At 69.8% G+C, this 57,245-nt stretch carries 52 protein-coding genes and 3 tRNA genes (1 of these 55 running past the window's edge); 29 read left to right on the top strand and 26 right to left on the bottom strand.

Translation table 11 applies throughout. The features are described 5' to 3' along the window. Window positions 1–1,086, bottom strand: the 5' portion of a protein-coding gene (locus tag ACFWV3_RS41345; protein WP_382419414.1) for a substrate-binding domain-containing protein. It extends 1,806 nt beyond the left edge of the window; only the first 1,086 of its 2,892 coding nucleotides appear in the window; the start codon lies at window positions 1,084–1,086; its stop codon lies off the left edge, out of view. 117 nt (window positions 1,087–1,203) lie between these two features. On the opposite strand from ACFWV3_RS41345, the gene ACFWV3_RS41340 reads away from it, so the two are divergent. Together ACFWV3_RS41340 and ACFWV3_RS41335 are read left to right on the top strand one after the other, a co-directional pair. Then, entirely contained in the window at window positions 1,204–2,265 is a 1,062-nt protein-coding gene (locus ACFWV3_RS41340; protein WP_382419413.1) for a hypothetical protein, read from the top strand. Window positions 2,266–2,391: 126 nt separating this feature from the next. Continuing rightward, complete coding sequence (locus ACFWV3_RS41335; protein WP_382419412.1) at window positions 2,392–3,318, top strand: M48 family metalloprotease; 927 nt, start codon at window positions 2,392–2,394, stop codon at window positions 3,316–3,318. Here the strand turns inward: ACFWV3_RS41335 and pgl are convergent. The 6 genes from pgl to tkt are packed head-to-tail and all read right to left on the bottom strand — an operon-like array spanning window position 3,299 to window position 11,445. Next, window positions 3,299–4,078 (bottom strand): 6-phosphogluconolactonase, encoded by a 780-nt coding sequence (pgl, locus tag ACFWV3_RS41330; protein WP_382419411.1) that lies wholly within the window; start codon window positions 4,076–4,078, stop codon window positions 3,299–3,301. The two genes, ACFWV3_RS41335 and pgl, sit on opposite strands and share 20 nt — an antisense overlap. Continuing rightward, window positions 4,075–5,097 (bottom strand): glucose-6-phosphate dehydrogenase assembly protein OpcA, encoded by a 1,023-nt coding sequence (gene opcA, locus ACFWV3_RS41325; protein WP_382419410.1) that lies wholly within the window; start codon window positions 5,095–5,097, stop codon window positions 4,075–4,077. Before opcA ends, pgl begins: the two co-directional genes overlap by 4 nt. Further along, window positions 5,094–6,581 (bottom strand): glucose-6-phosphate dehydrogenase, encoded by a 1,488-nt coding sequence (gene zwf / locus ACFWV3_RS41320; RefSeq protein WP_382419427.1) that lies wholly within the window; start codon window positions 6,579–6,581, stop codon window positions 5,094–5,096. Before zwf ends, opcA begins: the two co-directional genes overlap by 4 nt. 50 nt (window positions 6,582–6,631) lie before the next feature. Further along, window positions 6,632–8,218 carry a glucose-6-phosphate isomerase gene (locus ACFWV3_RS41315; RefSeq protein ID WP_382419409.1) on the bottom strand — a complete coding sequence of 529 codons (1,587 nt, stop codon included), beginning with the start codon at window positions 8,216–8,218 and terminating at the stop codon, window positions 6,632–6,634. 25 nt (window positions 8,219–8,243) lie between these two features. Next, on the bottom strand, window positions 8,244–9,356 hold the full coding sequence (gene tal / locus ACFWV3_RS41310) for a transaldolase (RefSeq protein ID WP_382419408.1): 1,113 nt from the start codon (window positions 9,354–9,356) through the stop codon (window positions 8,244–8,246). 4 nt (window positions 9,357–9,360) lie between these two features. After that, window positions 9,361–11,445: a transketolase gene (tkt, locus tag ACFWV3_RS41305; protein WP_382419407.1), complete on the bottom strand. Its 2,085-nt coding sequence runs from the start codon at window positions 11,443–11,445 to the stop codon at window positions 9,361–9,363. A gap of 253 nt (window positions 11,446–11,698) precedes the next feature. Between tkt and ACFWV3_RS41300 the strand changes: the two genes are divergently transcribed. The 3 genes from ACFWV3_RS41300 to ACFWV3_RS41290 all read left to right on the top strand — a co-directional run bounded on the left by ACFWV3_RS41300 (window position 11,699) and on the right by ACFWV3_RS41290 (window position 14,957). Beyond that, a complete protein-coding gene (locus tag ACFWV3_RS41300; protein WP_382419406.1) occupies window positions 11,699–12,631 on the top strand; it encodes a heme o synthase in 933 nt (310 codons plus the stop codon). A 22-nt stretch (window positions 12,632–12,653) separates the two neighbouring features. Further along, entirely contained in the window at window positions 12,654–14,567 is a 1,914-nt protein-coding gene (locus tag ACFWV3_RS41295; RefSeq protein ID WP_382419405.1) for a hypothetical protein, read from the top strand. Window positions 14,568–14,678: 111 nt separating this feature from the next. Further along, entirely contained in the window at window positions 14,679–14,957 is a 279-nt protein-coding gene (locus tag ACFWV3_RS41290) for a three-helix bundle dimerization domain-containing protein (RefSeq protein ID WP_382419404.1), read from the top strand. Here the strand turns inward: ACFWV3_RS41290 and ACFWV3_RS41285 are convergent. The 3 genes from ACFWV3_RS41285 to ACFWV3_RS41275 are packed head-to-tail and all read right to left on the bottom strand — an operon-like array spanning window position 14,944 to window position 17,260. Then, window positions 14,944–15,609 (bottom strand): HD family phosphohydrolase, encoded by a 666-nt coding sequence (locus ACFWV3_RS41285; RefSeq protein ID WP_382419403.1) that lies wholly within the window; start codon window positions 15,607–15,609, stop codon window positions 14,944–14,946. The genes ACFWV3_RS41290 and ACFWV3_RS41285 overlap by 14 nt on opposite strands. A 58-nt stretch (window positions 15,610–15,667) precedes the next feature. Further along, window positions 15,668–16,315, bottom strand: coding sequence for a hypothetical protein (locus ACFWV3_RS41280; protein WP_382419402.1), 648 nt, complete (start codon window positions 16,313–16,315; stop codon window positions 15,668–15,670). Window positions 16,316–16,321: 6 nt separating this feature from the next. Next, window positions 16,322–17,260, bottom strand: coding sequence for a hypothetical protein (locus tag ACFWV3_RS41275; protein ID WP_382419426.1), 939 nt, complete (start codon window positions 17,258–17,260; stop codon window positions 16,322–16,324). 817 nt (window positions 17,261–18,077) lie between these two features. On the opposite strand from ACFWV3_RS41275, the gene ACFWV3_RS41270 reads away from it, so the two are divergent. After that, window positions 18,078–18,587, top strand: coding sequence for an FKBP-type peptidyl-prolyl cis-trans isomerase (locus ACFWV3_RS41270; RefSeq protein ID WP_382419401.1), 510 nt, complete (start codon window positions 18,078–18,080; stop codon window positions 18,585–18,587). 57 nt (window positions 18,588–18,644) lie between these two features. Here ACFWV3_RS41270 and ACFWV3_RS41265 read toward each other — a convergent pair whose 3' ends face one another. Continuing rightward, complete coding sequence (locus tag ACFWV3_RS41265) at window positions 18,645–19,586, bottom strand: quinone oxidoreductase family protein (protein WP_382419400.1); 942 nt, start codon at window positions 19,584–19,586, stop codon at window positions 18,645–18,647. A gap of 108 nt (window positions 19,587–19,694) precedes the next feature. Here ACFWV3_RS41265 and ACFWV3_RS41260 point away from each other — a divergent pair, with 108 nt between their 5' ends. Continuing rightward, window positions 19,695–20,480 (top strand): glycoside hydrolase family protein, encoded by a 786-nt coding sequence (locus ACFWV3_RS41260; RefSeq protein WP_382419399.1) that lies wholly within the window; start codon window positions 19,695–19,697, stop codon window positions 20,478–20,480. 33 nt (window positions 20,481–20,513) lie between these two features. On the opposite strand, the gene ACFWV3_RS41255 is transcribed toward ACFWV3_RS41260, so the two are convergent. Next, complete coding sequence (locus tag ACFWV3_RS41255; protein ID WP_382419398.1) at window positions 20,514–22,100, bottom strand: DUF885 domain-containing protein; 1,587 nt, start codon at window positions 22,098–22,100, stop codon at window positions 20,514–20,516. Between the two features lie 36 nt (window positions 22,101–22,136). On the opposite strand from ACFWV3_RS41255, the gene ACFWV3_RS41250 reads away from it, so the two are divergent. Together ACFWV3_RS41250 and ACFWV3_RS41245 are read left to right on the top strand one after the other, a co-directional pair. After that, window positions 22,137–22,427, top strand: coding sequence for a hypothetical protein (locus ACFWV3_RS41250; RefSeq protein ID WP_382419397.1), 291 nt, complete (start codon window positions 22,137–22,139; stop codon window positions 22,425–22,427). Continuing rightward, entirely contained in the window at window positions 22,424–23,266 is an 843-nt protein-coding gene (locus ACFWV3_RS41245; RefSeq protein WP_382419395.1) for a RimK family alpha-L-glutamate ligase, read from the top strand. The genes ACFWV3_RS41250 and ACFWV3_RS41245 overlap by 4 nt, the downstream gene beginning before the upstream one ends. A 16-nt stretch (window positions 23,267–23,282) precedes the next feature. Here ACFWV3_RS41245 and ACFWV3_RS41240 read toward each other — a convergent pair whose 3' ends face one another. Both ACFWV3_RS41240 and ACFWV3_RS41235 read right to left on the bottom strand, forming a co-directional pair. Then, a complete protein-coding gene (locus ACFWV3_RS41240) occupies window positions 23,283–24,860 on the bottom strand; it encodes a cation acetate symporter (protein ID WP_382419394.1) in 1,578 nt (525 codons plus the stop codon). Continuing rightward, on the bottom strand, window positions 24,857–25,267 hold the full coding sequence (locus ACFWV3_RS41235; RefSeq protein ID WP_382419393.1) for a DUF485 domain-containing protein: 411 nt from the start codon (window positions 25,265–25,267) through the stop codon (window positions 24,857–24,859). The genes ACFWV3_RS41240 and ACFWV3_RS41235 overlap by 4 nt, the downstream gene beginning before the upstream one ends. 335 nt (window positions 25,268–25,602) lie before the next feature. Here ACFWV3_RS41235 and ACFWV3_RS41230 point away from each other — a divergent pair, with 335 nt between their 5' ends. The 6 genes from ACFWV3_RS41230 to ACFWV3_RS41205 all read left to right on the top strand — a co-directional run bounded on the left by ACFWV3_RS41230 (window position 25,603) and on the right by ACFWV3_RS41205 (window position 31,922). Continuing rightward, a complete protein-coding gene (locus ACFWV3_RS41230) occupies window positions 25,603–28,224 on the top strand; it encodes a nitrate- and nitrite sensing domain-containing protein (RefSeq protein WP_382419392.1) in 2,622 nt (873 codons plus the stop codon). Beyond that, on the top strand, window positions 28,221–28,640 hold the full coding sequence (locus ACFWV3_RS41225) for a roadblock/LC7 domain-containing protein (RefSeq protein WP_382419391.1): 420 nt from the start codon (window positions 28,221–28,223) through the stop codon (window positions 28,638–28,640). Before ACFWV3_RS41230 ends, ACFWV3_RS41225 begins: the two co-directional genes overlap by 4 nt. Before the next feature lie 2 nt (window positions 28,641–28,642). After that, window positions 28,643–29,191, top strand: coding sequence for a DUF742 domain-containing protein (locus ACFWV3_RS41220; RefSeq protein ID WP_382419389.1), 549 nt, complete (start codon window positions 28,643–28,645; stop codon window positions 29,189–29,191). Next, window positions 29,172–29,789: an ATP/GTP-binding protein gene (locus ACFWV3_RS41215; RefSeq protein WP_382419388.1), complete on the top strand. Its 618-nt coding sequence runs from the start codon at window positions 29,172–29,174 to the stop codon at window positions 29,787–29,789. The genes ACFWV3_RS41220 and ACFWV3_RS41215 overlap by 20 nt, the downstream gene beginning before the upstream one ends. Window positions 29,790–30,353: 564 nt before the next feature. After that, complete coding sequence (locus tag ACFWV3_RS41210; protein WP_382419387.1) at window positions 30,354–30,818, top strand: GbsR/MarR family transcriptional regulator; 465 nt, start codon at window positions 30,354–30,356, stop codon at window positions 30,816–30,818. Between the two features lie 9 nt (window positions 30,819–30,827). Further along, window positions 30,828–31,922 (top strand): ankyrin repeat domain-containing protein, encoded by a 1,095-nt coding sequence (locus ACFWV3_RS41205; RefSeq protein WP_382419386.1) that lies wholly within the window; start codon window positions 30,828–30,830, stop codon window positions 31,920–31,922. Here ACFWV3_RS41205 and ACFWV3_RS41200 read toward each other — a convergent pair. The 3 genes from ACFWV3_RS41200 to ACFWV3_RS41190 are packed head-to-tail and all read right to left on the bottom strand — an operon-like array spanning window position 31,901 to window position 34,528. Beyond that, on the bottom strand, window positions 31,901–32,824 hold the full coding sequence (locus ACFWV3_RS41200; RefSeq protein ID WP_382419385.1) for a heme A synthase: 924 nt from the start codon (window positions 32,822–32,824) through the stop codon (window positions 31,901–31,903). The genes ACFWV3_RS41205 and ACFWV3_RS41200 overlap by 22 nt on opposite strands. A 19-nt stretch (window positions 32,825–32,843) precedes the next feature. Then, window positions 32,844–33,602 carry an ABC transporter permease gene (locus ACFWV3_RS41195; protein ID WP_382419384.1) on the bottom strand — a complete coding sequence of 253 codons (759 nt, stop codon included), beginning with the start codon at window positions 33,600–33,602 and terminating at the stop codon, window positions 32,844–32,846. Then, on the bottom strand, window positions 33,599–34,528 hold the full coding sequence (locus tag ACFWV3_RS41190; protein ID WP_382419383.1) for an ABC transporter ATP-binding protein: 930 nt from the start codon (window positions 34,526–34,528) through the stop codon (window positions 33,599–33,601). Before ACFWV3_RS41190 ends, ACFWV3_RS41195 begins: the two co-directional genes overlap by 4 nt. A gap of 186 nt (window positions 34,529–34,714) precedes the next feature. On the opposite strand from ACFWV3_RS41190, the gene ACFWV3_RS41185 reads away from it, so the two are divergent. Both ACFWV3_RS41185 and ACFWV3_RS41180 read left to right on the top strand, forming a co-directional pair. Then, window positions 34,715–35,281 carry a DUF998 domain-containing protein gene (locus ACFWV3_RS41185; RefSeq protein WP_382419425.1) on the top strand — a complete coding sequence of 189 codons (567 nt, stop codon included), beginning with the start codon at window positions 34,715–34,717 and terminating at the stop codon, window positions 35,279–35,281. Next, entirely contained in the window at window positions 35,278–37,263 is a 1,986-nt protein-coding gene (locus ACFWV3_RS41180; protein WP_382419382.1) for a glycosyltransferase, read from the top strand. The genes ACFWV3_RS41185 and ACFWV3_RS41180 overlap by 4 nt, the downstream gene beginning before the upstream one ends. Window positions 37,264–37,380: 117 nt before the next feature. On the opposite strand, the gene ACFWV3_RS41175 is transcribed toward ACFWV3_RS41180, so the two are convergent. The 4 genes from ACFWV3_RS41175 to mptB form a co-directional block, all read right to left on the bottom strand. Then, a complete protein-coding gene (locus tag ACFWV3_RS41175; RefSeq protein ID WP_382419381.1) occupies window positions 37,381–38,217 on the bottom strand; it encodes an oxidoreductase in 837 nt (278 codons plus the stop codon). Between the two features lie 83 nt (window positions 38,218–38,300). After that, entirely contained in the window at window positions 38,301–38,834 is a 534-nt protein-coding gene (locus ACFWV3_RS41170; protein WP_382419380.1) for a TetR/AcrR family transcriptional regulator, read from the bottom strand. Between the two features lie 5 nt (window positions 38,835–38,839). Beyond that, the gene (locus ACFWV3_RS41165) at window positions 38,840–42,520 is read right to left on the bottom strand and encodes a patatin-like protein (protein ID WP_382419379.1); all 3,681 of its coding nucleotides are present in this window, start codon (window positions 42,518–42,520) and stop codon (window positions 38,840–38,842) included. A gap of 169 nt (window positions 42,521–42,689) precedes the next feature. Further along, window positions 42,690–44,225: a polyprenol phosphomannose-dependent alpha 1,6 mannosyltransferase MptB gene (gene mptB / locus ACFWV3_RS41160; RefSeq protein WP_382419377.1), complete on the bottom strand. Its 1,536-nt coding sequence runs from the start codon at window positions 44,223–44,225 to the stop codon at window positions 42,690–42,692. Window positions 44,226–44,349: 124 nt separating this feature from the next. Here mptB and ACFWV3_RS41155 point away from each other — a divergent pair, with 124 nt between their 5' ends. The 8 genes from ACFWV3_RS41155 to ACFWV3_RS41120 are packed head-to-tail and all read left to right on the top strand — an operon-like array spanning window position 44,350 to window position 50,930. Beyond that, entirely contained in the window at window positions 44,350–45,021 is a 672-nt protein-coding gene (locus ACFWV3_RS41155) for a helix-turn-helix transcriptional regulator (RefSeq protein WP_382419376.1), read from the top strand. After that, the gene (gene sufB, locus ACFWV3_RS41150; protein ID WP_253324097.1) at window positions 45,018–46,472 is read left to right on the top strand and encodes a Fe-S cluster assembly protein SufB; all 1,455 of its coding nucleotides are present in this window, start codon (window positions 45,018–45,020) and stop codon (window positions 46,470–46,472) included. Before ACFWV3_RS41155 ends, sufB begins: the two co-directional genes overlap by 4 nt. 1 nt (window position 46,473) lies before the next feature. Beyond that, window positions 46,474–47,631 carry a Fe-S cluster assembly protein SufD gene (gene sufD / locus ACFWV3_RS41145; RefSeq protein WP_382419375.1) on the top strand — a complete coding sequence of 386 codons (1,158 nt, stop codon included), beginning with the start codon at window positions 46,474–46,476 and terminating at the stop codon, window positions 47,629–47,631. Between the two features lie 34 nt (window positions 47,632–47,665). Continuing rightward, window positions 47,666–47,980, top strand: coding sequence for a non-heme iron oxygenase ferredoxin subunit (locus ACFWV3_RS41140; RefSeq protein WP_382419374.1), 315 nt, complete (start codon window positions 47,666–47,668; stop codon window positions 47,978–47,980). Between the two features lie 31 nt (window positions 47,981–48,011). After that, the gene (gene sufC / locus ACFWV3_RS41135; RefSeq protein WP_266041288.1) at window positions 48,012–48,785 is read left to right on the top strand and encodes a Fe-S cluster assembly ATPase SufC; all 774 of its coding nucleotides are present in this window, start codon (window positions 48,012–48,014) and stop codon (window positions 48,783–48,785) included. A 42-nt stretch (window positions 48,786–48,827) separates the two neighbouring features. After that, window positions 48,828–50,105: a cysteine desulfurase gene (locus ACFWV3_RS41130; protein WP_382419373.1), complete on the top strand. Its 1,278-nt coding sequence runs from the start codon at window positions 48,828–48,830 to the stop codon at window positions 50,103–50,105. Window position 50,106: 1 nt separating this feature from the next. Beyond that, on the top strand, window positions 50,107–50,547 hold the full coding sequence (gene sufU, locus ACFWV3_RS41125; protein WP_382419372.1) for a Fe-S cluster assembly sulfur transfer protein SufU: 441 nt from the start codon (window positions 50,107–50,109) through the stop codon (window positions 50,545–50,547). Next, a complete protein-coding gene (locus ACFWV3_RS41120) occupies window positions 50,544–50,930 on the top strand; it encodes a metal-sulfur cluster assembly factor (protein ID WP_382419371.1) in 387 nt (128 codons plus the stop codon). The genes sufU and ACFWV3_RS41120 overlap by 4 nt, the downstream gene beginning before the upstream one ends. A gap of 57 nt (window positions 50,931–50,987) precedes the next feature. Here the strand turns inward: ACFWV3_RS41120 and ACFWV3_RS41115 are convergent, their stop codons facing one another. Next, the gene (locus ACFWV3_RS41115; protein ID WP_382419369.1) at window positions 50,988–51,221 is read right to left on the bottom strand and encodes a hypothetical protein; all 234 of its coding nucleotides are present in this window, start codon (window positions 51,219–51,221) and stop codon (window positions 50,988–50,990) included. Between the two features lie 377 nt (window positions 51,222–51,598). Between ACFWV3_RS41115 and ACFWV3_RS41110 the strand changes: the two genes are divergently transcribed. The 4 genes from ACFWV3_RS41110 (at window position 51,599) to ACFWV3_RS41095 (ending at window position 52,368) form a co-directional block, all read left to right on the top strand. After that, window positions 51,599–51,671, top strand: a tRNA-Gly gene (locus ACFWV3_RS41110). Window position 51,672: 1 nt separating this feature from the next. Next, window positions 51,673–51,745, top strand: a tRNA-Leu gene (locus ACFWV3_RS41105). 89 nt (window positions 51,746–51,834) lie between these two features. Next, a tRNA-Ile gene (locus ACFWV3_RS41100) sits at window positions 51,835–51,912 on the top strand. Between the two features lie 15 nt (window positions 51,913–51,927). After that, the gene (locus ACFWV3_RS41095; RefSeq protein WP_382419368.1) at window positions 51,928–52,368 is read left to right on the top strand and encodes an NUDIX domain-containing protein; all 441 of its coding nucleotides are present in this window, start codon (window positions 51,928–51,930) and stop codon (window positions 52,366–52,368) included. Here ACFWV3_RS41095 and ACFWV3_RS41090 read toward each other — a convergent pair. The 4 genes from ACFWV3_RS41090 to ACFWV3_RS41075 form a co-directional block, all read right to left on the bottom strand. Beyond that, a complete protein-coding gene (locus tag ACFWV3_RS41090; protein ID WP_382419367.1) occupies window positions 52,359–52,769 on the bottom strand; it encodes a CBS domain-containing protein in 411 nt (136 codons plus the stop codon). The two genes, ACFWV3_RS41095 and ACFWV3_RS41090, sit on opposite strands and share 10 nt — an antisense overlap. 54 nt (window positions 52,770–52,823) lie before the next feature. Next, the gene (locus tag ACFWV3_RS41085) at window positions 52,824–53,888 is read right to left on the bottom strand and encodes a glutamate--cysteine ligase (RefSeq protein WP_382419366.1); all 1,065 of its coding nucleotides are present in this window, start codon (window positions 53,886–53,888) and stop codon (window positions 52,824–52,826) included. 154 nt (window positions 53,889–54,042) lie between these two features. Continuing rightward, a complete protein-coding gene (locus ACFWV3_RS41080) occupies window positions 54,043–55,719 on the bottom strand; it encodes a GGDEF domain-containing protein (RefSeq protein WP_382419365.1) in 1,677 nt (558 codons plus the stop codon). A 125-nt stretch (window positions 55,720–55,844) separates the two neighbouring features. Beyond that, a complete protein-coding gene (locus ACFWV3_RS41075) occupies window positions 55,845–56,795 on the bottom strand; it encodes a lycopene cyclase family protein (protein WP_382419364.1) in 951 nt (316 codons plus the stop codon). Window positions 56,796–57,245 lie beyond the last annotated feature (450 nt).

Below are 57,245 nucleotides of genomic sequence, written 5' to 3'. Positions count from 1 at the left end.
ACCGCGCCCGGCCGCCATCAGCTCGACGATCAGCTGCTCTGCCCACCCGTCCGGCAGCGCGTCGGACGACTGCCCGAGCGACTCGCGCAGGTGGTCGGCCACGGTGGACGCGGTCGCCGACTCGGACAGCGTCAGCCGGCCGTGCGCGGGCGCGTGGTCGCCGAGGCCCGACGGCAGGCAGCCGCACGAGCGCCGCACGATCAGCTCGGTCGGCATCGTCTGCAGCGCGGGCGTCGGCTCGCCGCGCACGAGCGCCAGCGCCAGCCCCGCCGCCCGGAAGCCCATCTCGTGGAACGGCGCCCTGACCGTGGTGAACGCCGGCGTCGCCGCGTCGATGTTCACGTTGCGCAGCATCCACGACACCGGACTCCCCGTCACGAAGCCGAGGTCGTGCGTGCGGACGTTGGTGTGGTTGTCGTACCCGACGACCGCGATGTCCTCCGGCGTCCGGAAACCCAGTTCCTCCAGTGCGGACACGACTCCGCTGGCGTAGTCGTCGTTGGCGGCGGCGATGGCGTCCGGCGGTTCTTCCACGGTCGCGATCAGCTTGCGCACGGCCTCTGCCGCCGTACCTGGATCCCAGACGAACGATCCGTGCGTCGTCACGAGAGAGGGGTCGATCGGGATGCCGTGCTTGCGCAACGAGTCCATATAACCGCGGAACCGATCGTGCGCACCCGCGTGCGATACCGGCCCTCGGACGAACGCGATCCGCCGTTTGCCGTGCACCTCGATGAGATGGTCGACGGCTTGTTCCATGCCGTGGCGGTTGTCCATGACGATGGTCGGCCACTGCCCGAGAGTCGTCTCCACACTCACCATCGGCATGGGCGCGTAGCGCGACATGTACTCCGGCAGGCCTTCGCCGACGAGTTGGCCCACGCGTGTAGACCACACGACGAGTGCATCGATACGGTTCGTCGAGATGAGGTCGAAGACCGTGTTGGCCCGCCGTTTGTGCGGATCGGGGTGGTTCATCTCGCTGCCCACGAAGCAGACGAGGTCGCACCCGAAGTGCCGGGCGCCATCGCTCACACCACGCCACTGCTCGCCCGCGAGCTCGATGAGCGGGCCAGCGGTGATCATCCCGATGGTGGGCCGTCGCCTCGCACTGCCGTTTGCCACAAAACCCCCGCTACTCAACGCGTTTCGGGATGATACGCGTTGTCGGGGGGAATGCCCGCCGTGTCGCGTGGGGGATCGGTGAACGCCGTGCTGGAAGGCCTGGCCGCGAACCCCGCCCTGCCAGGTCATCTGCTCGACCGCCTGGTGACCGTGCCGTCGCTGGGCTGGACCCTGGCCTCCCGTCCGGACCTCGGCCCCGAGCACGTGCGCGCCTTGCTGGAACTGGACGATCCGTCCGTCGTGGCCGAGTTGTTGTCACGCGGCCGTGTCGTGCCGTCGGACGTGCACTCGTCGGACCCGGCGGTCCTGCTCGCGCTCACCGCGCACCCGGACTGCGACCCCGCATTGGTCCGTTCGCTCGCACTGCATCCCGCCGCTCGGCGCAGACTTCCCGCCGTCGCACGGGTCTTGCCCGCCGACGTGCTGGAGCTCCTGGCCGCCGATCCCGAGGTGGCCGCGGAAGTGGCCCTGCACCACGCTCTCCCGCCCGCGCTGGCCGAGTCGCTGAGCCGGCACCCGGCGCCCGAGGTGCGGGAGGCCGTGGCGTCGAGCCCGCACACACCCGCCGCGGTGCTGACGCGTCTCAGCGCCGAGGACGCCCTGGCCAGGTCACTCGCGCGCAACCCGGCGACTCCTGCCGCGGTCGCGGCCGGGTTGCTGCGCCACCACGCCGCCCGGTACTTCCTGGCCTCCCGCACCGATCTGCCGGTCGAGGTGTACGAGCAGCTCGCGTCGGAGATCGAGCCGGGAGTCCTGCTGGAGCTCGCCGCCAACCCCGCCGTGCCCGAGGAAGTGGCACGTCAGCTGAGGAAACCCACGCGCACGAGTCCGGCACCGGTTGTTCTTGATGTGTCGTGCTCGCCGGAGTCGTTGCACGACATGGCTTTGAGCGGGGACGTGGAGACTCTTCGTGCCATAGCACAACATCCGGCCGCGTGGGGCGAGACTTTGTTGCTGTGCCTGGGGGATCCACGGGCCAGGCACTTCGCCGCCGGCCACCCGAACCTGCCGGCCGGCACGATCGCGGAGCTGCTGGAGAGCGCGTTCACGGCGGGTGCGGCGGCCTCGAACCCGTCACTGCCCGTCACCGTGATGGAGGAACTGGCGGGCGGCGGCAAGCGCTTTCCTGCTCTGTCCTGACGATGCGTCATCGCCGTTCGGCCGCCTGGAACCGTTGTGGGCGAACCGCATTGGGCGGGTCGAGCGAACCGGCTGGACACAAACGTCCGGTGCTGCGACGCTCGGAACCATCGCGAGGTGGTGACGATGCGCGCAACCCGACGCCGACGCTTCGATCTGTCCGCCGTGTCCGAGCTGCTGCTCGCCGTGCCCACGGTGCTGAGCAGCCTGTTGGTGGTGACGTTGCTGGGAAAGCCCGTCACACCCGAGGTCCTGTGGTTGTTCCCGGTGCTGTGGCTGGTGTCCGGCGCCGTCGTACTCCTCCCCGCGACGGACGCGGTGCTCGCGTTGACGCACCGGCTGCGCAGACCGACGCGCGCGGAGAAGCAGGTGCTGGTGCCGTTGCTGGAGTCCGTGTGCGACGCGGCCGCGCTCGACCCGCGGCGGTACCGGCTGTGGGTCCAGGACTCCCGTGAGATCAACGCCATGGCCGTCGGCGGGCGGGTCGTCTCGGTCTCCACGGCGGCACTCGGGCTGCGGCCCGAGCAGCTGGAGGCGGTGCTGGCGCACGAGCTCGGGCACCACCTCGCCGGGCACGCCAGGGCGTCGTTGCTGCGGTGGTGGTACGAGCTGCCGGCACGATTGACCGTGTCGCTGGTGTTCCTCGTCGGGTGGGGTGTGCTCGTGGCCGGTGCCGCGCTGAAGACCCGGCTGGCCATGGTGGCCTCCCTGCTCGCGGTGGCGGCACTGGCCGTCGTGGCGGTCGCGGCGAGCCCGTGGGTGTTGCTGGTGCCGGTGATCGCGCCCCTGCTGGCGCTGACGAGCAGGCGCGCGGAGCTCAACGCGGACCGGGTCGCGGCGGAGCTCGGATACGGGCCGCTGCTGCTGGAAGTGTTGCAGCGCTGGAGGAACGAGGGCCACGACGTGATCAGGGCACGGGCGGGGCTCAAGGAGCGGATGCTCGCCTCGCACCCGTCGTGCACCTCGCGGATCAGCAAGCTCGTCCAGACGACGACGGCCCCCGGACCGGAGTCCGGGGGCCGTCATCGCAGTCTCAGGCCGACGGGGGCCTGAACGACGCGGGCACCTCCGCGGCCGCCGCGGTGTCCAGCAGCCACAACGTCCGCCGCTGCCCGGAGGCACCGGCGGCCGGCAGCTGCACCTCGCCCGCTCCGTCCAGGGCCGCCGCCACCGCCGCGGCCTTGGCGGCACCGGTGGTCATCAGCCACACCTCCTGCGCGCGCCGCACCGACGACAACGTCAGCGAGACCCGCGTGGGCGGGGGCTTCGGGCAGTCGCGCACCGCGACGACGGTCCGCTCGTGCTCGTGCACGGCGGGGGAGTCGGGGAACACGGAGGCCACGTGGCCTTCCTCCCCGACGCCCAGCATGCACACGTCGAACGCCGGCACGTCGCCGTCGTCCCCTGGCCCGGCCAGGGAAGCGAGCAGGGAGGCGTAGGCCTCGGCCGCCGCCTCCGGGTCGTCGCCGAACTTGCCGTCGGACGGCTCCACCACGTGCACGCGCGACGGGTCGAGCGGCACGTGGTCGAGCAGCGCCGCACGGGCCTGGGTCTCGTTGCGCTCCGGGTGCCCGGACGGCAGGAAGCGCTCGTCGCCCCAGAACAGGTCGACGCGGGACCAGTCGACGGCGTCCCGCGCGCCGTTGCGGTTCAGGTGCTCCAGCACGGCGGTGCCGGTGCGGCCGCCGGTCAGCACGACCGACGCGAAGCCGCGAGCGGCCTGCGCGTCGACGATGCGGGTGACCAGGCGGGCCGCCGCGGCGGCGGCCAGGAGGTCGCCGTCGCGGTGCACCACCACTTCGGGACGGCTCACGAACTCGCCTTCGCCTTGGACTTGCGCGGGGTGGCCGCCTTGCCGTTGGCGTCCGCGGGAACCTCCGCGGGCGCCTCCTCCGGCTTCGCCGACGGTCCCCGGCCCTTCGAGACCTTCGACAGCGACTTCAACGCCGCCGCGTAGACCTCGTCGGGGTCGAGCCGGCGCAGCTCCTCGGCGAGGCAGTCGCGCACCGAACGGCGCTGCAGCGCCACCCGGCGGTCCGGCTGGCCGGGCTGGGAGAGCGTGCCCACCTTGCCATCCGGGCGGTGCAGGTCGACGGCGCCGGACGCGCGGTCCAGCCTGACCTGCACGATGCCCTCACCCGAGGTCGCCTTGTAGCGCCTGGCCGAGACCTTCAACCGGTCCGTGAGCCAGGCCGCGAGCAGGTCGGTGGACGGCGAGTCGGCCTCACCGGTCACCTCCGCGTCGCTGACCTTCTCGTACGGCGGCAGATCCAGCGACGAGGCCAGCATGGCGCGCCACAACGTCAGCCGCGTCCACGCCAGGTCCGTGTCGCCCGGCGCGTAGTGCGCCCTGCGGGCCTCCAGCGCCTTGATCGGGTTCTTCTCGGCGGCGGCGTCGGTGATGCGGCGCTGCGCGAGCTGACCGATCGGGTCCTTCGACGGCGAGATCGGCGCGTCGAACGGCCACCACGCCACGACCGGGGTGTCCGGCAGCAGCAGCGGCATGACGCACGAGGCGCCTTCCTTGGCCAGCTCGCCGTACAGGCGCAGCACCACGACCTCGGACGCGCCCGCGTCGCCACCGACGCGGATCTGCGCGTCGAGACGCGGAGCGGCCTGGCGAGCGCCGCGGGCCACGACGATCACGCGGCACGGGTGCTCGCGCGAGGCGTCGTTGGCCGCGTCGATCGCGGCGTCGGTGCGCTGGCCGTCCTCGGTCACGATCACGAGGGTCAGCACGCGCCCGAGGGTCGTCGCACCGCCTTCGTCCCGCAGCCGGACCAGCCGCGAGTTGATCTGGGAGGTGGTGGTCGAGGGCAGGTCGATGATCACGGACGCCTCCACTGCCTTCCGGTCCTGGCGGTCATCGTCTCCGCCGACGGCGGGCCCCACGTACCGGCCTTGTACTTCTCGAGCGCGGGCTCGTCCTTGCGCGCCCAGAACTCGAGCACCGGGTCGAGGATCTCCCAGGAGAGCTCGACCTCGTCGTTCTTCGGGAACAGCGACGGCTCGCCGAGCAGCACGTCGAGCAGCAGCCGCTCGTAGGCCTCCGGCGACGACTCGGTGAACGAGTGGCCGTAACCGAAGTCCATCGTGACGTCGCGGACCTCCATCGTGTTGCCCGGCACCTTCGACCCGAACCGGATCGTGACGCCCTCGTCCGGCTGCACGCGCACGACGAGCGCGTTCTGGCCGAGCTCCTCGGTCGCGGTGTCGTCGAACGGCAGGTGCGGCGCCCGCTTGAACACGACGGCCACCTCGGTGACGCGGCGGCCCAGGCGCTTGCCGGTGCGCAGGTAGAACGGCACCCCGGCCCAGCGGCGGGTGTTGACCTCGCAGGTGATCGCGCCGAACGTCTCGGTCTTCGACTCGGGCGAGAAACCGCCCTCCTCCAGCAGACCAGGGACCTTCTGGCCGCCCTGCCAGCCACCCGTGTACTGCCCGCGCGAGGTGGTCTCCTCGAACGGCTCCGCGGGACGCGTCGCCGAGAGGATCTTCACCTTCTCCGCGCGGAGGTCGGCCGGCTTGAACGAGACCGGCTCCTCCATCGCGATCAGCGCGAGCAGCTGCAGCAGGTGGTTCTGGATGACGTCGCGCGTCGCGCCGATGCCGTCGTAGTAGCCGGCGCGGCCACCGAGACCGATGTCCTCGGCCATGGTGATCTGCACGTGGTCGACGTAGTTCGAGTTCCAGATGGGTTCGTACAGCTGGTTCGCGAACCGCAGCGCCAGGATGTTCTGCACGGTCTCCTTGCCGAGGTAGTGGTCGATGCGGAACACCGACTCCTCGGGGAAGACCTCGTTGACCGTCTTGTTCAGCTCCTTGGCCGACTTCAGGTCGTGGCCGAACGGCTTCTCGATGACGACGCGGCGCCACTGGTCGTGCGACGTCTGGGCGAGACCAGCGCGCTTGAGCTGGTTGACCACCGTCGGGAACGCGCCCGGCGGGATCGACAGGTAGAACGCGTGGTTGCCACCCGTGCCGCGTTCGGCGTCCAGGGCGGCCAGGCACGAGGCCAGGTTGTCGAACGACGCGTCGTCGTCGAACGTGCCCTGCACGAACCGGATGCCCTCGGCGAGCTGCTGCCACACGGCCTCGTTGAACGGCGTGCGCGCGTGCTCCTTCACCGCGTCGTGCACGACCTTCATGAAGTCCTGGTCGGCCCAGTCACGGCGGGCGAAGCCGACGAGACCGAAGCCCGGCGGCAGCAGACCCCGGTTCGCGAGGTCGTAGATCGCGGGCATGAGCTTCTTGCGCGACAGGTCACCGGTGACACCGAAGATGACCAGCGCGCTCGGGCCCGCGATGCGGGGCATGCGCTTGTCGCGCGGGTCCCGCAGCGGGTTGCGCCACTTGGCGGATGTGGTCACGAGCCGTCCTCCTGGACTGCCTCGACGAGCTGGGCCAGGCCGGCGATGCGGTCCTGCAGGTGCAACCGGAGCACCGGGCGGCCGTGTTCGGCGAGCACCTGACCGTCGCCGAGCGCCTGCGCGAGCTGCAGCTGCGCCAGCGTGTAGGGACGGCCGGGCACCTCCAGGTCGTCGCCGGACTCGCCGGTGATCTGGACGAACACGCCGTTCTGGTGACCGCCCTTGTGGTACTGGCCGGTCGAGTGCAGGAAGCGAGGACCCCAGCCGAACGTGGTCTGCAGGTGCGTCCTCTTCGCGATCTCCGCGCGGAGCAGCTCGAACGACGCGTCGTCGATCCTGTCCAAGTACGCCTGAACCGAGATGTAGCCGTGGTCGGGCGCGACTTCGACGATCGCCGCCAGCGCCTCCGCGACGGTGTGCACCTTGCGCGGCGCCCAGTCCGTGCCGTGGCCCTCGACCGGACCGTCCACGAAGGACGGCACGGTGGCGGCGACGGCCGGCGCGTCGAGCAGCGCGCGGGAGGCCTTCTTCGCGGCCTCGACGTCGGGCTGGTCGAACGGGTTGATCCCGAGCACCCTGCCGACGAGCGCGGTCGCGTACTCCCACAGCAGGAACTGCGCGCCCAGCTTGCCCTCGACCGCGACGTGCGCCGACCCGGTGGCCGGTCCGATCGCGACGGTCGTGGCGTCCGAACGCGCGTTCACGAAGCCCTCGGCGCCGGGGCCCTCGACGACGACCGGCAGCAGGCCGGTGCCGTTCTTGCCCGTCGACTCGGCGATCAGCTGCTCGGCCCAGTCGCCGAAGCCCTTGATCCCGGACCCGGTGTCGGCGAACACGACCTTCTCGGCACCGTGCGCGTGCGCGGCGCCGAAGATCGCGGCCAGCTGCACCGCGGGGTTGTCGGCGGAGTCCTCGGACACGAGCTTCGCGACCTCGGCCGCGTCGTCGAGCAGCTCCTCGACGTTCGCGCCCGCGAGGTACGACGGCACCAGGCCGAACGCCGTCAGCGCCGAGTACCGGCCGCCGACGTTCGGGTCGGCCAGGAACACCTTGCGGTAGCCCGCTTCCTCGGACGCCTTCTGCAGCGGCGAGCCGGGGTCGGTGACGACCACGATGCGCGACGCGGCGTCGATGCCCGCGTCGGTGAAGGCCTTCTCGAAGATGCGCCGGTGGCTGTCGGTCTCGACGGTCCCACCGGACTTGGACGACACCACGATCACCGTGCGCTCGAGGTCACCGGCGAGAGCGTCGGCGACCTGGGCGGGATCGGTGGTGTCCAGCACGACCAGCGGCACGCCCGCAGTCCGCGTGATCACCTCGGGGGCCAGCGACGAGCCGCCCATCCCGGCGAGCACGACGCGGTCCACGCCCTCGGCGTGCAGGTCCTCGCGCAGTGCGACGAGGTCGGGGAGCAGCGCTCGGGACGTCTCGTGCAACGTCGTCCACGAGAGGCGGATGCTCGCCTCGGACTCGGCTTCCGGCCCCCACAGGGTCGGGTCCTGCGCGGTCAGCTTGCTCGGCACCGAATCCGCGACCAGGTCAGCAGCGATCGTGCTGACCTGGTCGGCGTTCGGTGACCTCACGATTTCGACGGAGGTCACTTGATGATCAGCCCTTCAGCTTGGCCAGTTGGTTCGTCACCGTCTCGAGCAACTCTTCCCAGGACTTCTCGAACTTCTCGACGCCCTCGGTCTCCAGCGCGACGAACACGTCCTGGAGGTCGATTCCCACGGCGGCGAGCTGGTCGAACACCTCCTGGCCCTCGGCGGCACGGCCGGTGACGGTGTCACCGGTGATCTTGCCCGCGTCGGCGACGGCCCGCAGCGTCTTCTCCGGCATCGTGTTCACGACGTCGTTCACGACGAGCTGGTCGACGTAGAGGGTGGGGGAGTAGCTCGGGTCCTTCACGCCGGTGGAGGCCCACAGCGGGCGCTGCGCGTGGGCGCCGTCCGCCTTGAGCGCCTCCCAGCGCTCGCCCTGGAACGTCTTCTCGAACGCGCCGTAGGCGATCCACGCGTTGGCGAGGGCGGCCTTGCCGCGCAACGCCTTGGCCTCGTCCGTGCCGATCCCGTCCAGGCGCTTGTCGATCTCGGTGTCGACGCGCGACACGAAGAAGGAGGCGACGGAGTGGATCGAGCGGAGGTCGTGGCCGTTGGCCTTGGCCTGCTCGAGGCCCGCGATGTAGGCCTCCATGACCTTCTCGTAGCGCTCGACGGAGAAGATCAGCGTGACGTTGACGGAGATGCCCTCGCCGATCACCTTCGTGATCGCGGGGATGCCCGCCTCGGTCGCCGGGATCTTCACCAGCAGGTTCGGCCGGTCCACGGTCTTCCAGAGGTCCTGCGCCTCGGCGACGGTCTTGTCCGTCTCGAACGCCAGGCGCGGGTCGACCTCGATGGAGACGCGGCCGTCCACACCACCGGTCGAGTTGTAGATGTCGCGGAACTTGTCGCACGCGTTGCGCACGTCGGTCGTCGTGACCTCGCGGATGGTGGCCTCGGTGTCGGCGCCCCTGTTCGCGAGCTCGCGGACCTGCTCGTCGTAGGACTCGCCCTTGGACAGCGCCCCCGCGAAGATCGTCGGGTTCGTCGTCACGCCGACGACGTTCCAGTCGCGGATCAGCTCGTCCAGGTTGCCGCTGGTGAGCCGCTCACGCGACAGGTCGTCGAGCCAGATGGAAACTCCGGCGCCGGAAAGAGCGTCGAGATTCGGCTTGCTCACTGGATTAACCCCTCACTCGGTCAAGGGAACGGCGGGCGGCGGCGACGACGTTCTCCGTCGTGAAGCCGAACTCCTTGAACAGAACCTGGTAGTCGGCCGAGGCACCGAAGTGCTCGATCGACACGATCTCGCCGTTGTCGCCGACGTAGCGGTACCACGGCTGTGCGATACCGGCTTCCACCGCCACGCGCGCCTTAACCGACGAGGGGAGAACCGACTCGCGGTAGTCCGCGTCCTGCTTCTCGAACCACTCGACGGACGGCATGGAGACCACGCGCACTGCAACGCCCTCGCCCTGCAGGACCTTCCCGGCCTCGGCGGCGACCTGCAGCTCAGAGCCTGTGCCGATGATCACGATCTCCGGGTTCTCGTCACCGAAGAGCACGTAGCCGCCGCGCTTCACGCCCTCAGCCGAGGTGCCCTCCAGCGTCGGGAGGTTCTGGCGGCTCAGCGCGAACCCGACCGGGCCGAGCTGCTCGATGACGGCCTTCCACGCGAACGCCGTCTCGTTGGCGTCACCAGGGCGGATGACCGCGAAGTCCGGGATCGCGCGCAGGGCGGCGAGGTGCTCGATCGGCTGGTGCGTCGGGCCGTCCTCGCCCAGGCCGATGGAGTCGTGCGTCCACACGTAGGTGACCGCCGCCTGCATGATCGCCGCGAGCCGCACGGACGGGCGCATGTAGTCGGAGAACACGAGGAACGTGCCGCCGAACGGGCGGGTCGGGCCGTGCAGGGCGATGCCGTTGAGGATCGCGCCCATCGCGTGCTCGCGGACGCCGAAGTGCAGCACGCGGCCGTACGGGTCGGCGCTCCACATGCCGGTGGAGATCGACTCCGGGCCGAACGACTTGGCGCCCTTGATGGTGGTCAGGTTCGACTCCGCGAGGTCAGCGGATCCGCCCCACAGCTCGGGCAGGTGCTTGGCCAGCGCGTTGATGACCTCACCGGAGGCCTTGCGGGTCGGCACGCCCTTGGCGTCCACCGGGTAGACCGGCAGGTCCGCGTCCCAGCCCTCGGGCAGCTCGCGGGCGACCAGGCGGTCGAGCAGCTTCTTGTTCTCCGCGTTGGCCGAGGCCCACGCGTCGAAGCTCTTCTGCCACTCGGCCTTGGCGTGCTCGCCGCGCTTGACGACCTCGCGGGCGTGCGCCAGGACCTCGTCGGCGACGTCGAAGGTCTTCTCGGGGTCGAAGCCGAGGACCTCCTTGGTGGCCTTGACCTCGTCGACGCCGAGCGCGGCGCCGTGGGCGGCACCGGTGTTCTGCTTGGTCGGCGCCGGGTAGCCGATGATCGTGCGCAGCAGGATGAACGACGGCTTGTCGGTGACGGCCTTGGCCTTCTCGACGGCCTCGAGGATGCCCTTGACGTTCTCGCCGGACTCCACGACCTGGACGTGCCAGCCGTAGGCCTCGTAGCGCGCCGCGGTGTCCTCGGACAGCGCGATCGTCGTGTCGTCCTCGATGGAGATCTTGTTGTCGTCGTAGAAGACGACCAGGTTGCCCAGCTGCTGCGTGCCGGCGATCGACGAGGCCTCGGAGGTGACGCCCTCCTCGATGTCACCGTCGGAGGCGATCACGAAGACGTGGTGGTCGAACGGGCTCTGACCCTGCGCGGCGGACGGGTCGAACAGGCCGCGCTCGCGGCGGGCGGCCATCGCCATGCCGACGGCGGAGGCGAGACCGGAGCCCAGCGGGCCCGTGGTGATCTCGACGCCCCTGGTGTGGCCGTGCTCGGGGTGGCCCGGCGTCTTCGAGCCCCACTTGCGCAGGTGCTTGAGGTCGTCGAGCTCCAGGCCGTAGCCGGAGAGGAACAGCTGGATGTAGAGGGTGAGGCTGGAGTGGCCCGCGGACAGCACGAACCGGTCGCGGCCGATCCAGTCCGGGTCGGCGGGGTCGTGCCGCAGCACGCGCTGGAACAAGGTGTACGCGAGAGGCGCGAGGCTCATCGCCGTGCCGGGGTGGCCGTTGCCGACGTTCTGCACGGCGTCCGCCGCGAGCACGCGCGCGGTGTCGACGGCGCGCTTGTCGAGCTCGGTCCAGTCGTCGGGCAGGTCGGCCTTGGTGAGCCGGGCGATGTCGTCGGTGACGGTCACGGACTTACAGCTCCAAACTTTGTCGCTAGGGCGGGTCCGAAGCCCGTTCGGAATCGATCCCGAAGAGCCTGACCCGCATCTCTCCCACGTCCTCCGGCCAGCCTAGTCCCGAGAGATTCAGAAGGTGCTCTGAAAGGTCCCAGGCACATGTGTGCCGGGGCACACCAGCACCCGAACGGGCTGTGAATTCTTCGCGCGGTTACCATCAGTCGCTGGTTTTCACACCTGTCTCGACACGAGGAGCGTTCACCCGATGAGTGCCGACAGTCTCGTCGCGGAGGCCCCGAACAGGTCGCCTCGCCAGGTCGTCGGCGCGTACGTCGCGCTCACCAAGCCGCGGGTCATCGAGCTCCTGCTGATCACGACGATCCCCGCGATGCTGCTCGCCCAGCACGGCCTCCCGCCGCTGTGGCTGATCGCCTGCACGCTGACCGGCGGCACGCTGGCCGCGGGGTCGGCAAATGCCCTCAACTGCTTCGTCGACGCCGACATCGACTCGGTGATGAAGCGGACGGCCTCCCGGCCCCTCGCGCACAACGCGATCCCGCCGCGCAACGCCCTGATCTTCGGCATCGTGCTCGGGATCTTCTCGTTCGCGTTCCTCGGCATCTTCGTCAACCTGATGTCGGCCGTGTTCGCGGTGGCGACGATCCTCTTCTACATCTTCGTCTACACGCTGGTCCTCAAGCGCCGCACCTCGCAGAACATCATCTGGGGCGGCATGGCGGGGTGCATGCCCGTCATCATCGGCTGGTCGGCCGTGACGAACACCGTGCAGTGGCCCGCCCTGGTCATGTTCGGGGTCATCTTCTTCTGGACTCCGCCACACACCTGGGCCCTCGCGATGAAGTTCAAGGAGGACTACGCCCGAGCAGGCGTGCCGATGCTGCCCGTGGTGGCCACAGCTCAGCAGGTGACGCGGCAGATCGTGATCTACAGCTGGATCACCGTCCTCTGCACGCTCGCCCTCGCTCCGGTCACCTCGTGGATCTACCTGGCGGTGGCGGCCCTGTCCGGCGTGTGGTTCGCGGTGTTCGCGCACAAGCTGCACAACGTCGTCCGTCGCGGTGGCTCCACGAACACCATGAAGTTCTTCCACATGTCGAACCTCTACCTGATGCTCGTGTTCTGCGGTCTCGCCGTGGACGCGGTCGTCGGGTTGCCGGTGCTTGGCTGGCCGTTCTAGCTGCACTTACAGTCGTACGGCTGTGGCGCCCGTTGAGTTCACCGTCACCGGTGGTGAAGGTTCACCACTGGACTTCGTCGCGGCCCTGACCCCGTCGACCTCGCTCGTCGTGATCACCGATCCCGGCGGGTGGGCGCAGGTGAGCCAGGGCCTCACGCCCGGCTTCGCCGCGTCGACCGTCGTCACCACGCGGGTCCGCGCCCTGCGGTTCGCCGTGGTCGACCTGCGGCACTTCCCGTCGGCCTCGGCGCTGCCGTCGATCAGCGACGTGCCGGGCGACGTCGTGGCGCTGCACGACACGCGCTCGTGGGACTCAGCGCCCATCGTCGCCGTGCTGCGCCGCCTCGGCCGTCCCGTCGTGCTCTTCACCGCCGTGCACGCCTGGGTGTCCGGTGTGGACACCGCGTCGACGGTGGTGGGCTGGAGCGCGCCGCACGTCGTGCTGGCCCGGCCGCGCGGCCCCGGCGAGGCACGGGTCGAGGACGCCCTGTGGCTGTTCCGCGAGCTGGAGCGGCGCCGGATGATGACCTACACCAAGCTGCCGGCACCGCCTCCCGCCGTCGACCGCGCCGTGTCCGTCGTGGTCGCGCTGCCCGGTGCGACCGAGGGCATCGCCGGCGCGCTGCGGCCGGGTGCCGAGTACGAGGTGTGGGTGCGCGTCGGCGACGTTCCCGTGCCGCTGCCGGGCGACCTGGAGCTCAAGGCCGTGCTCGGGATGAGCGGCCGCGAGGTCGTGTCGGAGACGTTCGTGCTGCCCGTCGAGGGCGGCAGCCCGTGGGTGAGCTTCGAGGTCACCACGCCGTACGCGTCGGTGCCGTGGACCGGTGAGCTCGTCATCTACCGCGGCGTGGCGCCGGTGCACGTGCAGCAGGTGGTGCTGCCGGTCGGTGGCGGCGAGTCGTCAGTGCGGCCCCGGTTCCGGCTGTCCAGGACGTTCGCGGACCTCGGGCCGCTGTCGTCGCGGGCGGCGTCGGTGCTGGTGCTCGGCGAGCGGGCGCTGGTGACGACCGGCCGCGACCCGCACTGGGTGAGCCTCGACGTCCCGGTCGAGCTGCCACCGGTGACGGGGCTGGATCCCTGGTACGGCAAGGGTTTCCCGGCGTTCTGCGAGGACCTGGCCGCGGTCGCGGTGCGGGGCGCGGCGCTGCACGGGCGGCTGTTCCCCGACGGCTCGGGGGTGCGGCGCGGCGGCGTCGTGACGGTGGCCGGCGCGACGCGTGTGCCGTGGGCCTGCGTCTACGACCTGCCGTTCGCCGAGGGCCCGCACCGGCTGTGCTCGTCGGTGTCGCGGTTCGGCCCGTTCGGCGCCGGGGGACCGGTACCGCCGCGCTGTCCCGAACCCGACCACAGCGGCAACGTGTTGTGCCCCTTCGGCTTCTGGGGCCTGTCGAACGTGCTGGAGCAACCGGCAGGCCCGCTCGCGTGGCAGGTGGCACCGGCGCAGCGCCAGGTCCAGGTGGCGCTCGTCGCCGACCCGGACCTCGACCGGACGCTCACCCAGCGGCACGTGGCCGAGCTGATGTCGTTCCTGCCGCCGGACACCATCTCGTCGGAGTACGTCAGCCCGTCGCGCCTGTCGCGTGCGCTGGGGGAGGAGCGCGCGGACGTGATGCACCTCGTCTACGACGCGGGCGTGCTGGAGTCCGTGGAGATCGAGGGCTGGCCGCACCGCCCGCTGGTCGTGACGACGTCCCCGGCGGCGCACCTGGTGGACGCGTTCGTGAACCAGGCGGGGGCCGCCGGGGTCGTGTGCCCTGAGGTGGCCGTCGACCAGGGCATGGCGGGGTGGGTGAGCGGCATGCTGCTCGCGCGGCTCGCCGGGGGGATGCCCGCCGGTGAGGCGGTGCGGCAGACGCGCTGGGAGATGCTGAGCCGCGGCAACGTCCTCGGGCTCGCGCTCACCCTGCACGCGGGCGCTGACCTGCGGCTGCGCTGACCGGCCTGCGCGCCTCACCCGCCGGCGACGCCTCCGGCCACCCGGCCGTCGCGCGTCCGGGCGGGTGAAAGGTCGTCTCGAGTCGATCACGGGCTGAACCGCGGTGCCCGCGTGGCCGTTGTGCCGGGCATGCTGAACTCGGAGGCGCAGGTGCGCCAGGCGGTCGAGGACCTGACCCGCCGCTTCGGAGACCGCGTCGCCGGCGACGAGATCCGGGAAGCAGCCGAGGCCGCGCACGAGGGCCTGTCCCGCACGGCGACCGTGACGGCCCACCTCGCCGTGCTGACCGCCCGCCGCGCCGCGCGCGACCTCGCGTTCGCGGCCATCGGGGTGCGGATGCCCGTTCAGCAGACGGCCTGGCTCACCCCGCCCCAGGTCACCTCGAAGTAGCCGGCCCCACCTGCGCCAGGAGGTCCTCCACGCAGGGGTCGTCGAGCGACTCGACGATGCACTTCCACAGCGAGAGGTTCGCCTCGGCCCACTTGGTGTAGGTCGCGGCGGCCTCCGCGTCGTAGAAGTAGTAGCCGTCGTCGGCCTTGCCCACCTGCTCGCCCACGATCTTGTGCGCGAGCTCGCGCAACGTGATGCCGTTCTCCTGCAGGTAGCGGTGCGCGAGGACGACCGGCGTGACGGGCAGCGCCTTGAACAGCGTGTCGGCGTCGGACAACGCCTGCGCCTCCAGCGAGATGTCGCGGTGGCGGGTGCGCATCTCCGCCTCGACGACGATTCGTTCGATCCAGTCGATGTCGCCTATCGCGACGCCGGAGACGAAGAGGACCTTGCGGCGCAACGCCGCGCCGTCGGTCGGCAGCGAGTTGCGGCGGACCATGTAGTTCAGGTCGTGCACGAGCGCGGCGACCTCCACGACGTCCCGCGCGGCGCCGTTGCGTTCGGCGAAGTGCACGGACTTGTCGCGGACGAAGCTCACGTGGTGCCAGCCGTGGAACTGCAGCTTGGCGGCCAGGTCCTCGCACAGCCGCTTCACGCGCTGCTCCACGTCCGCGATGACAGACCTCGGAATCCTTGTGCGCGTACGCATCATCAGCCCTCCCACCGGGTGGGCTGAATGGTAGGCGCGGCACGGGCGCTCCCGTGCGGGTTCAGAGGTGGTTCGTCAGATCCTCCAGGCGGTCCTCGACCGGCACGTGCCGGTGGCTGGTCCCGGTGTCCGGGTCGTAGCTGAGGCTCCACGGCGTGATGGCGCGGGACTTGACCAGGAACGTCATCGTCCCGTCGGCGGCGCGCGGGATGCGGTGGAACTCGTGCGCGAGCAACGTGCCCGTGGTGCCCTCGGTGCACTGGGTGCGGCGGGTGAGCTCCGCGCCGACGATCGTGCGGCCACCGACACCGAGCCGCGCGTCGAACCGTTCGTGCAGGTAGGCGCCGCTCAGGATGGTGGTGCAGAAGTGGTACCGGTGGTTGTGCACCGAGTCCGCGTAGCCCGCACGCCAGTCCGAGAGCGGCTTGTACTCGTGCAGCCAGAACGTGAACGGCTCGGCCGGTTCGTCCCGCAGGCACCACGCGTAGTGCGTCGTCGTCTCACGGGAGTGCGCGATCACCCAGGTCGCGTCCTGGGGCGAGAGTCCGTCGATGTGGGCACGGAGCTCCTTGCGCAGCTCGGGCCGTGCCGCCCAGTCGCGGAACCACTGGCCGACGTCGGACCAGTGGTCCGCGACGGGAAACTCGGCGCGCTTCACCCGGGCTGCGAGCTCCTCGAGCGCGGACAACCCGGTGAACTCGGCTGGCAAGATCGATCAGCTCCTCAACTGAGCGGATGCGGAGAATTCGCGACGGAATGCGTGGAACTTGTCCTCGAGCTCCTTGAAACCGTCTTTGGTGAGAGTCTCGCCGGTGATCTTCTCGAACAACGCCAGGAAGTCGTCGGCCGTCGTTCCCGGCGTGATGACGAAGTGGTAGCCGGCCCGGGAATTGCTGATCCGCAGGAACTCCGCGCGTTCCATCGCGTACAGGAACGAACTCTCGGTGAACCTGAGCGTGCGCGGATAGGGTCTCAGCACTCCGGCGGTGTTGCTGTAGAGCGTCATCCAGACCGAGTCGTCGAAGAGCTCGAGCCGGTCGAGCGGCGGATCGGAAACGATGGTGACGTCGATCCGGCTGCACCGCCCGCGCGCCGCGTAGAGCCCGACGAGCCCGATGCCGATCTGCTCCTTGAGCTGTTCCCGGATCGCGTCGTAGTCGCCGTCGGCCCCTTCGCCCCGCAACAGGTACCGCGCCCGCCCGCTGATGGCGTTGTCGTCCCGCGGGTCGGCCAGCACGGCCCTGAGCTCGCACTCCGACTGGCTGACCAGCACTCTTCCCGCCGCGTACCGCCCGGCGAACCCGCGGAAGCAGTACAGCCGCGTCCGCTCCAGGTCCTGCATCATGAGCTGGTTGAACTCGGGGTCCGGCTTGGCCGTCGGCTCGAACACGTGGCTCGGGAAGAACTCCCGGTCCAGCGCCCGGTACTGCTCGCTGAGCTCCTTGAGCGCCTTCCTGCTCTCCTCGATGACAGGGGTGAGAAGAGCTTTCTGCGCGGCTTTCGACGTGATCAACGTCTGCGTGAAGCTCACCACCGCCGAAATGAGAGTGCCCGTCCCCAACGCCGTCAGCAGGTTTCTCGCCGTACCGGAATCCATTTGACTGGAAATGGCCAGTGACGCACCCGACGTCACGACGAGTATGAGGAGGAGCAACCCGGTACGAGTCCAGAACAACTCCTGCACCAAGTTGCTGCGGATGCCTCCGGCCTCCGCGGACACAACTCCCACCTCCTGCTGCTCACCTCAATGGCGGCTACCCGAACGGACGAATGCGCTCGGTGTCCGTTTGAGTGCGCGGAGTTACTGTACGCGCCGGTCTAAAGATTCGGTAGCTGCTATTCGTGCGACATTTCGGCGGGGAATAGGCGTGGTGGGGGCGGGTGGATGGTGTGCATCCGTGCGGGGTGGTGACTCGGTGTTGTCGGAGGGGGTCTGGGTCTGGGGGCTTGGGGTGTGCGAGGTTCGGGTGAGAGTTCCAGCGTGGTTGCTCTGGGCGGTTGGGTGCCTGTTCCAGCGTGGGCGTGCACCTCGGACGAAGACCTGGGTTCATCGCCGCTGCGCGACGATTGCGATTGGGGCTTGACTTCGGGGCCCTTGCGAGGCGCTCTGTCGGCCGGAAAAGGCCGGATGCTTCGCAACCGGCCGATCCACGAGTGGTAGCACCTCGCACCCAAAGTCAAGCCCCAATCGCCTAACCACGAGTGGGTTCACCGCTACCCATCGGCGTCAGGTCCGCACGGCTCGCCTTCGGCATCGCGGTTGGAAGTGCGTGGGGGGTTGTTACTGCTCGCCTTCGGCATCGCTTGGAAGTGCGGGGGTCGTTCCGGCTCGCCTTCGGCATCGCTTGACCGGTCGGGCCGCCCAGACCGTGCCGTGCTGCGCCTGGCCGAGCCGTGCCGTGCGGCGTGGTCCCGCCCCGCGACCGACCTGCTACGCCCCGCTCACACCCGTCCTAATACGCTGCGCGACCATGCGCAACGTCCTGCTCATCGCGTCCCTGGCGCTCGTCGCGGTCGCCGGCCTGTCGGGCTGCAGCGGTTCCGCCCAGCCCTCCACCGGGAGTGCCAACCCCTGCAAGATCGACGACTTCAAGGTCACCGGTGACTTCGGGTCGGCGCCCAAGGTCGAGATTCCCGCCTGCAAGCCCACTGACGAGATGCTCGTCAAGGATCTGGTGCAGGGCACCGGTGCCGAGGTGAAGGCGGGTTCCACGGCCACGGTCAACTACCAGCTCACGACCTTCTCCGACAAGAAGGTGCTGGACACCTCGTTCGGGCGGACGCCGTTCGACGTCGAGAACGTCGGGCAGGCGCCCGTCATCGACGGCTGGAACGAAGGGTTGGTCGGGCTCAAGGAGAACGGTCGCCGGCTGCTCGTCGTGCCGCCCACCAAGGGGTACGGGAAGGGCGGTCAGGGCATCAAGGCCAACGAGACCCTGGTCTTCGTGATCGACGGTGTGAAGGTCACCCCCGCCGCCTGAGTACAGCGGACGAGAGGCCCCCGGCGTGCGTGCCGGGGGCCGTTTGTCGGACGGGGCTCACGGCAGGAGCAGCAGCTTGCCGGTCGTGCGGCGTGACTGCAGGTCCGTGTGCGCCTGTGCCGCCTCCTCCAGCTTGTAGCGGCCGCCGATCCGGACGTTCAGCGTGCCGGAGGCGATGGCCTCGAAGAGGTCGGAGGCGCGCCACTCGAACTCCGCGCGGTCGAGCAGGTAGAAGCCGGTCGACGGGCGCGTGAGGAACACCGAGCCCGCCGCGTTCAGGCGCTGCGGGTCGACCGGCGGGACCGGGCCCGACGACGCGCCGAACAGGGCGAGCAGGCCGCGGGGCTTCAGCGACGCCAGCGACTGGTCGAACGTGTCGCGGCCCACGCCGTCGTACACCACGTCGACCTTGTCGATCTGCGACGCGAAGTCGCCGTACCGCAGCACCTCGTCCGCGCCGGCCTCGCGGGCCAGCGCCTCCTTCTCGTCCGTCGACACGGTGCCGATCACGTGCGCGCCGCGGGCCTTCGCCCACTGGGTCAGCAGCAGGCCGACGCCGCCGGCCGCCGCGTGCACGAGCACCCGGTCGCCTTCCTTCACGTCGTAGGTCGAGTGGACCAGGTAGTGCGCGGTGATGCCCTGCAGCAGCGAGGCGGCGGCCAGTTCGACGTCCAGCGAGTCGGGGACGCGCACGGCGGACGACGCCGGCACCACGACCTCCGACGCGTAGCTGCCCAGCACCGACATCCACGCCACCCGGTCGCCCACGGCGAAGTCCGGGGAGTGGGACACCACGACCTCGCCCGCGGCCTCCAGGCCCAGCGTGCTCGGCAGCGGGATCTGGTAGGTGCCGCTGCGCTGGTAGGTGTCGATGTAGTTGACCCCGGCCGCGCCCGTGCGGACCAGCAGCTCGCCGTCGCCGGGCGTGAGCGCCGGGACGTCCGCGTGCTCCAGCACCTCCGGGCCGCCGTACGACCGCACCACCACTGCCTTGGGCATCTGTCCTCCTTGATCGGCTCAACCGGGGCAACCCCGGTGAACGACCCGATGTTCCCCCTCCCCGCCCGTACGGGCAAAAGAGAGCCTGAACCCTGGTATGACCGGTCCATGCGAAAAACAACCCTGCTGGTGATCGCATTCCTGCTCATGGGAGCGCTTCCATCCCATGCCGCCTCCGCCAAGAAGGGCGTGAACGCGGCTGACGACCCCGGTCCCGCCGGTGCCGCCATGTCCGCGTTGGACGCCCGCTGGTACTACACCTGGGCCTCGGACCGGAGGGGGATCCAGAGCAACGCCGAGTTCGTCCCGATGATCTGGGGCGCGAACAGCGTCACCGACACGGAGCTCAACAACGCCAAGGCCAACGGCAGGCAGCTGCTGGGGTTCAACGAACCCGACATGGCCGGCCAGGCGAACATGAGCGTCGAACGCGCCCTGGACCTGTGGCCGCGGCTGCAGGGCACCGGGCTGCGGCTCGGCGCCCCGTCGGTCGCGTACGGCGGTGACGTCGCGGGCGGCTGGCTCGACCGGTTCATGGCGGGCGCGCAGGCACGCGGCCTGCGCGTCGACTTCATCCCGATCCACTGGTACGGCCAGGACTTCTCCAGCGCCGCCACCGGGCACCTCGAGGGCTACCTGCGCAACGTCTACAACCGCTACAAGAAGCCGATCTGGCTCACCGAGTACGCGCTGATCGACTGGCGCTCCGGCCGCGCGGTCTACCCGAGCGAGTCGCAGCAGAACGCGTTCATCACCGCGTCGACGAGGATGCTCGACGGACTGTCCTTCGTGGAGCGGTACTCCTGGTTCACCCTGTCCACCAGGACGAGTCCGACCGGGCTCTCGTCGGGCACGAGCCTGACGTCGGCCGGCCGGACCTACCGGGCGGCGTAGCGGTGTGGCCCGGACCGCCGCCGGGCCACGTCCCTACTCCTCGCCGAGCGCCACGCGCCGGGCCAGCCCCAGCGGCAGCGAGCCCGAGCCCGCGATCCGGTCGTGGAAGTCGCGCAACGACCCCAGCTCCGCCGCCAGGAACTCGTCGCGGACGAGGTCGATCTCCAGCGCGCCGGTCAGGTAGGACGGCGCCTGCGTCGGCCACGCGCAGTACCGCTTGACCTCGCCCGCCGCGGTGCCCGGCGTCAACGCCGTGCGCGCCAGCATGAACGCCTCGGCCTCCTGCGGAGTCATGTCGCCGCAGTGCAGCGCGGTGTCGACGATCATGCGCGCGGCCCGGAACAGGCGCGCCTCGACGTGGCTCATCAGCGCGCCCCGCGTGCGGTAGTAGCCGACCGTCCGCAGCAGCTTCTCCGAGTACAGCGCCCAGCCCTCGGAGAAGTACGACGTGCGGAACACCTTGCGCAGCGGGTGCGCGGACCCCTGCGCCGCCACCCAGGCCGAGTGCCAGTGATGACCGGGGTAGGCCTCGTGCACCGAGATCGTCGGCAGCTGCGACCGCGAGTTGGTGCGCAGCCGGTGCGTGATCTGCTCGTCCGTGGCGGTGGGCGGCGTGAACGGCACGAAGAAGTGGCCGGTGCGGCTCGACGTCAGCGAGGGCGGACCGGCGTAGCTCGCGACCGCCATCACCGCGCGGTGGAACGGCGGCGACGGCACCACCCGGCACTCCTCGCCCTCGGGCAGCGTCACCAGCGAGTGCTCGACGAGCGCCGCGCGGGCCCGTGCGGTCTCGGCCTCGTACTCCGCGCGCATCGCCTCCAGCGTCGGCGGGTGGTCGTCCTGCAGGGCGCTCATCGCCGAACGCCAGTCCGCCGTGCCCGCGATCTCGACCAGCTCCGCCTCCAGCGCGGCGTAGGCGTCCTGCCCGCGCTGGTGCAGCTCCGGGGCGCCGTAACCGAGGAGCTCCTTGTCCTGCAACAGGGGCGAGTAGAGCTTCTCGCCCATCCGCCAGTCACCTGTGGCCCGCACGGCGAGGTCCTCGAGGAACACCGCGTACCGGTCGAACGCCTCGGCGGCGGGCACCGCGGCGTCCACGAGCTTCGCGCGCAGCTCGGGCGAGGACACCTCGAGCGGCAGCGAGTCGAGCAGGAACGACCGGCCCGTCCGCACCTGGTCGAGCGCCCGCCGCACGACGAGCGGCGACGCGAGCGACGGGTCGAGGTTCGCCTCGGCGGCGGCGAAGAGCGCCGGCACCTCGCGCAGCTTCGCGACCGCGGCGCCGACGATCTCCGCCTCGGGCAGCAGCCCGTGCAGGAACGGCCCGAGCAGGCCGAAGAAGACCACCCCGGAGTACTCGTGCGGGTCGCGCCGCCAGCCGGGCCAGGCCTCCATCGCGAGCGAGCCGCGCAGCACCGACAGCGCGAGGTCGCGGTCCACCGACCGCGGCAACGGCTCCAGCCGCGCGATCCACTCGCCGGTCTCCCTCGACCTCCGCTCGAAGGCCGCGGCGGAGAAGTCGCCGAACGTCGAGTAGTGCTCCAGGGAACCGACCTGAGCGGCGTGGGAGGGGTGGTGGTCGAAGTACCACGAGAGGAACGACGTGATCGTGTCGGTGGTCACCCGACTGAAGCTACCCGCTGGTTTTACAGTGTGGGGATGTCTGATCAGACCGCGCGCAAGCGCATCGACGAGTTCGTGAAGGCCCACGGCAAGCCGGGCACCCCGGTCAAGGCCGTCGTGGAGCCGATCGGCCGGGCCGGCGCGCGGATCGTGCTGGTCGGCGCCGACGGGGCCATGGGCGACGTGCTGACGGAGGACGTCGAGACCGCCACCCAGGCCGTCGAGGCCGCGGAGAACGTCGAGCAGGCCGAGTGGGACCGCGAGACCACCGCCGCCACCAAGATCGGCCCGGCCCACCGCCGCAAGATGGCCAAGATGCGGTCATGAAGGTCGTCCTCGCGTCCTGCGCCGCCCTGCCCGAGGGCGACGGCGACGAGGACGCCCTGGTCGAGGCCCTGAGGTCCGACGGCGTCGACGTGGTCTGGCAACCCTGGGGCGCGGACGTGCACGCCGACCTGGTCGTGCTGCGCGCCACCTGGGACTACACCGACCGCCTGGACGAGTTCCTGGCGTGGTGCGACCGCGTGCCGGCGCTGGCGAACCCGGCGTCCGTGGTGCGCTGGAACACCGACAAGTCCTACCTGGTCGAACTGGCCGAGCGCGGCGTGGCCGTCGTGCCCACCACCGTGGTGTCGCCGGGTTCCGCACCGGACTTCCCGGACGGCGAGTTCGTGGTGAAGCCGGCGATCGGCGCGGGCTCCCGCGGCGCCGCCCGGTTCACCGACCACGGCTCGGCGCTGGCGCACTTCGAAGCCCTTGGCGTGAAAGCACTCGTGCAGCCGTACCAGTCCAGTGTGGACTCGAACGGCGAGACCGCGCTGGTGTTCTTCGCGGGCGAGTACTCCCACTCGTTCCACAAGGGACCGATGCTGGCACAGGGCCTCGCCGAGTCCGCGTCCGGCCTGTACGTCGAGGAGGAGCTGGGCGGCATCGAACCGACCGCGGCCCAGGTCGCACTCGCCGAGCAGGTGCTCGACGTGGCGGCGGAGCTGCTTTCGTTGCGGCGCGCGGACTTCCTCTACGCGCGGGTGGACGTCGTGGAGGGGCCCGGCGGGGAGCCGTTGCTGCTGGAGCTGGAGCTGACCGAGCCGACGCTGGGGTTCAGGCACACCGGTCCGGAGGCCGCGGCCCGGTTGAGCGCGGCCGTCCGGGCGGCGGTGGACTGACGGTGCGGACGGAGGTCTAGCGCAGGCCCGACCCGATCCCGGTCAGCCCGCGCACCTCCATCTCCGCCTGCTTCTCCGGGTCCGCCTTCTCCCCGCCGAGGAACGTGCCCACGAACCCGGCCAGGAACGACAGCGGGATCGACACGATCCCCGGGTTGGACAACGGGAAGTAGGCGAAGTCGACGTCCGGGAAGACGGACGACTTCGAGCCGGAGATCGCGGGGGAGAACACGATCAGCAGCACGCACGACGTGAGGCCGCCGTAGATGCTCCACAACGTGCCGCGGGTGTTGAAGCGCTTCCAGAACATCGAGTAGAGCAGCGTCGGCAGGTTCGCGGACGCCGCCAGCGCGAAGGCCAGCGCCACCAGGAAGGCCACGTTCTGGCCGTTGGCCGCGATGCCGCCGGCGATCGCCAGCACGCCGACGCAGACCGCGGTGAGGCGGGCCACGCGGACCTCGTCGCGCGGGTCGGCCTCGCCGTGCTTGATGACGTTCGCGTAGACGTCGTGGGCGAACGACGCCGAGGCCGTCAGCGTCAGGCCGGCGACGACCGCGAGGATCGTGGCGAACGCCACCGCGCACACGATGCCCAGCAGCACCGTGCCGCCCACCTGGAACGCCAGCAGGGGTGCCGCCGAGTTCTCGCCGCCGGGGGCGCCGGTGATCTTGTCGGTGCCGACCAGTGCCATCGCGCCGAAGCCGATGACCAGGGTGCACGAGTAGAAGATGACCATCATCCAGGTCGCCCAGACCACGGACTTCCTGGCCTCACGGGCGTTCGGCACCGTGTAGAAGCGCATCAGGACGTGGGGCAGCGACGCGGTGCCGAGCACCAGGGCCAGGGCCAGCGACAGGAAGTCGACCTTCGACAGGCCCGTGGCGCCGTACTTCACACCCGGCGCGAGCACGGCCTCGCCCAGTGGCGAGCGCTGCGTCGCGCGGTCGAGCATCGACGAGAAGTCGAAGCCGAACTTGCCGATCAGGAAGATCGTCAGCAGCGACACCGACAGGATCAGCAGGACGGCCTTGATGATCTGCACCCAGGTGGTGCCCTTCATCCCGCCGACCAGCACGTACAGCACCATGACGACGCCGACGACCGCGATGATGATCGCCTGGCCCACCTTGCTGTGGACGTCGAGCAGCAGCGCCATCAGGCCGCCGGCGCCCGCCATCTGCGCGATCATGTAGAACAGCGAGATCACCAGCGTCGCGTTCGCCGCGGCCGCGCGCACCGGGCGCTGGCGCATGCGGAACGCCATCACGTCGCCCATCGTGAAACGGCCGGTGTTGCGCAGCCGTTCCGAGATCAGCATCAGGCCGATCAGCCAGGCGACGACCCAGCCGATCGAGTACATGAAGCCGTCGTACCCGTTCACCGCGATCGCGCCGGAGATGCCGAGGAACGACGCCGCGGAGAGGAAGTCACCGGAGAGCGCGATGCCGTTCTGGGTCCCGGTGAAGCTGCTGCCGGCCGCGTAGTAGTCCGACGCGCTCACGTTCCGCGTCGAAGCGCGGTAGACGACGTAGAGCGTCAGCAGGACGAAGATCCCGAAGACGGACAGGTTGATCGCGGTGTTCGCCCCGGTCACGCGAGCTCCTCATCGGTTTCCGCCAATGCGCGCACCTTGTCGACCTGCGGGTCGAGCTTCCTCTTGGAGTAGCGCGCGTAGGCCATTGTGATGACGATCGTGGTGACGAACTGGAGAAATCCCATCGTCAGACCGACGTTCACCGTTCCGAACAGCGGAGTGCTCATGAAGTCGCCGGCGTAAGCTGAAAGCAATACGAACGTGACATACCAAGCGAGGAACAGCAGGGTCGCCGGGAGAATAAAACGCTTCACCCGCCGCTTCAGCGCGAGGAAATCCTCACTCGTTTGGATGGCGCTGAAATCCGGCTCACCGTCACCGTCTATGAGCAATGCGTGACGAGGCTCTTCGAAGGTCGCGAAACCGGGGGTCGCCGGGCGTGACACGGAGGGCAGCGCCTTCGTCATCAACCGCTCGCATTCGTTACGGGGAGTGCCCGGAGAGCGCGTGCGCGGAGGCCGCCGCTAAACCGGGGGTGGAGGGCGCAAGCGTAACCACGCGTGGCGGCGAGTCAATCCCCTGAACCCGCATGACCACCCCAAAGGCCGACTGTCACCGTGGGTGATCGGTCGAGCACAACCCAGGTCGTTGTCGCGTCACGCTCTCTGGCCTACTATCCCGCTCACACCCGACTGGGCGGTCGCGATATCGAACTGCGACGGGTGTCTCGACACACGGGGATTCACCGGGCCAGGAGGTAGCCGAAAGTGGGGCACTTCGAGCGCGCCTTGGGGATCATTTCGTGAATGTCGAGTGGAGAAAGATCAGCGACTGGCGCAACTGGCGCCTGCCCGTCAAGCTCGGCGTCGTCCTGCTGGTGCCCGTCGCGGTGGCCGTCGGTGCCGGTGCTTTGCAGATCTCCGGTTACGTCGATCGGTCCAACAACTACGTGCAAATGCAGGGCCTGGTGCGGTTGAGGGCCGATCTCGCGCCTTTGATCTCCAGCGTCCAGCAGGAACGCACGCTCGCCGCGCAGAGCTCCACCAGCGGGTCCGGCGTCGGCGCCTACCAGAACCAGATCCGGTCCACCGACAACGCCGCCGCGACCGTGCGCCGCCGCGTCGACCGCACCAGCGGCCTCGGCGACGTCGCGCGCAACCGGTTCAGCGAGCTCGGCGGCCAGCTCGAGACGTTGAAGAACCTGCGCGAGAAGGTCGCTCAGGGCGGCGATGGCGGCGACCCGTCCGGCGGCACCACCGGCTACACGGTGGTCGTGAAGTCGTTGCTGGACTTCGAACAGGCGCTCATCAGCCAGTTCGGCGACCAGGCCATCGCCGGCACCGCCCTGGCGCTGCACAACATGGTGATCGCGCAGGAGCAGGTCTCCCTGCAGCACGCGGTCGTGCTGGCGGGGATCGGCAGGGGCAAGCTCCTCGGCCCCGAGGTCCGCACGCTGGAGCAGTCCGACATCCGCCTGCAGGACCGCCTCAACGACTTCCAGGCCATCGGCACGGTCGAGCAACGCCGTTCCTACGACCAGACGGTCACCGGTGCCGCCGTCGCGAACCGGTCCGCCCTGGTCGAACGCGCGCTCACCCAGCCGGACGGCACGCCGGCCCCCGCGGCCCGGCCGGGCCAGCCCAAGCCCGCGCCCTCGTTCGGCATCGCCGTCGACGACTGGAACAAGTCGTCCGGCACCACCGCCCGGCTGATGGACCAGGTCGTCCGCGCGCTGCAGGACGAGCTCGCGAACTCCGCCGCCGTGCTGCAGGACGACACGTCCGACAAGGCGGGCGCCGCCGCGGTCATCCTGCTCGCGATGCTGCTGATCGCCGGCACGCTCGGCTTCGTCATCGGCCGCTACCTGCTGCGCTCGCTGTCGGAGCTGCGCCGGTCCGCGCTCGACGTGGCGCACCACCACCTGCCCGAGGTCGTCGCGGCCATCCGCGCCGACCGCAAGCCGGACACCGAGATCGAGCCGGTGCCCGTGCACTCGAGCGAGGAGTTCGGCCAGCTCGCCCGCGCGTTCGACGCGGTGCACGAGCAGGCGATCCGGTCCGCCGTCGAGCAGTCGTCACTGCGGTCCGGCATGAAGAACATCTTCGTCAACCTGTCGCGCCGCTCGCAGGGCCTCGTCGAACGCCAGCTCAAGCTCATGGAGGAGCTGGAGCGCCACGAGGAGAACCCCGAGCAGCTCGCCAACCTGTTCAAGCTCGACCACCTCGCGACGCGCATGCGCCGCAACAACGAGAACCTCATGGTGCTGTCCGGAACGGACACCGCGCGCCGGTTCAGCCAGCCCGTCCCGCTGGCCGACGTGCTGCGCGCCGCCGCGTCGGAGATCGAGCACTACCAACGGGTCGTGGTGAAGTCGACGCCGTCGGTCGAGATCGTCGGCTACGCCGCCAGCGACCTCGTGCGCCTCGTCGCGGAGCTGCTGGACAACGCCACCGCGTTCTCCGCGCCCGCCACCCAGGTCGTCATCGGCTCGCGGCTCGACCCGCACGGCGCCGTGCTCGTCGAGGTCGCCGACCAGGGCATCGGCATGGGGCCCGCGGAGCTCACCGAGGCCAACGAGCGGCTCTCCACCGACACCGAGGACGACGTGCCGGTGTCGCGGCAGATGGGTCTGTTCGTCGTCGGCCGCCTCGCGTCGCGGCACGGCATCTCCGTGCGGCTGCGCGGCGCGGGAGAGGGCCGTGAGGGCCTGCGGGCGCACGTGCTCGTGCCGGTGGAGCTCGTCCGCACGCACGACGCCGCCCCGGCACCGTCGCAGCCCCGGCACGCCGCGCTGCCGCAGCCGAAGCCCGCGCTGACGCCCAAGCAGCCGCACGTGGTCGTGAAGACCCCGAACCTGGCGCCGCCCGCCCCGGCCATCGAGCAACCGCGCGAGTCGGCGGAGTGGACGTCGTTCCGGGGATCGGAGATCGACGAATCCCTGCCGAGACGAAACCCTCGCGGCGCCTCGGCCGTTGAGAAGTCCGTGCCTGCAGAGACGCCAAATGAGACGACGTCGTCCTGGTTCGCGGGGAGCGGAGCCCAGGACGAAACGGTCAACCGTGATCCTTCGGCGAACGGGTCCACATCGGAGCCCGGCCCGAGGTCGTCACAGTCCGTAGTGGCATCCTGGTTCGGCAAGAAGCCAGGGGGGACGGTCTGGGAGCAGCCGGGCGACCCCGCCACGGACGCCGGTGAGACCGACGCCGGTCTGCCGAAGCGGGCGCCGCGCAAGAACCTGCTCCCCGACCTCGCGGACCGTTCGGAGAACGGCACTCGTCCCGCCGCGGGTTCGAAGCGCGATCCGGAACGGACCAGGGGCTTTCTCGCGAGCTACCAGACGGGCATCCGACAGTCCCCGCTGGGTGGCAACGGGAATGGACACGGCCAGGGGAACGGCCAGCGGAACGGGGAGAAGAAGGCATGAGCACGCCGCAGTCGAGCAAGGTGGACCAGTTCGGCTGGCTCATCACGAACTTCACCGATCGCGTGGCCGGTGTCGCCCACGCGATCGTGATCTCGGTCGACGGCCTCCTGCTCACCAAGTCGGCAGGCCTGCCGCCGGAGAGGGCGGACCAGCTGTCCGCCATCGCCTCGGGTGTCGTGGCGCTCACGCTGAGCGCCGCGCGGTGTTTCGAGGGCGGCGGAGTGTTGCGCACCGTGATCGAGATGGACTACGGGATCATGCTCCTCATGTCCATCCGAGACGGATCTTGTTTGGCGGTTCTCGCCGCGCCCGACAGCGACGTCGGCCAGGTGGCCTACGAGATGACCGTGGTCGTCGACCAGGTGGGCCAGATCCTCACTCCCGAACTGCGAGCGCAGCTGCACAGCGTGAGGTGAACATGAGTTCGGCCGCAGACCCGAACCGACGACGCAGACGGGCGGAGACGCCCGCAGAGCAGACCTTCGCCGACCTGATGAACGGGTTTTCCCTGGACTCGGGCCGCAAACGGCCGCGCGCGGCCGTCCCCGCGGAGCCCGAACCACCGGTGGTTCCCGAGATCCCGAGAACGGACGTACCGGCCTTCGACATCGGTGTCGCGGACGCCGCCGACTCGTCGATCGTTCGTGCATATGCCTGGACGGGTGGGCGCACACGGTCGAACATCCATCTCGAGATCGAGACACTTGTCTCCGCCAATGATCAGAGTCGGCGGTCGGCAGGTATCTTGCAGTCTGAGCACCAACGCGTCGTCGACTTGTGCCGTTCACCGCGATCCGTCGCGGAGGTGGCCGCACTGATGCGACTCCCGCTGGGAGTCGTGAAGGTGTTGCTCGGCGACATGGCGGAACGAGGCCTGGTGGACGTGCACCAGACCGCTTCCGCCGGCGGTGACATGCCGGACCTCGGGTTGATGGAGAGAGTGCTGAGTGGACTACGTCGGCTCTAGATTTCCCGATTTCGGGCCCCCAGGGCCGCCCGGTCGGGAGCTGACCTCGGCCAAGATTGTCGTCGCCGGTGGCTTCGGCGTGGGCAAGAGCACCTTCATCAGGACGATCGTGGAAAACGATCTGCTGACCATGACAGCGATGGCGCCGGAACGCGCCGGCCTGGTGACCGAGCTGGTGCGGATCCAGTTCGGACGGGTGTGGCTCGACCCCGGCCTCGCCCTGCACCTGTTCGTTGCCCCGCAGTGGCAGGACCCGCGTGCCGGGTGGAGCGACGTCGTGCGCGGCGCGGTCGGCGCAGTCGTCCTTTTCGACGTGATGCGGCCCGCGGACTCCGTGGACGCCATGCGGTACTTCGAGGACCACAAGATTCCTTACGTGCTGGCGCTGAACAACGTGCACGACTCGGTGCGGTCGGACGTGAAGGCGATCATTCGCGGGATGGGGATCGCGCCGGAGGTTCCGGTGGTGAACTGCGATCCTCGGGTGCGGTTGTCGGTGCGGGAGACGTTGATCTCGTTGACCGAGCACGCGAAGCTGGATCGGTGGAGGCGGCGGCCAGGGCCGGATGAGACCACGCCGCTGGCGCCTGTTTGCTGAGGTTTGCGTTTGGGCCCCTTCCCCTGTTTTTTGGGGGGAGGGGCCCTTTGTTTTCGGAGCCTGTTCCGGCGTGGTCGCCGTTGGGATCGTGGGAGTTCCGGCGTGGTTGCCGTTGGGATCGTGCGAGTTCCAGCGTGGTTGCCTTTGATGGTTCCGTGCCTGTTCCAGCGTGGTCGTGCACCTCGGACGAAGACCTGGGTTCATCGCCGCTGCGCGACGATTGCGATTGGGGCTTGACTTCGGGGCCCTTGCGAGGCGCTCTGTCGGCCGGAAAAGGCCGGATGCTTCGCAACCGGCCGATCCACGAGTGGTAGCACCTCGCACCCAAAGTCAAGCCCCAATCGCCTAACCACGAGTGGGTTCACCGCTACCCATCGGCGTCAGGTCCGCACGGCTCGCCTTCGGCATCGCTTGGGGCCTCGGCTTCGCCATTGGCGGTGCGGGGGTTGTGTCGGCTCGCCTTCGGCATCGCGTTGCCCGGTGCTTCCGTGCGTTCCGTTGCACCCTTGCGGTTGTTGACGAGATCGTTACGATGATTTCAGTGTCGACCGAAAGGGATCACCGGTGAGCGTAGGCAGGGAAACCAGGCTGTCGGCGTGGATCGAGCGGTTTGCCGCCCACTTCGCCGAAGAGGGGATTCCGCTCATCGGCGGGCGCATTCTCGGGTATCTGCTCGTGTGCCAGCCTGTCGAGCGGACGGCGGCTGAGTTGTCGCAGGAGTTGGAAGCGAGTAGCGGGTCGATCAGCACCAACTTGAAGTACCTGGTCAACGTGGGGCTGGTGACCAAGCGGACTCGGCGCGGGCGGCAGGCTGCCGAGTACCGGATCAACGAGAAGGCGTGGTCGGAGTTCATCCAGCGCAAGCTCAACGCGTTGGCGAGCGTGCAGACGCTGACGGACGACGGCATGCGGTTGCTCAGCGGGGATCCGGAGCGGGCTCAGCGGCTCAAGACCGTCGACCGGCTTTACGGTTGGCTCTCAGAGGAACTTCCCGCTTTGTGGGAGCGCAGGCCTGCCCAGCCGAAGTAGCGTGGGTGCATGTGGCATCCGTTCCGCGATGACGTCCAGTACTACGAGGAGCGCGCCAGGGGACTGCTGGCCTCCGCGTGGGACGGGGTGCCGGGTGCGTTGGAAGTCTTCGACGACGTGCCGTTGACGGAGGAGGGCGCGCACATCGTGCTCGCCCAGGCTCACGGGTGTGAGGACTGGAAGGCGCTCGAGACCCACATCCGGCGGCCGCGGCCGTTCGCGCGGGCCTATCAGGCCATCGAGATGCAGAACCCCGGTGAGCTCAAGGCGATCATCACGCGCGACCCGTGGCTCGTGAAGGCCAGTGGTACCAACGGCAACGACCTGCTCGGGCTGGCTGCGGCCACCGAGGACGAGCGGGTGGTCGAGGTGTTGCTCAACGACGGTGCGGACATCAACCACCAGAACGTCCACGGGTGGACGGCGTTGCACCAGGCTGCCTACGTCAACCTGCCCCGGCTTGCCCGGTTGCTGCTCGACCGGGGTGCGCGCACCGACCTGGAGGCGCGGGGTGCGGGTGGGACGCCGCTCACCGTCGCGTTGTTCTGGGGGAACCGCGAGACGGCGGAGCTGCTCGGCACCGACCCGCCCAACCTGCGGACGGCGGCGGGGCTGGGGGACCTCGGGCTCGCCACCGATCCCGAGGCCGGGCGTGGCTACTACCGGCCGCACAGCGGGTTTCCGCGGTGGTGGCCCACCGACGACCCGCAGGAAGTGCTCGACGAGGCCCTGTCGTGGGCCGCTCGCAACGACCGCACCGAGGTGCTGAAGGAACTGCTCCGGCGTGGCGCTCGGATCGACGCCGACGTGTACCGGGGTACGGCGCTCGCGTGGGCGGCTTACCGGGGGCTCGAGAACGCCACGCGGGCGTTGCTGGATCTCGGGGCGAATCCCGACCAGCGCACGACGTTCGGCGGGCCGATGCACGGGGAGGGCGTGACGGCGTTGCACCTCGCGGCCGAGCGCGGGCAGCTCAGCGTGATCCGGATGCTGCTCGACGCGGGGGCGGACAGGACGATCACCGACGCCAACTTCGAGGCGACACCGGCCAACTGGGCCGGGCACAACGACCAGGGTGAGGCTCAAGCCTTGCTGAGCGCCTGATCGCCGGTCTCGTCGGCGGGCAGCTCCACGGTGTGCGTGCGCTCCCGTGAGGACGTCCACAGTGCCGCCGTCGCGATGACGACCGCGCCGGCGCCCAGCACGTGGATCGACACCAGCACCTCGGGCACGCCCGTCCAGTACTGCACCATGCCCAGCGCGCCCTGGGCGAGCACGACGCCGACCAGCGTCCAGTACGTGCGGGTGCGGGTGAAGAAGCCGACGGCGATCAGCAGGCCCAGGAACAGGAACAGCAGGTCCGCGTGGACCTGCGCGAGCGTCGCGACCTCGACGTCCAGGCGCGGGGTGGAAGCGTCGCCGGCGTGCGGGCCGGCTGCGGTCACCCAGGTGCCCGCGAGCAGCAGTGCGCTCAGCACGGCGGCCATGACGACCTGGAGCTTCATCAGCGGCGCCGGGACGAGCAGACGCGCGGGGCCGTCGCCCTCGGACAGCGAGCTCACCAGCAGCACGGCCATCCACACCAGGGCCATCGAGATCATGAAGTGGATCGACACGGTGTACCAGGCGAGACCGGCGAGGACCGTGATGCCGCCGACGACCGCCTGCACGGCCACGCCGACGAGCTGGACGAGCGAGAGGACGAGGACCCGACGACGTCGCGGCAGGTGGAACCACGCCGCCAGGACGCACAGGCCCGCGATGATGCCGACCACGCCGGTGAGCGTCCGGTTGCCGAACTCGACCCACTGGTGCAGGGCCGCGACCTCGGGGTGCTCGACCGGGACGACGCTGCCCTCGACGCACTGCGGCCACGTCGGGCAGCCCAGGCCCGAGCCGGTCACGCGGACGATCGACCCGGTGACCGCGATTCCGGCCTGCGCGATGACGACGGCAATCGCGAACGCGCGCTGCCAGGACACGAGGAAGGCGGTCAGCTTCGACACGCCTTGATGGTAGGCGCGGTCAGGTGAGTCGAGTCGTCCGGGTGGCCAGTGCCCCGGCCACAACGCCCCAGGCCACGAGCACTGCGACGGGCGCCACACCCGGCGCGGTGCCGTGCACCACAGCGGTTTCCAGCGCCTCGGCCAACGCCGCCGACGGCAGCAGGTGCACGAACCCGACGGGCACGGACAGCGCCACACCGCCGACCATCAGCAGCACGAACCAGATGATGTTCGCCAGCGCCAGCACGATCTCCGCCCGCAGCGCGCCACCGAGCAGCACGCCCAAGGCACCGAACGTCAGCGTGCCCAGGACGATCAGCAGCACCACCCACGGCAGGCCGCTCAACGGGAACTTCCAGCCGAGGATCAGCGCGGTGACGGCGAGCAGCACGATCTGGATCGCCACGACGACGAGCGCGCCGCAGACCCGTCCCGCCACCAGCAGCCACCGGGGCAGCGCCGAGGCGGACAGCCGCTTCAGCACGCCGTAGCGGCGGTCGAAGCCGAGCGCGATGGCCTGGCCGGTGAACGCCGACGAGATGATCGCCAGCGCGAAGATCCGGGCGGTCGCGGAACCGACGCGCGGCTCCGGCATCGGGATCACCGACATCAGCGACAGGGCGATCAGCAGTGCCAGCGGGATGAGCACGGTCAGCAGGATCTGCTCGCCGTTGCGCAACGTCAGCAGCGCCTCGGTGCGGGCGTGCACGAAGAGCATCCGCGCGAGCGACCCGCGGCCGGGCGCGGGCGTGAAGGTGCCGGGAGCGAAGGTGGTCACGAACGCAGCTCCCTGCCGGTCAGCTCCAGGAAAACGTCTTCGAGGCTGCGCTTGGCCACCGTCAGCTCCTCGGCCAGCACGCCCTGCTGCGCGCACCACGACGTGACGGTCGAGACGACCTGCGGGTCGATCAGGCCCTCCACGACGTACTGGCCGCGCGCGGCCTCGCGCACCTTCAGGCCCTCCGGCAGCGCCGCGGACAGCAGCGACGTGTCGAGGCCCGGGCGGGCGCGGAAGCGCAGCTGCTGGTCGTCCGGCCGGTTCGCGGTCAGCTCGGCGGGCGAGCCCTGCGCGACGACGCGGCCCTCGTCGATGATCACGACGTTGTCGGCGAGCGTCTCTGCCTCGTCCATGAGGTGCGTAGTCAGCAGCACCGCCACGCCGTCGTCCTTCAAGGCGCCGACGAGGTCCCACACCAGGCGGCGCGCCTGCGGGTCCATGCCCGCGGTCGGCTCGTCGAGGAACACGAGCTCGGGGCGTCCGATCAACGCGCACGCGAGCGAGAGCCGTTGCTGCTGACCGCCGGACAACCTCTTGTACGGGGTGCGCGCGGAGCCGCCGAGCCCGAGGACCTCGATCAGCCACCGGGGGTCCAGCGGGTTCTTCGCGCAGGCCGCCACGAGGTTCAGCATCTCCTCGGCGCGGATGCCGGGATACCCGCCGCCGCCCTGCGGCATCACGCCGATGCGCGGGCGCAGCTCCTCGGAGCCGGGCGCGAGGCCGAGCACGCGCACCGTGCCGTCGTCGGCGCCGCGGAATCCCTCGCAGATCTCGACGGTCGTCGTCTTGCCCGCGCCGTTCGGCCCGAGCAGGGCGAGGACGGTGCCGGGCTGCTGAACGAGGTCGAGGCCGTCGACGGCGGTCTTCGAGCCGTACCTCTTGACCAGCCCCGACACTTCCACCGCAGGCTGGGGATTCGGGCTCACAGGCACGCAGCCTAGGCGGTCAGGACATTCCGCACTCAGCTGGGTCGCGGGCGCCGTCGCCGGGGCGCAGCCGGAAATGGTGGGGCTGTCCCTACCCCGGGACCTCAGGGACACCTCAGGGTTCGCTCGGGGGAGTTCCCCATTGGTTGATCACCGCGATCGCAAGAGACTTTTCCCGTGTTCGAGATGGGGGCGAAAAGACGGGGATGGGTGGTCGGGGGACTGGTGTTCTCACTGGTCCCGATTCTCTACCTGCATGTCGTGTCGGCAGGACAGCTCAGCCCGATCAGCGACGTCATCAGCGACTACGTGTTCGTCGACAACGGCACGGGATTCCTGGCGGCGACGTCTCTTAGTCTCGCGGCCGTCTCGGCGTTGCTGGCCGTCAACCTGCGGGGTGTAGGCAGGTCAGCGCAGTGGCTGATCGGCGTGTGGTCGGCCGGTCTGACCGTCTCGACGATCTTCCCGACCGACCCGACGGGAGCACCGACCTCCGTGTCCGGCTACGTCCACCGGTACGCCGGCGCGGTCATGTTCGTGGCTTTGCCCGCCGCCGGAGTGCTCATCGCCCGCAAATTTCCGGCTCTGCTCGGTATCGCAATAACGGCGAGCGTGTCGAGCGCCGCTTTTCTGGTCAGTCACGTTTCGTTCGGCGGTTTCGAAGCGCGCGGACTGACCGAACGAGTTTTGTTCGCGTCCCTTTACGGACTCCTTTTCGCCATCGCGGCACTACAGGTGAGGCGCACGTCATGACACTGCTCGCCATCGCGCTCGCCGTGCTCGGCGCCGTGTGCTTCGCGTTCGCGGCCCGCCTGCAGCACGACGCGGTCGCCGAGACCGGGGCACGCGCCGGTGTCCTGCGCGAACCCCGCTGGCTCGGCGGGCTCGTCCTGCTCGTCGCCGGTGCCGGGGTGCACGCGGCCGCGCTCGGCATGGCGCCGCTGACCGTGGTGCAGCCCATCGGCGTGCTCGCGATCGGCATGACCGCGTTGCTGGACCGCCGCTTCCGCGAGCTGCCCGCGATCCTGATCACGACCGTGGGCGTGGGCGCGTTCGTGTTCCTCGCCTCCAGCAGCGCGACCGCGACCCAGGTCGCACCGGATCTCGAACTCACGGCCGGACTCTTCACCCTCGGCGCGATCGCCGTTCCCGGTGTCGTCGCGGTTCTCACGACGAACGCGCGCATCCGTGCCGTGGCGTTCGCATCGGCTGGTGGCGTGGCGTACGGGTACGTGTCCGTGCTCATGCGCGCCGTCTCGCAGTCGGTGCAGCAGGGCGGTTTCGGGCTCTCGCACATCGCGTCCGTGCTCGGCATCGCGCTCTCGCTCGCCGTCGGCGGCTGGCTGGTCCAGCACGCCTACGCCGGCGGGCCCCCTCACCTCGCCGTCGCCTGCCTGACCGTGGTGGACCCACTGGTCGCGGTCGGCCTCGGTGCCTTCCTGCTCGGCGAGGCCGCGCACCTGTCCCCGTGGACCGGAGCGGCACTGGTCGCCTGCGCGCTCGCCGCCATCAGCGGTGTGTTCGCACTCGCTCGTCAACCGCGTGTCCTCATTCGAACGGAGCTTCCCGTGAACACCTCCAGCGCGCTGCGCGTGGTCATCGCCGCCGACACGTTCCCGCCGGACGTCAACGGCGCCGCGCGCTTCGCCCAGCGCCTGGCGACGGGTCTGGCGAGCAAGGGCCACGACGTCCACGTGATCGCCCCGGACTCGCCCAGGGCGACGGAGATCGAGGGCGTGACAGTGCACCGGCTGCGCTCGCACCGGCTGCCGTTCTACCCGGACTTCCGCTTCTGCCTGCCGTGGCAGGCCTCCCGCGAGGCCGACGAGCTCGTCAAGGCGCTCAAGCCGGACGTCGTGCACGTCCAGGCGCACTTCGTGGTCGGCCGGTTCGTGCTGAACTCCGCGGTGGGGCAGGGCATCCCGACGCTGGCGACGAACCACTTCATGCCGGAGAACCTGTTCAGCCACGCGCACGTGCCGGCGTTCCTGCAGGGCTTGTCGCGCAAGTGGGCCTACCGCGACCTGGCCCGCGTGTTCGGCCGCGCCGACGTCGTCACCGCCCCGACCCCGCGCGCCGTGCAGCTGCTGCACGAGAGCGGTTTCCCGGAACGCGCCGTGCCCGTGTCGTGCGGCATCGACATCGCCCGCTACCAGCGTTCGGTGACGCACAACGACCGCCCGACGGCCCTGTTCGTCGGCCGCCTGGACGAGGAGAAGCGCGTCGACGAGTTCCTGCGCGCCCTGGCCCGCGTGCCCGGCGCGTTCGGCGAGGTCGTCGGCGACGGCACCTGCAAGGCGGAGTGGGAGCTGCTGGCCCGCGACCTCGGCATCGGCGACCGCGTGCGCTTCCACGGCTTCGTGTCCGAGGACGAGCTGCTCGACGCCTACGCCCGCTGCGACCTGTTCGTCATGCCCGGCGTCGCCGAGCTGCAGAGCCTCGCGACGATGGAGGCGATGGCCGCGGGCAAGCCGGTGATCGCCGCGAACGCCATGGCCCTGCCGCACCTGGTGCACCCCGGCCGCAACGGCTGGCTGTTCGAGCCGGGTGACGTGAACCAGCTGGCCCAGCGCCTGCACACGCTCGTGCACGACGCGCCGATGCGGGCCCGGATGGGCGCGGCGAGCAGCGAGATCATCTCGCACCACGCGCTGGCCGCGACGCTGGAGCGGTTCGAAGGCCTGTACGCGCGGGCGATGGGGCACACGGTGCCGGTCATCGCGCTGGCGGCCTGAGGCTCGGGGGAGCAGGAGGGGTTCGGGGGCCCGGAGGGGATTCCGGGTGGTGAGGGGGCGTCGGCCCGGTCGCGCAGGGGGCGGCCGGGCCGACGGCACGTCCCGGGTCTCTCGGCGCTACTCCGCCGGAAAGTCGGCCGACGCGCTCACCGCGGCCCACTTCTCGGTCTCCGCGCTCCGCTTCGCCTCCGCCGCCAGCACGTGCTCCACCGCGGCCGCGCCCAGCACCAAGCGGCGCGGCGGCTCCTCCGACGCCACGACGTCGAGGATCACCCGCGCCGCACGGGCCGGGTCGCCGGGCTGCACGCCGTCCGTCTCGTCGCGGAACCGGTTGATCGCGCCCACGGTCTCCTCGTAGTCGGGGCCGACCTCGTGACGGACCATCGACGAGCCCTGCCAGTCCGTCCGGAACGCCCCCGGCTCGACGATCACGACCCGCACGCCGAACGGCGCCACCTCGTTCGCCAGCACCTCGGAGAAGCCCTCCACCGCGAACTTCGCCGTCTGGTAGGCGCCCATGCCCGGTGTGCCGCCCGCGCGGCCGCCGACCGAGGAGAACTGCACGAAGGTGCCCGACCGCTGCTTCCGCAGCACGGGCAGGGCGGCCCGGGTCACGTTGACCACGCCGAACAGGTTCGCCTCGACCTGCGCGCGGAAGTCGGCCACGCTCATCTCCTCGATGGGCGCGCTGTTGGCGTAGCCGGCGTTGTTGACGACCACGTCCAGCGACCCGAACTCCGCGACGGCCTGTTCGACCGCGGCAGCAGCGGCCGCCGTGTCGGTCACGTCCAACGCGACCGCGCGCGCCCGGTCCGGGTACCGCGCCACCAGGTCTTCGAGCTGCTCAGGGCGTCGTGCCGTGGCGACGACCCGATCGCCCGCCTCCAGCGCCGCGGCGGCCAGCTCGCGCCCGAAACCCCGCGACGCCCCGGTGATGAGCCACGTCTTCGCCATCGTCCACTCCTTAAGTGTCACTCTCTATGACACTTAAGACGCACAAGGTGCCTCGGAAATGCCCGGAGCGGGCATGGCGCGGGTCACACGCCGACGCCGTGCAGGAACGTCCTGACCACGAGCCGGGCCGCCACGCCGGGTTCCAGCGACGGCATCTCCTGGGCGACGGTGTGCAGCTGGGTCTGCAACACCCGCAACGACCAGCCGCCGGGCAGGCCGGACGCGATGACGCCCTCCCGTTCGACGCGGCGCAGGAAGGCGTCCATCCGCGCGTCGAGCTCCTCGCGCCGGTCGCGGATCGCCGGGTCGGTCACCGCGCGGATGTCGACCGGCCAGTCGCGGCTGAGCCGGATGCCGCCCTCGGCGAACGCCAGCAGCGCGTCGCGCACGGGGCGGTCGTCCAGGGTCGCGTCGATCAGCGCCGCCAGCCGGTCGAGCCGCGCGCGGTAGACCGCCAGCAGCAGCTCCTCGCGCGACTCGAAGCGCCGGTAGACGGTCCGCTTGTCGACACCCGCGGCCGCGGCGACGTCGCTGATCCGCGCGAGCGGGTCTGTCGAGAACACCCGCGCGGCCGCTCGCAGGACTGCTTCGACGTTGCGCGTGGCGTCGGCCCTCATCCGGATCAACGTACAGGGTGTCCACTGCGGATGGAGCCGGGCCGCAGCTTCGTCTCAATTCGTTGCGCGACAAGCAGTCCAGCGGGGGACAGGGTGAGCTTCTCCGGGTGGTCGCCCTCGCCCGCCACGAGGAACCGGTAGAGCGACGCGTGGCCCTCCAGCCGTTCGCGCAGTACGTCCGAGATGTCGCGATCGGCCGGGTAGACCGCCGGGATCGCCTCGTCGACCAGCTGCACGCGGATCCGGCGGCGTTCCGTCCTGGGCACGTACCAGGACGTGACCAGCAGCAACGTCAGGCCGAACACCAGTGCCGTGCCGATCACCGCCCGCCAGCCCCAGCCGGCCGGCCCGATCAGCAGCAGCACGTCGGCCAGCACGAGGTAGCCGATGCCGTAGATCACGGCCCAGCCCGCGGTCGCGGCGGCGGGCGGCTCGGCGCGTTCCGTGCCCCAGGCGCCCTCGACCCGGCGCCAGCGCTGCAGGGACTTGCCGCCGGACAACGCCATCCACAGCCCGAATGCTCCACAAAGGACGGATGCCGGGATCACCAGAGATGGCCGCAGGTGCAGCTCGAAACGCCACACGGCCCACGCGAGTCCCGCGACCGCCAGCACCACGGCCACCTGCTTCCAGCGCCGCCGCACGATCTCCAACGGCTTGAAGTCGGCCAGCACCGCCAACGGCGTGCGGATCGGCGACGGCAGCGACCCCAGCACCAGCAACGCCGTGACGACCAACGCCACCCCCGCCACCGTGACCGTGCCGGTCGTGATCTCCGCCCTGTCGCCCGGCAGTCGTTCGACCGCCGTGGCCACCAACGGGATCACCGGTGACAGCAGCACCAGCCCGTGCAGCAGGCTCCCGCTCCTCAGTGCGGCGTAACCGAAAGCGGCGAGCAACGACGCCGTGCCGACCGCCGCGCCCGGACCCGCCGCCCACGCCGGCAGCATCCCGAACAGCGCCATCACCACCAGCGCGCCGCCGACCGCGAGACCGAGGAGTCCCAGGAACTGCGCCAGGTTCCCGCCCCGCGTCAGCCCGGTGATCGTCCAGTACGGCAGCAGCGCCGCCCCGCGCACGACCCGCGTGACCGGGCGGACCGCGGCGATGCCCAGGCGTTCGGAGTCGGCGACCGTGACGGCGACGGCCGCGGCGGTGGCGGCCGTGCGGATCATCTGGTCGGACGCGGCTTCCTGGGTGAGGGGCTCGCGGCCGATCCCGGCGCGGTCGAACGCGTTGAGGGCGGACATGCCGAGCGTGACGGTGTGCTCCTGGGGATTCTCCAGGCGCCGCAACAGGTCCGCGTGCTCCTCCAGGAACAGCTCGCCGCGCGACCGCCGGTCCGCGCCGTCACCGCGGTCGGCGATGATCGCGGCGCGCAGCCGGGGCAGCTCCTCGCAGATGATCCGCCAGTGCAGGCCCCACGCGGCCAGCTCGGCGAGCTTCATCGACGACGGCGACAGCTCGCCGTCCGCCCGGTAGATGCCGGCGAGCTCCTCGGCGGCCGCGACGGCGCAGTCGGCCACCTGGATCGGCAGCTCCGGCCCGAACATGTCCGCGACGACCTCGTCGACCACGGCCTTCGCGCGTTCCTCCGGCGTGCGCTCGTCGCCCTCCGGCCGGCCGAGCAGGTCCATCCGGCGCAGCCGCCGCGGGTCGAACAGCACCCGGCACAGCATCGTGGCGCCGTCGAGCCGTCCCCAGATCCAGTCGTTGACCCGCCACGACCGCTTGAGGAACCCGGAGAACCGCGACAACGACGCGCCACCCGCCTTGTCGTCGGCGGTGACGGACTGCTGCGCGAACGCGTTGCGCGTCTGCAGCGACACCTGGACCAGCTCGACCGGCGTGTCCAGTCCCGTCGAGGCGTCGTCGGACAGGCAGGTGCCGGCGACCTCCAGCGCGAGCAGCCGCGACAGCCACCGCTCGTCGTCGGTCAGCCCGGCCTCCTGCCGCGTCGGCGGGGTCGAGAGGAGCGCGTGCCAGCACAGGAGGCCGCCGAGCCCGAGCCGGTGCTCGTCGAGGCCCGCGACCACCTGCCACGCCTCGCCGACGACCCGGCCGATCTGCGCGACCTGCGCCTTGACCTCCAGGCCGAGGTGCCCGTCGACCATCTGCTCGTGGTAGCTCGCGAGCCTGCCCGTCCAGTACTCCTGGCCGAGCGACTCCGCCGGCTCCCACGCGAACAGCTCGGTGCGCAGCCTGCGCAGCTCCGCGCGGACCTGGTGCAGCTCCCGGCGCGACCGGGCGATCGCGTCCGCCTCGCCGTCCGACGCGACCCACACGAGCCGCTTGAGCAGGTCGAGCGCCGACGCGCCGAGGCGTTCGGCCATCGAGATGCCCCACTCCCAGCCCATGTCCTCGCGGCACACGGTGTCCGGCAGCCTCACGCCCGGCACGTACGGCAGCACGCCGTGCTTCTTCTTCCAGTCGCGCTGCGCGGTCTCGGCGGCCCGGCGCGCCCGTTCGAACGACCAGTTGGCCGGGTTGCCCGCGGGCAGCGCGAACTGCTGCGCGGTCGCTTGACGGGCGGCCAGCCGGATCTCGACGTCCTCGTAGTGGCCGAAGAGCTTGTCCGCCAACGAGTACACCTCGTCGACGACGTTCTCCCCGCTCGCGTGCAACCGCTCCAGCAACGCCATGCGGCCGCCCCGGCTCGACGCGGCGCGGCGGTTGTGCTCCTCGATCTTCTCGACGTAGGTGCGGTTGGCCTGGCTGGACATCGCGCCCAGCAGCTTGGCGCCGGAGCTCACCGTCGTGAACCCGGCGGCGGACGTGTCGGCCCGCGGCTCCGACCCCAGCGGCTCGGCGTGCGGGAAGACGAGCAGCATGACGCGGCGAACGGGCCCGTCCGCCGGCATGCGGTCGATGGCTTCGAGCGCCTCCCTGGTCGGCGTGTTCACCAGGACCCCGCCGTCCACGGCGAACCGGCTGCGGTCCCCGCCGTTGGCCCAGCTCGCGACGTCCGCCATGTCCGGCCGGTCGGGCGTGCCCTGCCCGCCGACGGGGATGAAACTGGGCTCGAACGCGAACGGGAAGCTGGCACTGCTGCGCGCCGCCAGCGCGAGCTGCTGCACGCGGTCGGGCAGCGTCGCGCCCGCGAAGTCGTCGCGGGTGTCCTCGCTGACCCAGTCGTAGGGGTCGCGGCGGAACGAGAACGAGCCCTGGTGCACCGACTGCGTGAGCGGCTGCCCCAGGTCGTCGTAGGTGATCGTCGGAACGCCGCCCAGCAGGGTGGTCGTGATCCGCAGGTCGATCGGGCGCTCGTCGGGCCGGGTGGGCTCGAAGTCGGTGGTCAGCCTGGCCAGCGCTTCCTGCAGCCTGGGGTAGAAGAACTCGTCGCCCTTGAGCAGGCTCGCCGGCTGGCCGCGGAAGGGGGTGCGCAGCAGCTGTTCCATCCGGCCCTGCTCGGCCCAGAGGTCCCGCAGCCTGCTCAGGTCCGCCTTCTTGTTGACCTGGGACAGCGCCAGTGCCGCGCCGTTGATGCCGCCTGCGGAGGTGCCGGCGATCACGTCGGCTCTCGCTGTGCAGCCGACTTGGTCCAGCAGGGGTTGGTAGGTGCTGTTCGGCCTGGTCAGGCGGTCCAGTTCGAGGACCACGCCGCCCATCCAGACTGCGAGGCTCACGCCGCCGTTGAGGACTACGGCGAAGCGGACCTCTTCTCGCGACATGGACTGCTCCGGCATGTCGCACCACCCCCTCGGCGTCGATCTTCCTCTTGGGAAGAGGGGGTGTCGGCCGAACAGATGCAGTTGTTGCCTCGCGAGTTCCAGCGCGGTTCGGGCGAGTGCCCGCACCGGCGTGGTCGTGCGCCTCGGGCGAAAGACCGGTGTCCACCGCCGCTGCGTGAAGCGGCTACGCCGCCGGGTCGGACTTCAGGAACGGTCCCACTCGCTTGCGGGCGATCAGGACGCACACGGCGAACGTGATCACTGCTCCCGCGACGGCCTGCGGAACCGTGTAAGCGCGCCCGTCGAACGCCGACCCGGTGGGCGGCAGGATCACCGCGATCACGGCGGACGTCACCATCGCGAACATGCGGAACTTCGGGCCCACCACGGCCGTGGCCAGCGGGAGTGCCGCCCACAGGACGTACCAGGGTTGCAGGACCGGGCCGAGCACCAGGATCGCGCCCAGGGCCGCGCCCAGGCCGTTCATCGCCTTGATGCGGCCCTTGAAGCTGCGCCACAGCAGGCCGACGGTGATGACGACCGAGATGCCCTGGCCGATCAGACGGGTCAGCGCGATCATCGACTCGGTGTGGTTGCCGAGGCCGAGCAGGAGGCCGGTGCCGGCGCCCAGGAAGCCCAGTGCAGTCGGAGGCGACATCCAGGACTTGACGGTCGAGGCGACGTTCAGGGTCTCGACCCAGCCGAAGCCGAAGCCGGTGCCCAGGCAGATCACCACCACGCCGACCCCGGCTATCGCCGCCATCACCCCGGCCACGAGGGCGAGGTGCTTGATCTGGCCCCCCAGTTTGCGCGCCACCAGCACGCCGAGGAAGCCGAGTGCGGCCATCGCGGGGATCTTCACCATCGCGCCGCAGACGATGACGCCGGAGCCGAGGGCTATCCACGACCACTTCAGCGGTTCCAGGCCGCGCATCGCCAGCTCGAAACCGACCAGCATCAGGCCCAGGGCCAGGCCGTCGTTGTGCACGCCGATGACGATGTGGAACAGGACGAGCGGGTTCAGGGCGCCCAGCCACAGCGCGCCCACCGGGGGGACGCCGAAGCGGGCGGCCAGGCGGGGGAGGGCCCACACGATCATCGCCAGGCCGCACAGGACGAGCAGGCGGTGCACGAACACGCCGGACACGACGTGGTCGCCGGTCAGCATCGCGGTCAGGCGGCCGAAGGCGAGGAAGAGCGGGCCGTACGGCGCGGGGGTCTCGCGCCAGATGTTCGGCACGCCGCGGGTCAGGACGTGGTCGACGCCCAGTGCCGTGGCCGGGCCCAGCTCGTACGGGTCCTGGCCGCGGGCCGCGATCTCGCTCTGCGCGAGGTAGGAGTACACGTCGCGGGAGAACATCGGCACGCAGAAGACCAGCGGGACGGTCCACATCAGCAGCGTGCGGTCCATCTGGCTGCGGGAGACGAGACGTGACCTGCCCGGCCGCACGAACCGGCCGAGCGCGAGCCAGGCCGACACGATCATGAAGATGCCGGTCCAGACGACCCCCATCGCGACGCTGGGCATCCTCGAGAAGAGCCCGAGGACGGGCACGCCGTACAGCGGGGAGTAGATGGGCGCGGCGCCGCCGCCGAGAGAGCCCACGGTCAGCAGGAGGGCGCCGATGGTGCCCCAGCGGCGGACGATGTCCAGCTGGCGGCGCTCCCGGCCGTTCAGAGCGTCGCTCTGTGGAGTGGTGGTTCCGCCGTTCGTGGGCATGCGCGCAGAGTATCGAGCCACGTTCAGCCGTGAGTCAGGTCACCCTGTGACGGCGATCTTTGCGACCTCCGGCTAAATACGCAACACTGGTGTTGTGAAAAACGCCGAGACCCACCTTGACGCCGTGCCCCAGCACGACGGCAGGACTCGGCGTGCTGTCGCCAGGCTCCTCCTGGAGCAGGGCCCGGTCACCGCGGCAGCCGTCGCGGAGGAACTGGGAATCAGCCCCACGGCTGTGCGCCGACACATCGACGCACTGCTCGCGGACGGCGAGGCGACGACGAGGGACGCACCCCGCCGCACCCAGCGTGGCCGCGGCCGTCCCGCGAAGCTCTTCCTGCTGACTGACGCCGGACGCGCCCGGTTCGGCCACGCCTACGACGACCTCGCGGTCGCCGCGATCCGCTTCCTCGCCCAAACGGGTGGCGAAGAGGCGGTCAAGGCGTTCGCGCAAAGTCGTGTCGACGCGCTCGTGGACCGCCATCGGACGGCGATCGTGGCCCAGGCCACACCCGCCGAACGGGCGAAGGCCCTCGCGGCCGCGTTGACCAGGGAGGGTTACGCTGCGGCGGCACGTCACGTCGGCGTGGGCGAGCAGTTGTGCCAGCACCACTGCCCGGTAGCCCACGTGGCGGCTGAGTTCCCCCAGCTGTGCGAGACCGAGACGGAGACGTTCGCGAACCTCCTCGGAACCCACGTGCAGCGCCTCGCGACGATCGCAAGCGGCCACGCCGTGTGCACGACGCACATCCCGAACGTTCAACGGATCCCAGATGATGGAGGGGAGCCCGCATGACTGCCGCTGCCGAGCAGCGCACGCCCACCACGGTGCAGTCTCCGCTCACGCAGGAAGAGACCATCGCGTCTCTCGGCAACTACGAGTTCGGCTGGGCCGACTCGGACGCTGCCGGCGCGAGCGCCCGCCGAGGCCTCAGCGAGGATGTCGTCCGCGACATCTCGGCGAAGAAGAGCGAGCCCGAGTGGATGCTCGAGTACCGGTTGAAGGCGCTGAAGCTCTTCGACCTCAAGCCGATGCCGAGCTGGGGCGCTGACCTCTCTGGGATCGACTTCGACTCGATCAAGTACTTCGTGCGGTCCACGGAGAAGCAGGCCACCAGCTGGGAGGACCTGCCCGAGGACATCAAGAACACCTACGACAAGCTGGGCATCCCCGAGGCGGAGAAGCAGCGCCTCGTGGCCGGTGTCGCCGCCCAGTACGAGTCCGAGGTCGTCTACCACCAGATCCGCGAGGACCTGGAGCAGCAGGGCGTCCTCTTCCTGGACACGGACACGGCCCTGAAGGAGCAGCCGGAGCTCTTCAAGGAGTACTTCGGCTCGGTGATCCCGGCGGGTGACAACAAGTTCTCCGCGCTGAACGCCGCGACGTGGTCCGGCGGGTCGTTCATCTACGTCCCCAAGGGCGTGCACGTGGACATCCCGCTGCAGGCCTACTTCCGGATCAACACCGAGAACATGGGCCAGTTCGAGCGCACGCTGATCATCGTCGACGAGGGTGCCTACGTGCACTACGTCGAGGGCTGCACGGCGCCGATCTACTCCTCGGACTCGCTGCACTCGGCCGTCGTCGAGATCATCGTGAAGAAGGGCGGCCGCTGCCGCTACACGACGATCCAGAACTGGTCGAACAACGTCTACAACCTGGTCACCAAGCGCGCCAAGGCCGAAGAGGGCGCGACCATGGAGTGGGTCGACGGCAACATCGGCTCCAAGGTGACCATGAAGTACCCGGCCGTCTTCCTGATGGGCGAGCACGCCAAGGGCGAGGTCCTCTCGATCGCGTTCGCGGGCGAGGGACAGCACCAGGACGCCGGCGCCAAGATGGTCCACATGGCCCCGCACACCTCCTCGACCATCGTGTCGAAGTCGGTGGCGCGCGGCGGTGGCCGCACGTCGTACCGCGGCCTGGTCCAGGTCAACAAGCGGGCGCACCACTCGAAGTCCACGGTGAAGTGCGACGCGCTGCTGGTCGACACCATCAGCCGCTCGGACACCTACCCGTACGTCGACGTCCGCGAGGACGACGTCGCGATGGGTCACGAGGCCACGGTCTCGAAGGTCTCCGAGGACCAGCTGTTCTACCTGATGTCGCGCGGCCTGAACGAGGACGAGGCCATGGCGATGATCGTGCGCGGGTTCGTCGAGCCCATCGCGCGCGAGCTCCCCATGGAGTACGCCCTCGAGCTCAACCGCCTGATCGAACTGCAGATGGAAGGGGCCGTCGGCTGACATGGCCGCCCTGTCGACTCAACCTCACTCCCACGGAGCTGTCGTTCCCGTCGCCTCGCGCGCTGAGCACTTCACGTCGTACGACGTGGACGCGTTCGAGGTGCCGGGTGGCCGTGAGGAGATCTGGCGCTTCACGCCTCTCAAGCGTCTGGCCGGTCTGCACTCCGGCGCTGCGGCAACGGGTTCCGCTGCCGTCGAGGTGAACGCCGCCGCCGGTGTCACCGTCGAGACGGTCGGTCGTGACGACGACCGCCTCGGCGAGGCCGGCGTGCCCGGCGACCGCATCGCGGCGCAGGCGTACACGTCGTTCGAGCAGGCCACCGTCGTGACGCTGCCCGGCGACGCGAAGTCCGAGCCCACGACCGTCACCGTCACCGGTGCGGGCGAGGGGCAGGTCGCTTACGGCCACGTGCTGGTCAAGGCGTCGCAGTTCGCCGAGGGCACCGTCGTCGTCGACTACCGGGGTTCCGGCGCCTACGCCGAGAACGTCGAGTTCGTCGTCGCGGACGGCGCCCACCTCCAGGTGATCGCGATCCACGACTGGGCCGACGACGCGGTGCACGTCTCGCAGCACCACGTGAAGCTCGGGCGCGACGCGTCGATCAAGCACACCGTGGTGACGCTGGGCGGCGACGCCGTCCGCATCACGCCGGTCGTGCAGTACGCGGGCAAGGGCGGTGACGCGGAGCTGTTCGGCCTGTACTTCGCGGACGCCGGCCAGCACCAGGAGCACCGCCCGTTCATCGACCACTCGCAGCCCAACTGCCGCAGCAACGTGGTCTACAAGGGCGCGCTGCAGGGCGAGGGCGCGCACACCGTGTGGATCGGCGACGTGCTGATCCGCGTGGCGGCCGAGGGCACCGAGACGTTCGAGCTGAACCGCAACCTGGTGCTCACCGACGGCGCGCGCGCCGACTCGGTCCCCAACCTGGAGATCGAGACCGGCGAGATCGAGGGCGCGGGCCACGCCAGCGCCACCGGCCGGTTCGACGACGAGCAGCTGTTCTACCTGCAGGCGCGCGGTATCCCGGAGGACCAGGCGCGGCGGCTCGTCGTGCGCGGCTTCTTCCAGGAGCTCATCGCGAAGATCGCCGTCCCCGAGGTGCGCGAGCGCCTCGAGGCCGCCATCGAGGCAGAGCTCGAGGCGGTAGCTGCGTGAGCCGCGACGACGTGCTCTCCTCAGCGGAGGAGCAGTGATTCGAGTGTGTGCACTGTCCTCGTTGGACAACCGCAAGCCGTTGGCCGCCACCGTGGACGACGTCGACGTCGTCCTGGTGCGCGACGGCGAGCGGGTGCACGCACTCGCGGACCTGTGCTCGCACGCCGCGGTGTCGCTGAGCGAGGGCGAGGTCACCCGAAAGGGGATCGAGTGCTGGTTGCACGGGTCGTGCTTCGACCTGGAGACCGGCAAGCCCTCGTCGCCGCCCGCAAGCGAACCGGTCGACGTCTACGCCGTCGACATCCGTGACGGCGACGTCTTCGTCGACGTCACCGTCACCACGAACTGACTTAGCTAGACCACCAGGAGATTCAGCAGTCATGGCCACCCTTGAGATCAAGGACCTGCACGTCTCGGTCGTCAGCGAGGACGCTCCCAAGGAGATCCTCAAGGGCGTCGACCTGACGATCAAGGCCGGCGAGACGCACGCCATCATGGGCCCCAACGGCTCCGGCAAGTCCACGCTGTCCTACGCGATCGCCGGGCACCCGAAGTACACGATCACCTCGGGCACCGTCACGCTCGACGGTGAGGACGTCCTGGAGATGTCCGTCGACGAGCGCGCCCGCGCCGGCCTGTTCCTCGCCATGCAGTACCCGGTCGAGGTCCCCGGCGTCTCGATGTCGAACTTCCTGCGCACCGCCGCCACCGCCGTGCGCGGCGAGGCCCCGAACCTCCGCCACTGGGTGAAGGAGGTCAAGGGTGCGATGGCCGACCTCGACATCGACCCGGCGTTCGCCGAGCGCTCGGTGAACGAGGGCTTCTCCGGCGGTGAGAAGAAGCGCCACGAGATCCTGCAGCTGGGCCTGCTCCAGCCGAAGGTCGCGATCCTCGACGAGACCGACTCCGGTCTGGACGTCGACGCGCTGCGCGTCGTGTCCGAGGGCGTCAACCGCTACAAGGCCTCCGGTGAGGTCGGCGTCATGCTGATCACGCACTACACCCGGATCCTCAAGTACATCCAGCCGGACTTCGTGCACGTCTTCGCGAACGGCCGGATCGTCGAGTCCGGCGGCCGCGAGCTGGCCGACGTGCTCGAGTCCGAGGGTTACGTGAAGTACACCGGCAAGACGGAAGCCGCGGCACTGTCCTGACGGACCTGTGTTCAATTTCTGCGGTAGTTGAGAGGAGGCGCTGTGACCACCACCGCAGCACCACTGGACGTCACCGCCCTGAGGGCGGACTTCCCGATCCTGTCTCGCACCGTTCGTGACGGGAAGCGCCTGGTCTACCTGGACTCCGGCGCCACCTCGCAACGCCCGACGCAGGTTCTGGACGCCGAGAAGGCATTTCTGCAGCAGCACAACGCCGCTGTGCACCGAGGTGCCCACCAGCTCGCGGAGGAAGCGACCGACGCGTACGAGGGTGCGCGTCAGCGCATCGCGGACTTCGTCGGCGCCGACTTCGGCGAGCTGGTGTTCACCAAGAACGCCACCGAGGGCTTCAACCTCGTGGCGTACGCGATGGGCAACGCCGCGACCTCGGGTCCCGAGGCCGCGCGGTTCGTCGTGGGTCCCGGCGACGAGATCGTCGTGACCGAGATGGAGCACCACGCGAACCTCGTTCCGTGGCAGCAGCTCGCTGCCCGGACCGGCGCGACGCTGAAGTGGTTCAAGCTCTCCGCGGACGGTCGTCTCGACCTGTCCGATGTGGACAGCGTGATCACGCCGCGCGCCAAGGTGGTCGCGTTCACGCACCAGTCGAACGTCACCGGTGTCATCAACCCGGTCGACGTGCTCGTCGCGGCGGCGCGGAAGGTCGGCGCGCTGACGGTGCTGGACGCGTGCCAGTCCGTTCCGCACGGCCCGGTGGACTTCCGGAAGCTGGGCGTGGACTTCGCGTCGTTCTCCGGCCACAAGATGCTCGGCCCGTCCGGCATCGGTGTCCTCTACGGACGGCGCGAGCTGCTGGAGGCGTTGCCCCCCTTCATCACCGGCGGTTCGATGATCGAGCTGGTGAAGATGGAGGGCTCGACGTTCGCCCCGCCGCCGCAGCGCTTCGAGGCCGGTTCGCCGATGACGTCCCAGGCCGTCGGTCTGGGTGCCGCCGTCGACTACCTGTCGGTCGTGGGCATGGAACGCATCCACGCACACGAGCACGCGCTGACCGTCGCGGCGCTGGAAGGCCTGTCGTCCGTCAAGGGCGTCCGCCTGATCGGCCCGACCGACGCCGTGAACCGCGGCGGCGCCGTGCCGTTCGAGATCGAGGGCGTCCACCCGCACGACGCCGGCCAGGTGCTCGACAGCCTGGGCATCGCGGTGCGCGTCGGCCACCACTGCGCGTGGCCGCTGCACCGCTGCCTCAACGCCCAGTCGTCGGTGCGTGCGACGTTCTACCTGTACAACACGCTGGACGAGGTCGACGCGCTGGTCGACGGCGTCCGCGAGGCGCAGAAGTTCTTCGGGGTGGCCTGAGATGCAGCTCCAGCAGATGTACCAGGAGATCATCCTGGACCACTACAAGAACCCGCACGGCCGCGGCCTGCGCGACCCGTACGACGCCGAGTCGTTCCAGGTCAACCCGACCTGCGGCGACGAGGTGACGTTGCGCGTGCACGTCGCCGACGACGTGGTGCGGGACGTCTCGTACGAGGGCCAGGGCTGCTCGATCAGCCAGGCGTCGACCTCGGTGTTGACGGACCTGGTCGTGGGCAAGCCGGTGGGCGAGGCCCTCAAGAAGATGGACGCGTTCGTCGAGCTCATGCAGGGCCGCGGCCAGGTGGAGCCCGACGAGGACGTTCTCGAGGACGGCATCGCCTTCGCCGGTGTCGCGAAGTACCCGGCGCGCGTGAAGTGCGCGCTGCTGGGCTGGATGGCGTTCAAGGACGCAGTCGTACGAAGCCAGGGAGCAGCATGAGCACCGAAGATGTGGTCCGGGGAGCCGAAGGCATGCCGGTCTTCGAGCCCAAGGCTGACGTCGCCGCACTGGACGACGTGGAAGAGGCCATGCGCGACGTCGTGGACCCCGAGCTCGGGATCAACGTCGTCGACCTGGGCCTGGTCTACGACATCCACATCGACGACAAGAACGTCGCCACCATCGACATGACGCTGACCTCGGCGGCCTGCCCGCTGACGGACGTCATCGAGGACCAGACCCGCGCGGCCCTGACCGGCGGCGGGGCCGGCGGCCTGGTGGCGGACTTCCGCATCAACTGGGTGTGGATGCCGCCGTGGGGCCCGGAGAAGATCACCGACGACGGCCGCGAGCAGCTGCGCGCGCTGGGCTTCACCGTCTGAACCGGCTTTCATCAGAACGGCGCGCACTCTCTGACGGGGTGCGCGCCGTTCGCCGTTTCAGAGCAGCTCGTATCCGTCGGTGTTGGTCCAGTCAGAAGACGACCAGCTCGCGACCCGCACGACACACCGCACGGAGGTGATGAGCTCGTCCGGCAACTCGGCTGCCGCGGCGTAGGCGCTGACCCGCAACGGCATCGCCCCGTCCAGCCAGGAGACCTCGGCGACGGCGACAGGCGCACATGCGTCCACCAGCCGCACCAACTCCGGATGCCGCGCCCCATACCCGGTCACGCTCGAATCCAAACACAAATCCACCATCTGGAACACCGCGACCCGGCCGCTTAAATGCGTTGCACCGGCTCTCGGCGATCACCTAACTTGAACCCATCACAACCGACAGAGATCAACCGGAGGAAGACATGCTTGCCAAGGCGGAGCTTGCGGGATGGCGAATTCTCGCCCTCGTCGCCGGTGGTCTGCTGGCGCTGGCGTGGGGCTCCACGCCATGACCTGATCCCCAGGTCATGACCTCGGAGCCGCCCACGCGAGACGTGGGCGGTTTCTTTTTGCGCTCATTCGAACAATACCGACGAGCTTCGGAAGCGGAACTGCCTCCAAAACAGTTTCCCGAGGGTTCGACTCCTTCCGTCGGTGCGGCACGAAACAACGCGGTCGTGGTGAACTCGGCGGACACGCCGGTCTTCCAAACCGGAGCAGAGGGTTCGACGCCCTCCGGCCGCTCGCCCCTGTAGCCCAACGGAAGAGGCAACGCGCTCAGAACGCGTCCGGTCCAGGTTCGAATCCTGGTAGGGGTACGACACAACCGAACAAGGGGGACGCGCCGGCGCGCAGGTGATCCTTGCAAGATCGCCCCGGAGGGTTCGACACCCTCGTCTTCCACGCACGTCCCGTAGCTCAGCCCGGTGAGAGCGTCCGTCTGATACGCGGCAGGTCCCAGGTTCAAATCCTGGCGGGACGACCACGCTACAAAGAACACGTGGACCACATCAGCAGAGCCGTGTCGGCGGCCGGTGCGTTGTTCCTCGACGAGCGGGGACGCGTCCTGCTCGTCGAACCCACCTACAAGTCGCACTGGGAGATCCCGGGCGGCATGATCGAACACGGCGAGACGCCGACAGAGGCCTGCCGTCGCGAGGTCGAGGAAGAGCTCGGCCTGCACAGGGAACCCGGCCGCCTGCTCGTCGTCGACTGGGCGCCCAAGGACGGGCACGACCGGATCCTGTTCGTCTTCGACGGCGGCACGCTCGCCCCGGACGAGGACATCCGGCTCCAGGAAGAAGAGCTGAGGTCCTACGAGTTCGTGCCGCCGGACGAAGCCGGGCACCGCCTGGTCCCGCGACTCGCGCTCCGCCTCGCCGAAGCGTTGCGCGCCAAGGAGTCAGGCGACACCCGTTACCTCGAACACGGTCAGGCGTAGACGCGTTCCACGAACGCCGCCAGCTGGTCCTCCGGCAGGTGCCGGGCCAGGTCCGCCTCCGAGACCATGCCGACCAGCCGGTGGTCCTCGATCACCGGCACCCGCCGGATCTGGTTGTCCTCCATGGTCCTCAGCACCTGCGCCACCGAGTCCGAGGCGTCGACCCAGTGCACGTGGCAGCCGAACTCACCCGCGGTCGTCGTCTCCAGGTCCAGCTTGGCGGCGACGGCCCTGACCACGATGTCGCGGTCGGTGATGATGCCGTGCAGCCGGTCGTCCTTCCCGCAGATCGGCAGCGAGCCGACGTCGAGGTCCCGCATCATTCTCGCGGCCTCCACGAGACTCGCGTCCTCGCCCACGCACTGCACACCGGGGTGCATGATGTCGCGTGCTGTCGTCACGACGTCCTCCTTCCGGGGCTTCCCAGCATCCGCCCGTCCGGAGCGCCCCGCAGATCAGACCGGCGCGGTCTGCGCGACCAGCAGGCCCACCACGTCGTCCAGCCGGCCGCGGCGGGCGAACGCACGGCGTTGCCGCGCGGCACCCGTTCCGTCGAGCAGCAACCGGTCGATGCCGTCGCTCACCATCTGGTAGTCGCCGGTGAGCTCGAGCGCCGGGCGGATCCACCTCAGCAACGACGCCACGATCGTGGACATGGGTGTCGGCGACCCCGTCACCGGGTCGATGCCGAAACCCTCCAGACCGTCGCGCGCCGCACGCCACATAGCCACCTTCAGCAGGTGCGGCGGCGTTCTCGTCGCGACCGCGCCGGAACTCAGTGCGGTGGCGGCGATTCCGCGCACCAGCGCGGCCATCAGGACCGCTTCCTCCACGGTCGGCGCGACGTCGGAGACCCGCAGCTCCAGCGTGGGGTGGCGGGCGGAGAGCCGCACGTCCCAGTAGAGCATCCCCGCGTCGATCGCCGCGCCGCTCGCGACGATCTCCTCGCGTGCCGTGTAGTACTCGTCCGCGCTGTCGAAGTACGGCGGCACACCCGAAGTGGGCCAACGGTTCCAGACCACGTACCGCCAGCTCGCGTAGCCCGTGTCGCCGTCGAGCCAGTACGGCGAGTTCGCGCCCAGCGCCAGCAACGCCGGCAGCCACGGGCGCATGTGGTTGCTCACGAAGATCTTCGACTCGTCGTCGGGCAGACCGACGTGCACGTGGCAGCCGCAGATCGCGAGGTCGTTGGTCAGCGCTCCCATCTCCGCCGCCATCCGGTGGTAGCGCGGGGAGTTCGTCAACGGAGTGGGCATCGTCAGGCCCAGCACCGGCGTTCCGGTGGCGGCGAGCCGGGCGTCGTGACGGGCGGCCCGTTCGATCAACGTGCGGCGCGCGAGGGCCAGTTCCTCGCGCAGCTCGCCCATGTCCGTGCAGACGCCGCTGGCCGATTCCACCTGATATTGCGCGATTTCCGGCTGCAGGTCGACGTCGAACCGGTCCGCCCCTGTGAGCACTTCGTTGGCACGGTTGGCCAAATGGCCTGTGGAGGCTTCGACGAGCACGAACTCCTCTTCCACCCCAACGGTGAGAAGGCCTTCCACGCTCGTGCGTTGTGCTGGTACCGATTGAGTTCTGCCGCCGACCTGCACGCCGAACCTCCAGTGCACTGAGTAGCACCCTCGATGCTATGAGTGATCGAAGGGCCGCACAGGAGGCGTTCGGTTGTACCTGTTAACTCACCGCGCGTTGCGCGACACCACGGAGCACGTCACGCCGATCGCTGCCCGGCCGGCCCATCACCCAGCTGGATCCGGCGAGCGACTTCGCGTGCTCCTTCACTGGTGCCAGCAACCGCGATACCTCGCGATACGACCCCACTGATCCCGGGGCACAGATAAGGGTCGCAAGAGAGAGGGTCACGTGTCGTCCCTCCGCCGTGTATGGCTTGTCGAGCAGACGAGCACTCAGAGGCACCGTCTCGTCGAGCCCGGCGAGGAGGAGGAAGTCGTCACCGCCGACGTGCCCGACGTCCACGCCGGGGAACGCGTGCGCGAGGTCCGCCAGGTCGTGCCCGATCTCGCGGATCAGGTCGTCGCCCGCCGCGAAGCCGACCGTGTCGTTCACCAGCTTGAAGGCGTCCACGTCCAGCCACGAGATCGCGAAGATCTCGCCGGCCTCGATGCGCCGTTCCACTTCCTTCGCCACGGCGTCGCTGCCCGGCAGACGCGTGAGAGGGCTCAACGCGGCCGCCTGCTCAACCTTCAGCTCGGCGACGCCACGCACCACGTCCGCCACACGGACAACGCCCATGCATCGCTCGTTGTGATCCACGAGGATGAGGTCGTCGTTGGTGCGCTCACGGTTCGCACCGGCCACCACGTCCAGAAGGTCGAGCGCCGACGCCTCCGTGTCGATGATGTGCGGCTTGTCCGCGAGACGCGCCGCCTCGCGCTTGGCGTGCAACGCATGCCCGTACGGCCCGGTGACCGCGAGCAGGAACCGGTTGCGGTCCACCGACCACCGCGGGCGCCCCTCGTCGTCGACCAGCACGACACCGGTGATCGACGGCTGCGTCGCGAACACCTCGCGCACCTCGTCGCTCGTGGCGTGCTCGGGCAACGTCGTCGCGGGGTGCAGGAAGTCCGTGACCCTGGGACCGGTGGTGCTGCGCCGGATCTCGCCGGTCTCCGTGACGGCCTCCGGCGCGATCCGGGCGTTCACGGCCGGTCGCCGTTGCGGGGGAGCGAGGTACCTGCCCTGCGCGTGCCCCACGCCCAGCTTGCGCAGGTACGTCAGCTCGGCCTCGGTCTCGACGCCCTCGGCGACGACCTGACCGCCCGTGTACTCGCCGAGGTGCACCAACGACCGCACCAGCGCGCCCCGCGCGGCGTCGTCGGGCAGCGAGCGGACGATCTCCCGGTCGAGCTTGATGAAGTCGGGGGAGGCGCTGGTCAGCAGGCCGAGCGGCACGTCGCCCTCGCCCACGCAGTCGAGCGCGATGCGGAAACCGTTGTTGCGCAACGTCTGCAACCCGCGCGCCAGCCGGCCGCGGTGGGCCCGCGAGTACGGCTCGCCGATCTCGATGACGACGCTGTCGTGGGAGCGCCGGGCGTCCCGCAGCGCGCCGTAGAGCGGGCCCATGACCTCGGGCTTGTCCGCGACCGTGATCGCCAGCAGGTTCACGTGCAGCGGCAGCATCAGGTCGAAGTCGGCGGCGGACCGGACGGCGCGGCAGGCGAGACCGACGTCGGCGTTGGTCAGCAGGCCGGCCTGGAAGGCGGCTTGGAGCAGATCCTGCACGCTGCCGTCGTGCGGCCGGGCCAGGGCCTCCACCGCGACGACGCCCCCGGTGTTCAGGTTGAACAGCGGCTGGAAGGCGAACCTGACGTCATCCAGCAATGCGGGCACGCCATTTATCGTGCCGGTGCGAACGAGTTGTCACCAAGGGGGTTCACCAGGTGTTCACGCTCCCGGCGACGAGCCGCCACGGTGCGGCTGCGCTCGGTGATCCGCTGGTCACGCTGGGGGTCCGCTCAAAAGATCAGCTTTGTCCTGAGCCAGCGCGGCGCGATCCGGAACAAAGCAGTCATCGCCGCCACCATTCCTTTCACGTCCTCCCGGCCGGAGAGGTAGGCGCGCTGATGATTCGCGTCGAGCTGGAAAAAGACCTCGAAGAAGTCCCGCGTCTCGTCGGCGTCCATCCGCAGCAGCACCTCCAGACCGCGGCGGCGCATGGCGTGCACGATCCGCGCCTTCCTGGACCAGATGACGCGCTGCGGGTCCTCGCCCGCCTTGACCGCCTGGGCGACCTTCGGCGCGAGCGTCAGAGAGGTCGCCACGCTGTACCCGGTGGCGGGATGGATGAAGCCCGCACTCGCACCGAACGCGAGACCGTCGGCCTTGGGAGCGTCGAGCGGGAAGCGCACCCGCTCCTCCTCGGGACCGGGAGCGATCCTCGCGTGGAGCCGGCGGCGGAGCTCGTCGAGCGGCGTGGCGGGCCGGCCCGCCAGACAGGTCTCCTCCACGAGCACGCGGTTGTCGCCCAGAGGAACCGTGTAGAGGAACGAGTCGCCGTTGCGCCAGTCCATCAGCGTCGTCTCTGTGCAGTCCGACTCGATGACCGTTCCTACGGCCGTTTGCTCGGCCCGGCCCTTGCGCGCGCCCGTGGCGTTGAACGTGTAGCGCGCGTCGGCTGGCCGTGGGAGGACGGTGACCGAGTCCGGGAGAGCGTGCAGACGCGCGTTGTCGAGGATGACGTACTCACGCGGGATCAGATGCTCTTCGCGCGCGAAGACGCGAACCACCGTGCTCGTGACTTTGGTGGGGGTGCCGTGGGGGAGCTCGTCGGCCCACGCACCGTAGGTCGCCGCCCAGACGCGTTCCGGCTGACGGTCGACTATCGCCGTGTCGAGACCTTCTTCCGCACACGCACGTGCGAGCGCGCGCCCAGCCGGGCCGCCACCGACCACCAGAACGTCGAACATGGCTCAATGATCGGCGGTGCGGACGAGGCCCACCGAATGAAGCACGGCTGTTCGGAGGGACGTGGGTCACATCGTCACGGCCCAACCGGGGTGCAAGCGTCCTGCCGGGTGGCAAACGACCAGTTCAGCAGCGGTGCGAGGGGGTGGGTACCCCCCGATTTGGAGATCGAAACAGGCCCGTGTAATGTTCTCCATGTCAGAGCGAAGCGGGCCGGAAATGCAAACCGGAACGAGCCTGACAAAGCCGGAAGACAGAAGGGCCTCTGAGAGGCCGATTTGACACCGGCAAGCGAGACCAAATAAGCTTCAGCAACACAAGCCCCGGAAGTAAGTCAGCGAAAAGCTGATGTGACTGCGGTGAGCGCGTGTTCTTTGAGAACTCAACAGCGTGCCGAAACACAGCCAGTAATATGAATACTCCTCGTCAGGAGTATTCCTTTGAGTAGTTTT

This window comes from Lentzea sp. NPDC059081, assembly GCF_042738015.1.
GTDB lineage: Bacteria > Actinomycetota > Actinomycetes > Mycobacteriales > Pseudonocardiaceae > Lentzea.
The sequence above is the reverse complement of the archived record's forward strand: the minus strand, read 5'-3'. Positions and strand labels throughout refer to the sequence as shown.

Bases quoted from the DNA above. Each gene is read 5' to 3' on its own strand.
- ACFWV3_RS41335 (WP_382419412.1), top strand. From the start codon at position 2,392: ATGCGCGCAACCCGACGCCGACGCTTCGATCTGTCCGCCGTGTCCGAG.
- zwf (WP_382419427.1), bottom strand. From the start codon at position 6,581: ATGCCCCGCATCGCGGGCCCGAGCGCGCTGGTCATCTTCGGTGTCACC.
- ACFWV3_RS41300 (WP_382419406.1), top strand. From the start codon at position 11,699: ATGAGTGCCGACAGTCTCGTCGCGGAGGCCCCGAACAGGTCGCCTCGC.
- ACFWV3_RS41285 (WP_382419403.1), bottom strand. From the start codon at position 15,609: ATGATGCGTACGCGCACAAGGATTCCGAGGTCTGTCATCGCGGACGTG.
- ACFWV3_RS41270 (WP_382419401.1), top strand. From the start codon at position 18,078: ATGCGCAACGTCCTGCTCATCGCGTCCCTGGCGCTCGTCGCGGTCGCC.
- ACFWV3_RS41265 (WP_382419400.1), bottom strand. From the start codon at position 19,586: ATGCCCAAGGCAGTGGTGGTGCGGTCGTACGGCGGCCCGGAGGTGCTG.
- ACFWV3_RS41260 (WP_382419399.1), top strand. From the start codon at position 19,695: ATGCGAAAAACAACCCTGCTGGTGATCGCATTCCTGCTCATGGGAGCG.
- ACFWV3_RS41250 (WP_382419397.1), top strand. From the start codon at position 22,137: ATGTCTGATCAGACCGCGCGCAAGCGCATCGACGAGTTCGTGAAGGCC.
- ACFWV3_RS41245 (WP_382419395.1), top strand. From the start codon at position 22,424: ATGAAGGTCGTCCTCGCGTCCTGCGCCGCCCTGCCCGAGGGCGACGGC.
- ACFWV3_RS41235 (WP_382419393.1), bottom strand. From the start codon at position 25,267: ATGACGAAGGCGCTGCCCTCCGTGTCACGCCCGGCGACCCCCGGTTTC.
- ACFWV3_RS41225 (WP_382419391.1), top strand. From the start codon at position 28,221: ATGAGCACGCCGCAGTCGAGCAAGGTGGACCAGTTCGGCTGGCTCATC.
- ACFWV3_RS41220 (WP_382419389.1), top strand. From the start codon at position 28,643: ATGAGTTCGGCCGCAGACCCGAACCGACGACGCAGACGGGCGGAGACG.
- ACFWV3_RS41205 (WP_382419386.1), top strand. From the start codon at position 30,828: ATGTGGCATCCGTTCCGCGATGACGTCCAGTACTACGAGGAGCGCGCC.
- ACFWV3_RS41185 (WP_382419425.1), top strand. From the start codon at position 34,715: ATGGGGGCGAAAAGACGGGGATGGGTGGTCGGGGGACTGGTGTTCTCA.
- ACFWV3_RS41180 (WP_382419382.1), top strand. From the start codon at position 35,278: ATGACACTGCTCGCCATCGCGCTCGCCGTGCTCGGCGCCGTGTGCTTC.
- ACFWV3_RS41175 (WP_382419381.1), bottom strand. From the start codon at position 38,217: ATGGCGAAGACGTGGCTCATCACCGGGGCGTCGCGGGGTTTCGGGCGC.
- ACFWV3_RS41170 (WP_382419380.1), bottom strand. From the start codon at position 38,834: ATGAGGGCCGACGCCACGCGCAACGTCGAAGCAGTCCTGCGAGCGGCC.
- ACFWV3_RS41165 (WP_382419379.1), bottom strand. From the start codon at position 42,520: ATGCCGGAGCAGTCCATGTCGCGAGAAGAGGTCCGCTTCGCCGTAGTC.
- mptB (WP_382419377.1), bottom strand. From the start codon at position 44,225: ATGCCCACGAACGGCGGAACCACCACTCCACAGAGCGACGCTCTGAAC.
- sufB (WP_253324097.1), top strand. From the start codon at position 45,018: ATGACTGCCGCTGCCGAGCAGCGCACGCCCACCACGGTGCAGTCTCCG.
- sufD (WP_382419375.1), top strand. From the start codon at position 46,474: ATGGCCGCCCTGTCGACTCAACCTCACTCCCACGGAGCTGTCGTTCCC.
- sufC (WP_266041288.1), top strand. From the start codon at position 48,012: ATGGCCACCCTTGAGATCAAGGACCTGCACGTCTCGGTCGTCAGCGAG.
- sufU (WP_382419372.1), top strand. From the start codon at position 50,107: ATGCAGCTCCAGCAGATGTACCAGGAGATCATCCTGGACCACTACAAG.
- ACFWV3_RS41120 (WP_382419371.1), top strand. From the start codon at position 50,544: ATGAGCACCGAAGATGTGGTCCGGGGAGCCGAAGGCATGCCGGTCTTC.
- ACFWV3_RS41075 (WP_382419364.1), bottom strand. From the start codon at position 56,795: ATGTTCGACGTTCTGGTGGTCGGTGGCGGCCCGGCTGGGCGCGCGCTC.